This window comes from Sedimenticola hydrogenitrophicus (assembly GCF_025175675.1).
Classification (GTDB): Bacteria; Pseudomonadota; Gammaproteobacteria; order Chromatiales; family Chromatiaceae; genus Sedimenticola; species Sedimenticola hydrogenitrophicus.
Genome location: NZ_JANIOA010000035.1, coordinates 1 through 46,508 on the forward strand (window position 1 = coordinate 1; position 46,508 = coordinate 46,508).

Annotated in this window: 37 protein-coding genes; 20 read left to right on the forward strand and 17 right to left on the reverse strand. The window is 60.1% G+C overall.

The features are described from left to right. Nucleotides 1-461: 461 nt before the first annotated feature. Nucleotides 462-1,127, reverse strand: coding sequence for a nitroreductase (locus tag NPX02_RS16290; protein WP_260294846.1), 666 nt, complete (start codon nucleotides 1,125-1,127; stop codon nucleotides 462-464). A 207-nt stretch (nucleotides 1,128-1,334) separates the two neighbouring features. Between NPX02_RS16290 and NPX02_RS16295 the strand changes: the two genes are divergently transcribed. After that, nucleotides 1,335-2,714, forward strand: coding sequence for a phosphohexomutase domain-containing protein (locus NPX02_RS16295; RefSeq protein WP_260294848.1), 1,380 nt, complete (start codon nucleotides 1,335-1,337; stop codon nucleotides 2,712-2,714). Between the two features lie 173 nt (nucleotides 2,715-2,887). Here the strand turns inward: NPX02_RS16295 and NPX02_RS16300 are convergent, their stop codons facing one another. Further along, a complete protein-coding gene (locus NPX02_RS16300) occupies nucleotides 2,888-3,493 on the reverse strand; it encodes a hypothetical protein (RefSeq protein WP_260294849.1) in 606 nt (201 codons plus the stop codon). 478 nt (nucleotides 3,494-3,971) lie between these two features. On the opposite strand from NPX02_RS16300, the gene NPX02_RS16305 reads away from it, so the two are divergent. Together NPX02_RS16305 and hypF are read left to right on the forward strand one after the other, a co-directional pair. Then, on the forward strand, nucleotides 3,972-4,835 hold the full coding sequence (locus NPX02_RS16305) for a chemotaxis protein (protein ID WP_260294850.1): 864 nt from the start codon (nucleotides 3,972-3,974) through the stop codon (nucleotides 4,833-4,835). 99 nt (nucleotides 4,836-4,934) lie between these two features. Continuing rightward, the gene (hypF, locus tag NPX02_RS16310; protein ID WP_260294851.1) at nucleotides 4,935-7,286 is read left to right on the forward strand and encodes a carbamoyltransferase HypF; all 2,352 of its coding nucleotides are present in this window, start codon (nucleotides 4,935-4,937) and stop codon (nucleotides 7,284-7,286) included. A 20-nt stretch (nucleotides 7,287-7,306) separates the two neighbouring features. Here hypF and NPX02_RS16315 read toward each other — a convergent pair whose 3' ends face one another. Continuing rightward, nucleotides 7,307-7,744 carry a hypothetical protein gene (locus NPX02_RS16315; RefSeq protein WP_260294852.1) on the reverse strand — a complete coding sequence of 146 codons (438 nt, stop codon included), beginning with the start codon at nucleotides 7,742-7,744 and terminating at the stop codon, nucleotides 7,307-7,309. 261 nt (nucleotides 7,745-8,005) lie between these two features. Between NPX02_RS16315 and NPX02_RS16320 the strand changes: the two genes are divergently transcribed. From NPX02_RS16320 to NPX02_RS16330, 3 genes are all read left to right on the forward strand, one after another. Next, nucleotides 8,006-8,653, forward strand: a complete 648-nt coding sequence (locus tag NPX02_RS16320) for a GNAT family N-acetyltransferase (protein ID WP_260294853.1) — start codon at nucleotides 8,006-8,008, stop codon at nucleotides 8,651-8,653. 116 nt (nucleotides 8,654-8,769) lie between these two features. Next, complete coding sequence (locus NPX02_RS16325; RefSeq protein ID WP_260294854.1) at nucleotides 8,770-9,192, forward strand: DUF6524 family protein; 423 nt, start codon at nucleotides 8,770-8,772, stop codon at nucleotides 9,190-9,192. A gap of 128 nt (nucleotides 9,193-9,320) precedes the next feature. Further along, nucleotides 9,321-11,069, forward strand: a complete 1,749-nt coding sequence (locus NPX02_RS16330; RefSeq protein ID WP_260294856.1) for a hypothetical protein — start codon at nucleotides 9,321-9,323, stop codon at nucleotides 11,067-11,069. A 264-nt stretch (nucleotides 11,070-11,333) separates the two neighbouring features. On the opposite strand, the gene NPX02_RS16335 is transcribed toward NPX02_RS16330, so the two are convergent. Both NPX02_RS16335 and NPX02_RS16340 read right to left on the reverse strand, forming a co-directional pair. Next, a complete protein-coding gene (locus tag NPX02_RS16335) occupies nucleotides 11,334-12,728 on the reverse strand; it encodes an ATP-binding protein (RefSeq protein ID WP_260294857.1) in 1,395 nt (464 codons plus the stop codon). Then, nucleotides 12,725-13,456 (reverse strand): response regulator, encoded by a 732-nt coding sequence (locus NPX02_RS16340; RefSeq protein ID WP_260294858.1) that lies wholly within the window; start codon nucleotides 13,454-13,456, stop codon nucleotides 12,725-12,727. Before NPX02_RS16340 ends, NPX02_RS16335 begins: the two co-directional genes overlap by 4 nt. A 183-nt stretch (nucleotides 13,457-13,639) precedes the next feature. Between NPX02_RS16340 and NPX02_RS16345 the strand changes: the two genes are divergently transcribed. Continuing rightward, on the forward strand, nucleotides 13,640-14,155 hold the full coding sequence (locus NPX02_RS16345; RefSeq protein ID WP_260294860.1) for a Spy/CpxP family protein refolding chaperone: 516 nt from the start codon (nucleotides 13,640-13,642) through the stop codon (nucleotides 14,153-14,155). A 52-nt stretch (nucleotides 14,156-14,207) separates the two neighbouring features. Here the strand turns inward: NPX02_RS16345 and NPX02_RS16350 are convergent, their stop codons facing one another. From NPX02_RS16350 to NPX02_RS16390, 9 genes are all read right to left on the reverse strand, one after another. After that, the gene (locus NPX02_RS16350; protein WP_260294861.1) at nucleotides 14,208-16,160 is read right to left on the reverse strand and encodes an acetoacetate--CoA ligase; all 1,953 of its coding nucleotides are present in this window, start codon (nucleotides 16,158-16,160) and stop codon (nucleotides 14,208-14,210) included. A gap of 522 nt (nucleotides 16,161-16,682) precedes the next feature. Next, nucleotides 16,683-17,762 carry a 4-hydroxyphenylpyruvate dioxygenase gene (gene hppD, locus NPX02_RS16355; RefSeq protein WP_260294862.1) on the reverse strand — a complete coding sequence of 360 codons (1,080 nt, stop codon included), beginning with the start codon at nucleotides 17,760-17,762 and terminating at the stop codon, nucleotides 16,683-16,685. A 371-nt stretch (nucleotides 17,763-18,133) separates the two neighbouring features. Beyond that, complete coding sequence (gene maiA / locus NPX02_RS16360; protein WP_260294863.1) at nucleotides 18,134-18,775, reverse strand: maleylacetoacetate isomerase; 642 nt, start codon at nucleotides 18,773-18,775, stop codon at nucleotides 18,134-18,136. Further along, a complete protein-coding gene (locus NPX02_RS16365; protein ID WP_260294864.1) occupies nucleotides 18,772-19,788 on the reverse strand; it encodes a fumarylacetoacetate hydrolase family protein in 1,017 nt (338 codons plus the stop codon). The genes maiA and NPX02_RS16365 overlap by 4 nt, the downstream gene beginning before the upstream one ends. A gap of 404 nt (nucleotides 19,789-20,192) precedes the next feature. Continuing rightward, the gene (locus tag NPX02_RS16370) at nucleotides 20,193-20,729 is read right to left on the reverse strand and encodes a VOC family protein (RefSeq protein WP_260294865.1); all 537 of its coding nucleotides are present in this window, start codon (nucleotides 20,727-20,729) and stop codon (nucleotides 20,193-20,195) included. A 216-nt stretch (nucleotides 20,730-20,945) separates the two neighbouring features. Next, nucleotides 20,946-21,167: a DUF2783 domain-containing protein gene (locus NPX02_RS16375; RefSeq protein WP_260294866.1), complete on the reverse strand. Its 222-nt coding sequence runs from the start codon at nucleotides 21,165-21,167 to the stop codon at nucleotides 20,946-20,948. 13 nt (nucleotides 21,168-21,180) lie between these two features. Continuing rightward, nucleotides 21,181-22,854: an FAD-dependent oxidoreductase gene (locus NPX02_RS16380; RefSeq protein ID WP_260294867.1), complete on the reverse strand. Its 1,674-nt coding sequence runs from the start codon at nucleotides 22,852-22,854 to the stop codon at nucleotides 21,181-21,183. 64 nt (nucleotides 22,855-22,918) lie between these two features. Then, nucleotides 22,919-23,875, reverse strand: coding sequence for an MBL fold metallo-hydrolase (locus NPX02_RS16385; RefSeq protein WP_260294869.1), 957 nt, complete (start codon nucleotides 23,873-23,875; stop codon nucleotides 22,919-22,921). A 433-nt stretch (nucleotides 23,876-24,308) separates the two neighbouring features. Then, nucleotides 24,309-24,800: a MarR family winged helix-turn-helix transcriptional regulator gene (locus NPX02_RS16390; protein ID WP_260294870.1), complete on the reverse strand. Its 492-nt coding sequence runs from the start codon at nucleotides 24,798-24,800 to the stop codon at nucleotides 24,309-24,311. A 465-nt stretch (nucleotides 24,801-25,265) separates the two neighbouring features. On the opposite strand from NPX02_RS16390, the gene dinB reads away from it, so the two are divergent. Continuing rightward, nucleotides 25,266-26,456 carry a DNA polymerase IV gene (gene dinB, locus NPX02_RS16395; RefSeq protein WP_260294871.1) on the forward strand — a complete coding sequence of 397 codons (1,191 nt, stop codon included), beginning with the start codon at nucleotides 25,266-25,268 and terminating at the stop codon, nucleotides 26,454-26,456. A gap of 280 nt (nucleotides 26,457-26,736) precedes the next feature. On the opposite strand, the gene NPX02_RS16400 is transcribed toward dinB, so the two are convergent. Further along, nucleotides 26,737-28,782, reverse strand: coding sequence for a M1 family metallopeptidase (locus tag NPX02_RS16400; protein ID WP_260294872.1), 2,046 nt, complete (start codon nucleotides 28,780-28,782; stop codon nucleotides 26,737-26,739). A gap of 440 nt (nucleotides 28,783-29,222) precedes the next feature. Here NPX02_RS16400 and NPX02_RS16405 point away from each other — a divergent pair, with 440 nt between their 5' ends. After that, a complete protein-coding gene (locus NPX02_RS16405) occupies nucleotides 29,223-30,344 on the forward strand; it encodes a ChaN family lipoprotein (protein WP_260294873.1) in 1,122 nt (373 codons plus the stop codon). Between the two features lie 178 nt (nucleotides 30,345-30,522). Here NPX02_RS16405 and NPX02_RS16410 read toward each other — a convergent pair whose 3' ends face one another. Together NPX02_RS16410 and NPX02_RS16415 are read right to left on the reverse strand one after the other, a co-directional pair. Next, nucleotides 30,523-30,732 (reverse strand): cold-shock protein, encoded by a 210-nt coding sequence (locus NPX02_RS16410; RefSeq protein ID WP_029132379.1) that lies wholly within the window; start codon nucleotides 30,730-30,732, stop codon nucleotides 30,523-30,525. 389 nt (nucleotides 30,733-31,121) lie between these two features. Then, nucleotides 31,122-32,072 (reverse strand): LysR family transcriptional regulator, encoded by a 951-nt coding sequence (locus NPX02_RS16415; protein ID WP_260294874.1) that lies wholly within the window; start codon nucleotides 32,070-32,072, stop codon nucleotides 31,122-31,124. 228 nt (nucleotides 32,073-32,300) lie between these two features. On the opposite strand from NPX02_RS16415, the gene NPX02_RS16420 reads away from it, so the two are divergent. From NPX02_RS16420 to rhlE, 11 genes are all read left to right on the forward strand, one after another. Beyond that, a complete protein-coding gene (locus tag NPX02_RS16420; RefSeq protein WP_260294875.1) occupies nucleotides 32,301-33,176 on the forward strand; it encodes an RnfABCDGE type electron transport complex subunit B in 876 nt (291 codons plus the stop codon). A gap of 69 nt (nucleotides 33,177-33,245) precedes the next feature. After that, complete coding sequence (locus NPX02_RS16425; protein WP_260294876.1) at nucleotides 33,246-38,162, forward strand: 2-oxoacid:acceptor oxidoreductase family protein; 4,917 nt, start codon at nucleotides 33,246-33,248, stop codon at nucleotides 38,160-38,162. 186 nt (nucleotides 38,163-38,348) lie between these two features. Then, nucleotides 38,349-38,849 carry a thiol peroxidase gene (tpx, locus tag NPX02_RS16430; protein ID WP_260294877.1) on the forward strand — a complete coding sequence of 167 codons (501 nt, stop codon included), beginning with the start codon at nucleotides 38,349-38,351 and terminating at the stop codon, nucleotides 38,847-38,849. Between the two features lie 72 nt (nucleotides 38,850-38,921). Next, complete coding sequence (gene rsxC / locus NPX02_RS16435; RefSeq protein ID WP_260294878.1) at nucleotides 38,922-40,277, forward strand: electron transport complex subunit RsxC; 1,356 nt, start codon at nucleotides 38,922-38,924, stop codon at nucleotides 40,275-40,277. Nucleotides 40,278-40,581: 304 nt separating this feature from the next. Further along, nucleotides 40,582-41,652, forward strand: coding sequence for an RnfABCDGE type electron transport complex subunit D (locus NPX02_RS16440; protein ID WP_260294880.1), 1,071 nt, complete (start codon nucleotides 40,582-40,584; stop codon nucleotides 41,650-41,652). After that, entirely contained in the window at nucleotides 41,649-42,338 is a 690-nt protein-coding gene (locus NPX02_RS16445) for an RnfABCDGE type electron transport complex subunit G (RefSeq protein WP_260294881.1), read from the forward strand. Before NPX02_RS16440 ends, NPX02_RS16445 begins: the two co-directional genes overlap by 4 nt. A gap of 10 nt (nucleotides 42,339-42,348) precedes the next feature. Further along, complete coding sequence (rsxE, locus tag NPX02_RS16450; protein ID WP_260294882.1) at nucleotides 42,349-43,011, forward strand: electron transport complex subunit RsxE; 663 nt, start codon at nucleotides 42,349-42,351, stop codon at nucleotides 43,009-43,011. Beyond that, nucleotides 43,001-43,591, forward strand: coding sequence for an electron transport complex protein RnfA (locus NPX02_RS16455; RefSeq protein WP_260294883.1), 591 nt, complete (start codon nucleotides 43,001-43,003; stop codon nucleotides 43,589-43,591). Before rsxE ends, NPX02_RS16455 begins: the two co-directional genes overlap by 11 nt. Continuing rightward, nucleotides 43,584-43,760: a chemotaxis protein gene (locus tag NPX02_RS16460; protein WP_260294884.1), complete on the forward strand. Its 177-nt coding sequence runs from the start codon at nucleotides 43,584-43,586 to the stop codon at nucleotides 43,758-43,760. Before NPX02_RS16455 ends, NPX02_RS16460 begins: the two co-directional genes overlap by 8 nt. A 34-nt stretch (nucleotides 43,761-43,794) precedes the next feature. Next, nucleotides 43,795-44,649 (forward strand): ferredoxin reductase domain-containing protein, encoded by an 855-nt coding sequence (locus NPX02_RS16465; protein ID WP_260294885.1) that lies wholly within the window; start codon nucleotides 43,795-43,797, stop codon nucleotides 44,647-44,649. A gap of 207 nt (nucleotides 44,650-44,856) precedes the next feature. Continuing rightward, the gene (rhlE, locus tag NPX02_RS16470; protein ID WP_260294886.1) at nucleotides 44,857-46,302 is read left to right on the forward strand and encodes an ATP-dependent RNA helicase RhlE; all 1,446 of its coding nucleotides are present in this window, start codon (nucleotides 44,857-44,859) and stop codon (nucleotides 46,300-46,302) included. The last annotated feature ends 206 nt before the right edge of the window (nucleotides 46,303-46,508 follow it).

The window sequence follows — 46,508 nt, forward strand, 5'->3', positions numbered from 1 at the left end:
CTGGTGGCGGACCTGTTCCAGGCCCTGCCGGAGCTGGCGGAGGCGCTCTGATCCCAATCGCACACGGCGGCAGCCGAACGCCCTGCACTTCCGGTGCAGGGCGTTTTGTTATTCAGGTAAATCCTCGGGGTAATCCCAGGCCCAGCCGGGGGACTTGTCAGGTTTGAGCGGTGCATCGGTCGAGCGCCTCTATATGACAAAGGGCAAATGGACTCTCGCCAAGACGCCAAGAGCGCAAAGATTAAAGGAGGGAATCGGTTTTCCTTGGCGGGCTTGGCGTCTTGGCGAGAGTAATAATCCTTTCCCGATCCGGGACCGGGAAGGCGTCGTGGGAACGGAAAGTTGTTCGGCCGCCTTGGGAGGCTGGGGGGTATTGCGGGGGTGTTGTGGCGCCTTTGAGGCACTCACCCAGTAAGCTCCCGCCTTTGGTAGTTAACGTGTACCAGGACCGTAACGCAGGTTTATTCAAAGAAGCGGGTGAACTGCTCCACCTCTTCGCGTGGTGTGCGGTAGCTGTTGACGAGGGCGCACTTGTCTTCGTAACCCAGCGCCAGCCCGACCACCAGTTGCTTCTCCTCTGAATAACCCAGCTCTCGCCTGACGATCTCAGGATACTCCCCCAGGGCCGCCTGGGGGCAGGTGGCCAGTCCCTCTTCGACCGCCATCAGCATGATGGACTGGATGAACAGGCCGTAATCGAGGTAGGAGCCGGTTTCAAGTATCCGGTCGATGAAGAAGAACATCATCACCGGTGCATCAAATCCACGGTAATTGGCGGCCCACTGGTCCTGCTGGCGCTGAGTCTCTTCGCGACTGATATTGAGGGTCGAGTACATTTGCAGCCCACAGGCGCGGCGCCGCGCCTTGTAGATCCCTTCCCATGCCTCCGGGTAGTACTGAAACTCCATCGCCCCGGCCTGTCCGCTGCGGAAGGCGGTCTCCATCAGGTCACTCAGCCGGCGACGCTTCTCCCCGGTCACCACCGCCACCTGCCACGGCTGGGTGTTGGTGCCGGAGGGGGCATGTCGTGCCGCATCCAGGATCCGTATAATCTTCTCTTTCTCTACTTCCCGCGGCAGGAAGGCCCGGGTAGCCTTCCTCTGTTGCAGCGCCTCTTTAACCTTCATCAACCGGCTCCAGTTAACCTTAACGTAAACGTCATAATAGAGAATCCTGCCGGGATGTCCACGAAAAATTATGATCGAATTTTGTTACCGGTAGAGGCAGGGAGCAATTTATCAGATAGGCTAGAATGGTGTGGTTACCAGGAGTTTGTCGGGCTCCTGTGCAGGGTTCACCGCCTCAATCAAACAAAAGTTACCGGGACAATATTTATGCAAAAGCTGGATTGTTTTAAGGCCTACGATATCCGTGGTCAGCTGGGCACATCGCTGGATGAGGATATCGCCTACCGCATCGGGCGGGCCTACGCCGACTATATAAAGCCACGGCGGGTGGTGGTCGGCGGGGATATGCGGCTTTCAACCGCGTCGTTGAAACGGGCGTTGTCCAACGGCCTGCGCGATGCCGGTGTCACGGTGCTGGATATCGGTTTGTGTGGTACCGAGGAGATCTATTTCGCCACTTCGCACCTGGCGACAGATGGAGGTATTGTGGTCACCGCCAGCCATAATCCCAAAGACTATAACGGGATGAAACTGGTGCGCGAGGAGTCGAAACCGATCAGCGGCGATACCGGGCTGAAGGAGATCGAGGCGCTGGTCCGGAAAAATCGTTTTGCCGAAGTCGATGTGAGGAAGCGGGGGGCATATCAGGAGATCTCCACCCGGGAGGCCTATGTCGACCACCTGATGGGGTATATCACCGCCGAGGCCATTCGGCCACTCAAACTGGTTGTCAACGCGGGGAACGGTGTGGCCGGCCTCTGCATCGATGTCATTGAACAGCGGTTTACATCCCTGGGCATTCCGATAACTTTCCATAAGATTCATCATCAGCCGGACGGCACCTTTCCCCACGGCATCCCCAATCCGCTGCTGGAGGAGAACCGCCAGGATACGATCGATGCGGTAGTGCAGCATCAGGCCGACTTTGGTATTGCCTGGGATGGCGATTTTGATCGCTGTTTTCTGTTTGATGAGCAGGGGCGGTTTATTGAGGGCTACTATATCGTCGGACTGCTGGCCGAGGCCTTTCTGGTGAAAAATCCGGGTAGCCGGATTATTCACGATCCGCGATTGATCTGGAATACCCTGGATATTGTGAAACAGCAGGGTGGCGAGGCGATACAGAGCAAAACCGGGCATGCCTTTATCAAGGAACGGATGCGCCAGGAAGATGCGGTGTATGGCGGCGAGATGAGTGCGCATCACTATTTTCGTGATTTTTTCTACTGCGATAGCGGCATGATTCCCTGGTTGCTGATTGCCGAACTGGTCAGTCGAAAACAGCAGCCACTGTCGGTGCTGGTGGATGATCGTATCGCGCTATATCCGTCGCCCGGAGAGATTAACAGTCAGATTGCGGAGCCGGTTGCCGCGATCGCCCGGGTCCTGGCCCACTACCAGGATGAGGCCCTGTCGGTCGATCATACCGACGGGATTAGTGTCGAGATGGCGGATTGGCGGTTCAATCTGCGCAGTTCAAATACCGAACCGGTGGTCCGGCTGAACCTTGAAACCCGGGGTGATGCCGGTTTGATGCGTGAGAAGTGTGCAGAGGTGTTGAGCCTGCTGAGGTCGGCTGATGGTTAGCCGTAACTAGTACCCTGTCCACGGAGAAAACAAAAGCCCGCTCCCGGCATGCGACGGGGCGGGCTTTTTGTCCCGTGAAGGACTTATGCAGTAGAGGCCATGGATGGCCGGGAGCGGCTTCGTCGATCGGGTGTATGTTCAGGGTTTGTCGAACAGGCACCCGATCGTGCGGCCTATTCGCTGGCTGCGCTTTCGGCGGCGGCAGCGGTCGTAGCGGCGGCAGCGGCCGGTTTGCGGCTGGTGGCCTTGCGTGGGCGGCGTTTGGCGGTTGCCTTACGCGGCTTCTTGGGGGCAGTCGCCTTGGCCCAGTCGCTTTCGAATTTTTCCAGTGCCTTCTGTTGTGCGGTAGACCTCTTCAGCGTGTCGTTTGCATCTTTGAGTGCCTGTTTGGCGCTCTTCATCTGCTCGCGCAGTGCGGATACCGTCGGGCCTGCGTTACGCAGTGCTTCACGTGCCCGCTCAACCTGTTTCTGGGAAGCCGGCGTGCGGTTGGCGGCGGCCTTTTCCGCAGCGGCGTTCTTTTTATCGCGCAGTGTTGCCTGCCTGGCGACAGCCTTGTCCAGCTGACCCTTGATTCTATCTACACTCTTTTGTGCCTGGGCCGCGCCTTTTTCATGAAGCTTGGCCAGTTGAACCTGTGATTTGGCTATGGTCTGTTCGAGTTCTGCTGCAGGAGAGAGGCTGGGTGCCACCTTCTTGGCGGCAGCGGTTTTTGTTGCACGGGCTACGGTTTTTTTAGCAGCGCGTTTTTTGGTGGTTCTTGCTTTTTTCGTGACCATCTAGAGGTTCCCCATGAAGAGTGTATGAAATGCGACGGATTGTTTAATATCCCACAAATCGAATATTGCCAAAGTTGAATACCGTTGCCAATACCTTATTTGGATATTATGAAAAATATTCAACGGTTTTACAGATAATAGCGATGTTTTACTTAAACAACGCGCGATAATTTTATTATTTTCCGAAAAGATCCAAATTAATGGCAATTGCCGATATCTACGTCCCGGTGTTTTCAACCTCATTCAGTCGTTGTGATTTTTTCTGCTTGCCGGTTTCCGAGGTGAAGAAAACGTTGCCGATCAATCACGGAAACCGGGTTCAAGATATCATTGCACCGGTCGCTAAACTATTCCAGGCGGGGCGTGCCAGGTGCTATGTTTATCGCCGTTCACCTCGGGTATCAACTCAACATACATATTTTTTGTGGCTATAGATAATTCAAATCAGCGGGGTAATCAGAAAGGGACACAGCAGCGCATGCTGCTGTTCACGCTGTTCGGGCGCCAGGTGTTCGGCATCAATGTGCTGAAGATCAAAGAGATCATTCCCTATCACGCCATGAACACGCTTCCCAGGGCCAATCCGGCGATTATCGGTATCGCGCGACTGCGTGGACAGCCTTTCCCGGTGATCGATCTGTCCAGCGCACTTGGCATGAGCGCACCCAGGGATGCTGCCGAATACGTCGACTGCTCGATCATTATTTCCGAATTTAATCGCTCCCTGCAGGGTTTTCTGGTCAAGAAAGTGGATAAGATCATCTCCCTCAAATGGGACGCCATACAACCACCGCCTGCCTCCTCCGGACGGTTCAATTACATCACCGGAGTGATCAATACTGAGGATCAGATTGTCGAGGTGATTGATGTCGAGCGCGTGTTGAACGAGGTGGCGCCGCCCAAGGACAGTACCGGGAAAGGTGTCAGCCTTTCCGCTGAGCAGATTGAACTGTTACGCCGCAAGCTGATCCTGGTGGTGGATGATTCCGGCCTCGCCAGGAAACAGATATCACAGACCCTGGCAATGATTGGTCTCGATCCGATAATGGCCAATGACGGGAAGGAGGCATTGCGGATACTGCATGAACTGCATGCCGAAGGGCGAACCGTTGACCTGATTATTTCCGACATCGAGATGCCTGAAATGGACGGCTACACCCTGACGCGTGAACTGCGCAAGGATCAGGATTTCGCCTCGGTCTATATCCTGCTGCACACCTCGCTGGCGGGCGCCGTCAGCAAGGAGTATGCCGCGGCCAGCGGGGCAAATGCCGCCCTGACCAAGTTTGTTACGGAAGAGCTGGCGGAAGCGGTGCTGGAAGGCTTGAGCCAGGCGCAGTGATCCATTGGCCCACGCCAGGTGATTTCCAGCTTCGCGCACAGCCGGGGGTGAGGTTACACTGGTAGTACAGCTTTCAATCGGTTCAGATCTCACCCAGCCATGACTGATAAACCCTATGCAGAGCGAATCCGGATACGCGGATTGGTTCAAGGGGTCGGTTTCAGACCGACCGTCTGGAACCTGGCGCATCGTTGCGGTCTGCACGGTGCCGTCTGGAATGACGCTGAAGGGGTGCTGATCGATGCGATCGGCAGCCGCGAGGGCATTGACCAACTGGTCGAGCTGATTGAAAAACATCCCCCGCCACTGGCAATGATCGATGCCGTCGAGCGACAGCGGCTGGTGGCTCGGCCCGATTACCGGGATTTTGAAATCATCGAAAGCCGGGGAGGCGAGATCCTCACCGGTATCGTCCCGGATGCGGCAACCTGCGACGCCTGTCTGCAGGATATATTCGATCCGGATAACCGGCGTTTTCACTATCCGTTCACCAACTGTACCCATTGCGGTCCCCGCCTCTCCATCGTGCGTGCGATCCCTTATGATCGGGCGACCACCAGCATGGCGCCCTTCCGGCAGTGCGCGGACTGTCTGTCCGAGTATCGTAACCCGGCGGATCGCCGCTTTCATGCGCAGCCGAACGCCTGCGCCGCCTGCGGGCCGCGGGTCTGGCTGGAGGATGCGGCGGGTGAGCGGCTGGATAACGGCGGGGATGCGGAGCCGATTGAGCTGGCGGCGAGACTGCTGATGTCCGGTGCGATCCTGGCGATCAAGGGGATCGGCGGGGTGCATCTGGCCTGTGACGCCGGCAACGAAACGGCCGTTGCCACCCTGCGTTCGCGAAAACGCCGTTACCATAAGGCCTTCGCCCTGATGGCAACCGATCTGGCAATGGTACGTCGTTACACCCGGCTCAACGATCAGGAGGCGCTCCTGCTGAAGAGCATTGCCGCCCCCATTGTGATTCTGCAACAGGGTGATGACGAGGCATTGGCGCCGGCGATTGCACCCGGGCAGCGATCCCTCGGTTTCATGTTGCCCTATACGCCGCTGCACCACCTGTTGATGGCACGGCTGTCGCGGCCGATTGTGCTGACATCCGGCAATCTGTCGGATGAACCGCAGGTGATCTCCAATAATGCCGCCCATGAGCGCCTGTCGGCCATTGCCGATTACTGGCTGCTGCATGACCGGGAGATTGTCAATCGGCTGGACGATTCCGTGGCCCGGGTGATGGACGGTGATGTGCGCCTGCTGCGCCGCGCACGCGGCTATGCACCCGCGCCGATCGCACTGCCGGCGGCTTTCAAGGGGACACCGCCGATACTTGCACTTGGTGGTGAACTGAAGAACACCTTCTGTCTGCTGAAGGGCAACCAGGCCATCCTCTCCCAGCATATGGGGGATCTGGAAAACGGCGCCACCATAAAAGAGTACCACCGCTCCCTGGCGCTCTACCGTCAGCTGTTCCGGCATGAGCCGAGGGTGGTGGTGGTCGATTATCACCCCAACTACCTCTCCACCCAATGCGGCCAGCAACTGGCTACGGAGGGTGGGCTTCATCTGGAAACCGTTCAGCATCATCATGCCCATATTGCCGGCTGTATGGTGGAGCATGGTTTGGGCCTGGAGCAAGCGGAGGTGCTGGGTGTCGCCCTGGATGGCCTCGGCATGGGGGAGGACGGCTCCCTCTGGGGCGGTGAGTTCCTGAAGGTCGGTTACCGTGAGTTTCAGCGTCTGGGTCATTTTAAACCCACGGCCATGCTGGGGGGGGGCAAGGCGATGCATGAACCCTGGCGCAACACACTGGCCTATTTGTTGAGTGAGTTCGACTGGGACAATCTGCTGGGCGAATATGCCGAGCTGGAGATAATGCGGTTTCTCAACGGCAAGCCGATTGCCACGCTACGGCAGATGCTGGAGCGGGGGGTGAATTCGCCGCTGGCCTCCTCTTGTGGCCGGCTGTTCGATGCGGTCGCCGCCGCCATCGGGGTGTGCCGCGAGCAGGCGAGTCATGAGGGGCAGGCGGCCATTGAGATGGAGGCGTTGATCGAGCCCGGGGAACTGGATCGGTTGGGGGCCGGATACGGCTTCCAGTCGGAGACGCTCACCGGGCTGCGCGTGCTGAGCTGGCAACCGCTCTGGCGGGCCCTGCTCGGTGATCTGCAACAGGGTGTGGCGCCAGGGGTTATCGCCGCCCGGTTCCATAAAGGGATGATCGGTGCGGTCACGGAGACGGCGCGGCTTCTCTGTCAACAGCAGGGACTGGATACCGTGGTGCTTTCCGGGGGCGTATTCCAGAACAGGATCCTGCTCGAGGGTGTCAGCCGTGGCTTGCGGGAACAGGGTCTGACGGTGTTGAGCCCCCGCAGCGTGCCGGCCAATGATGGCGGGCTTTCGCTGGGACAGGCGGTGGTGGCCGCGGCACGCCAGCTCGACCGCCTGGATTGAGCCGGCCGGGGGTCAACTGGTCAGGTCTCGAAACAGCGATTTTGTGCCTTCAGGTGACGTAGCACCTCAATCCGCTCTTCCGCAGAGATCATCCGCCCGTTCTCCCGAAATTGCAGAAATCCCGCGAATGCCGACAGCGCATACGCCTCTTGGAACAGTGTGGTACCTATCCAGACCGCCGCCCCCTGGTAGGGATCGTTATAGAAATCCGGTTTATAGCTGTAGGTTTGTGGCACCAGCTCAGTCATTTCACGTTCCAGGGCGAGGCAGGTTTTTGCCCGGTCGCTCTCGGTGGGCGTCGGCACGGCCGGGGTGCGGTAGAGTGCAAAAGGCAGCAGAGCGGAATCCGCTCTCCGCTCCACCGATGTATTTGGCTCATCGGCCGTGACACTCGATACCGCGATCAGCAGCAGTAGAAACAGGCAGGTGTTGATCCTGGCCGTGACAGCGATTGGCATTGTCCTCTCCTCCGGTACTTTGTCGCTATATTAGCGGTATCGGCCGCTGTGGCGATAAATTGACCAGAATCAAAGTTAGGTACGATATTATTTTTTTTACTCTCGACCCTGCGGCATACTCAGCGGTTGAGACGCGGTAGTCCGCCACCGAAGATGAGACGGCGTGTATACGAGTGCCGGGTTGTTGAAAAAACCGATGAAAATCGTCGGAAGATGCTATAAAATAAGTATTCGCTAATATATTGTTGTATGGAGCATCCAATGCCCGATCTCGAATTTGAATTTTCATTACGGCCGGACTCGGATTCCGAGTTGGCGCCTTATGTGGTCAAATTCACCGGAAAATCAATCGTCTGGGATGAGTCGGCGGGTTCTGACCGGGTGGTGGGCGAGATCCATGGTCATAAACTCGATCTGGCGGCGGCGATAGTCGACGGGGTCAATCAGGCACTACTACTTGACTCGGTCTGTCCCGAGCTGTCGGAGTTTTCCCGGACGGCGTTCGGCGACAATGGCTGTCACTATCTGCAGAAGATGACCGATGGTAGCCTGAAGAAGCAGGAGTGCAGCGGGCTGGTCTACATTAACGAGATAACGGTCGACCCGGATTATCGCGGTCAGGGGATCGGCAGCGCCCTGATGGGAATGATTGGCCAAATGGTCGATGTGGAAGACAGTATTATCGCCTTGAAGGCGTTTCCACTCTCAGCTGAATACGGCAAGCGGGTGCCGGAGGCGGATGTAGAGCGGGTCAAACAGTTTTACGAGCGGCTCGGCTTCACCCATATCGGTGGCGAGTTCATGGTCAAACAGGCCAACCTATGTGACACCATCAAGAAACGCCTGGCGTGGAGAAAGGATCGCCCGGCCGCACTTCCGCCGCCGCTTTCGGGCAAGATCTACGTATAGCCGGCAAGTTATTGTCCGCGGCGTTCTGTGTTATAAACTGTCGTTGATCTGGTTGACCGGAACTGTTGCCCATTCGTGGTGGCGTACAACGGTCTTATTTCTGACAGGGACAGGCTATGGCGGAGCGCGGTTTCAGTTTTGCGGGTTTCATGATTCGATGGACCCTGGCGTTGTTTTTGGTTTTCTCGACCTACAATCCCTCAGGTTACTCCTGGTACCACTGGCTGACCGGCGCGGAACAAAAGCTTGACCCGCTTATCGCGCTCGCCGGGGTGCTACTGCTGATCGGCTGGGTCATCTATGTGCGGGCTACCGCCCGCTCTCTCGGTTTTGTCGGTACCCTGCTTGCCCTGGCCCTGTTCGGGACTATCGTCTGGGCGTTGCTTCACTATCAGTTGATCGCTCTCAGCAATACCTCACTGCTCACCTATATCGTGCTGGTCATCCTCTCGGCAGTGATGGCGACGGGGATCTCCTGGTCCCATATCCGCCGGCGCATGACCGGGCAGCTGGATGTGGATGACCTTGACCAGGATTGACCGATAGCCGCCGGTGGCACCGAAAGGGCCGCTATCAATCCGAACACAGGGGGTGGGCGAGGTGCCCGGCATTCAACGGTTTGAGTCCGACTCCCTGACGATGCAACTTCTGAAACGGGACGTGCGCGGTGAATAATCAAAACAAGCTGCTTGACTATGGCTTTTCCATCCTGCTGGTCTGGTGTTTTCTGTGGCTGCCGCTCATGCCGGCCGTTGCCCAGAGCAATGGGGGCACCGCGCAACCGGAAGGCGCGGTGGCACCCGCCACGATCGAGACCCTGATCTCTTTTATCGAGCTGAGGAAAGAGTTACGCAAGGATATCGAGACGCTGAATCGGCAGCTCCAGTCGACCGGGTCGGATGCCGAGAAGGCGCGACTGCGACAGCAATTGGAGAGCCTGGAGAACGATCTCAGGGCCACCACCCGGAACTTTGAAAACATCGCGGCGGGTGTCGATATCACCTCCCTGCGGGGCGAGCCCGAGGAGGAGTTCAACCTGCAGCAGGAGGTGTTTGCCCTGGTGCGGCCGGCGATCGACGAGATGAAGGAGATGACCGCCCGGGTCCGTCAGAAATCGGAACTCAAGAAGCGGATCGCCTATTACCGGGAGCAGTTGCCGGTCGTCGACGAGGCGCTGAACAACCTTGCCAGAGTGAAGCAGGCCACCAAGGACCAGGCGCTGCTGCAGTCGCTGAGTCAGATCGAAGAGCAGTGGGCCAAGCAACAGGCGTTCATCCAGAGCGAATTGCAGGGGGCTCAGTTGCAGCTGAACAAACTGAATGCCGCGGAGACCTCCCTCGCCGAGGCCTCGCAGAGCTATCTGAAATCCTTTTTTCAGAAGCGCGGACTCTACCTGACCATCGCACTGCTGGTGGTGGCCGCCATTCTCCTGCTGTCTCGCCTGAGTGCCTCGGCGATGCAGCGTTATATCCCCGGATTCCGGGCCAAGCATCGCAGTTTCCGGGTCCGCCTGGTCGAGCTGCTGCAGCGCATGCTGACCGTGCTGTTGGCGATCCTCGGCCCGATGGCGGTGTTCTACCTGGTGGAAGACTGGGTGCTGTTCAGCCTGGGTATCCTGCTGCTGTTCGGCATCGCCTGGACCCTCAGGCAGGCCCTGCCGCGTTACTGGAGCCAGATACACCTGTTTCTCAATGTCGGCTCGGTACGCGAGGGCGAACGGATATTCATGGAGGGGTTGCCCTGGCGGGTGGAGCAGATCAATGTCTACAGCACCCTGGTGAATCCGGTGGCCGGTATCAGCCAGCGGGTGCCGATCGACGAGCTGGTGGATCTCAAATCACGCCCATCGCAAATCGATGATCCCTGGTTTCCCTGCACTCAGGGGGACTGGGTTATCCTGAGCAACGGGATCAGGGGCAAGGTCACCGGTATCTCCCATGAACTGGTTCAACTGGTGGAGCGGGGTGGCGCCAGGCTGACCTACCAGATGACCGACTTCCTGGCCGCTGCGCCGCGCAATCTGGCGACCAACTTCCGGATCAAGGAGACAATCGGTCTCAGTTACTCGCTACAGAAAGAGTGTACGCAAACCATTCCGGAGACGCTGCAGAACTACCTGTTTGAGCGCCTGCACCAGGAAGGTTATGGCGAGCAATTGCTGAATCTGCGGGTGGAGTTCGAGGCCGCCAACAGCTCGTCCCTGGATATAGTGGTGATCGCCGACTTCAAGGGTGAACTGGGCGACCTGTACAACCGTCTGCGGCGCGCCATCCAGCGCGGCTGTGTCGACGCCTGCAGCGAATACGGCTGGGAGATCCCGTTCCCGCAGCTGACCCTGCATGGGGCGGTCGCCACAACGGAGCCTGATGGCCCAGATAGCTCAGCCGTTATCAGTAAAAATTCTAGCCGCGAATAAACGCAAATGAACGCGAATAAGCCTATTGGAATCGCAGGCTCACACCAACAGGCTACAGACCACAATTCGTAATTCACCGGCAAGCACCGTAGCCTGAATAAAGCCGCTACGCCCCCATCAGGATAAATCGTGCCATGTGCGTTTATTCGCGTTTATTCGCGGCTTTAATAAACGGAGATCGACCCTGGCTGAGTGTGATGGGTAATCAGGCAACGGAATAATCATGTGGGATCCCGTCAGCTGCGTGCTCGTCGTAGTGGCAACTCAGCGGGGCAGGCTGACCACCGCCTCCAGCCCCCGCGTTTTACCCCGGCGCAGGGTGACATCACCGCCGTGGGCACGGGCGATATTGCGGGCGATGCCGAGACCGAGCCCGGTGCCGCCGGTCGCCCGGGCGCGGGACTCCTCACGTCGATAGAAGGGGTTGAACAGCTGCTCGAGTTCGGCCTCCGGGACCCCCTCGCCCCGGTCGGCGATAATGATGCTCAGCCGCTCCCGGTTGTCCTCCAGGCGGACATCCGCCGCCTGGCCGTAGCGCACCGCATTCTCGATCAGATTCATCAGGCAGCGCTTCAGCGCCAGTGGCCGCCCGCTGTAGGGCGCCACCTTCCCGCTTGCCAGGGTCATCTCCCAGCCCAGCTCCTGGGTATCGTCCTGCAGCGACTCCAGCAGTCCGTTGATGCTGATCGGCACCGGTTTCTCCTTGCTCTCGGTGCCGCGCAGGTAGTCCAGTGTGGCGAGTACCATCTGTTCCATCTCATCCAGATCCTGGTTGAAGCGGGATTGCAGTGCGTCGTCCTTGAGCAGCGCCAGGCGCAGGCGCAACCGGGTGATGGGGGTTTTCAGGTCATGGGAGACCGCCGCCAGCACCCGGCTGCGATCTTCAATGTAGCGCCGCAGTCGCTGCTGCATGGTGTTGAACGCGCGCACCGCTTTTTGCACCTCCTGTGGGCCGCTTTCGGTGAGCGGCGGGTAGCTGATGTCCTTGCCGAGATTGCGCGCCGCCTCCGCCAGGGTGCCGAGGGGCCGGGTGACCCAGCGTACCGCCAGCAGCGAGAGCAGGATGATGGAGACCAGCAACACGGCGAGATAGGCCAGCAACTTATAGGGCCAGTCTTCCATCCCTTCCGGAAGGGGACGCAGGATGTTCAGCCAGCCGCCGTCGGCGAGCCGGATACTGGCCTGGAATCCGTTTCTTGGCGGCCGGGAACGATAGGGGCGGGACTCGGTAAACCGGCGTTCGGCAACCTCCTCCCGGTGTTGACGCCAGCGGCTGCGTTCCGATTCATCGCCATTGCGCAGCGGATTGATTGCCACCTGGATCGGGGTGTGTTCGGAGAGCGCCTGGCGTAACAACATCTCCAGGTGGTTGGACGGTATCGCCTCCGGACCCTGTGGCAGCGGTTGGTCGGCCAGGGTGACCTGAAACTGGGAGGTGCTGAATGCCCGGACGATGCGCGGGCGCTCCGTCGCCGGCGTCTCCTCCAACAGGTAGACCAGGGAGGCGATGCGCTGGACCAGCTGAATGCCGGTGTTTTCCCGGATCACATCGACCCGGTCCTTGAGCAACAGTCCGGTGCTGAGAAGCTGGGTCAGCAGCAGGCCCACGATCAGGATCAGGACCAGGCGGCCGAACAGGGAACGGGGCAGCAGCCTCATGCCGTGTTCCCTCGATGATTCACCTGCACCGCGAACACATAACCCTCACCGCGTACCGTCTTGATGATCCCAGGATCCTTCGGGTCGTCCTCCAGACGTCTCCTGAGGCGGCTCACCAGCACATCGATACTGCGATCGAAGGGATCGGCGTCCCGACCCTGGGTCAGGTCGAGCAACTGGTCCCGGTTCAGCACCCGGTTGGGGTGCTCCAGGAACACCTTGAGCAGTCGGTACTCGGCTCCGCTGAGGGGTACCACCGCCCCACTGGATGATTCCAGGTGCCGCGCCACCGGGTCCAGGGTCCAGTTGGCAAAGCGGATTGCCCGGACTGGCGACTCCGGCTGGTCGTAGGGTAGGGCGGCGCTGCGGCGCAGGACCACCTTGATGCGTGCCAGCAACTCCCGGGGATTGAACGGCTTGGGCAGGTAGTCGTCGGCACCCATCTCCAGGCCCAGGATTCGGTCCATCTCATCGCCCCGGGCGGTGAGCATGATGATGGGGACTCTGGATTTCACCCGCAGGTTGCGACAGAGCTCCAGGCCGTCGGCACCGGGCAGCATCAGGTCCAGCACCACCAGATCGATGCGCTGCTCCTCCAGTACCCGGTTCATCGCCTTGCCTTCACCCACCGCGGTCACCCGGTAGCCGTTCTGCTCCAGGTAGGCCTGCAGCAGTTGGCGGATCTCCGGATCGTCATCCACCACCAGGATATGTCGTCTCTTTTCCATAGGCTCTTTATACCCGAATCATCGTCGCGTGCGCGGGTGGATTTTGTAACAGAGTGTAACAGGCGGACGGCTGTTACTCAGGCTTACAAAAAACCGTTTTTCTGACATTGTCGGGTTACAGCGGGCTGGTCTGATAGGAGCCACAGACGGGGCATGTCGCCCCGGTAACAGCGAGGAATGCAGATGAAACGTTCAACCAAGATGATTCTGACCGCGGTAGCGGTCGTCGGTATCAGTGCCGCATCCATCTCCTATGTTTCCGCCGGTGGCCGATTCGGCGATTGCGGTTATGGACAGGGCTTTGGACCGGGACAAATGAGTATGCAGCAAGGCGGCCATGGCAATTGGGGCCGGCATGGCCCCGGACGAGGAACGCCGGAGGATCACAGCGCCCGAATGGAACAGGGACTGGACATGCTGAAATACAAGCTGCGTATCACCGAGGCCCAGGAGCCCGCCTGGCAGGCCTTTGAACAGGCCATGAAACAGAAAATGACCAGTCGCCTGGAACGGCGCGAGGCGATGCGCGACGGGGACGGGGTTACGGTTGCCGAACGGGTCAAGGGGATGCGCGAGGGTGCCGGCCAGATGAGCGAAATGGCCGATGCCATCGAGCAGCTCTATACCAGCCTGACATCCGAGCAACAGAAGATCGCTGATGCAATGCGGCCGATGGGGCGTATGAAATACATGCGGTAATGTGCCTGCCCTGGACTGGCGCACTCCGCAACGGTGTGCGCCGGTCATTTGATTATGACTGCAGCTCCGGGCGGTTGGCGAACAGCTCCAGCGCTTCCGGATTGGCCAGCGCCTCCTTGTTCTTCACCGGCCGGTTGTGCACCACCTCGCGCACCGCCAGTTCCACGATCTTGCCGCTCTTGGTACGCGGGATATCGCTTACCTGTACCACCCGGGCAGGCACATGGCGGGGTGTGGTGTTGGCGCGGATCTGCCGCTTTACCTTTTCGATCAGCGCGTCATCCAGATCCAGGCCGTCGCGCAGGCGCACGAACAGCACCACCCGCACATCGCCCTGCCACTCCTGGCCGATCACCAGGCTCTCCACCACCTCGTCCAGCTGTTCCACCTGGCGATAGATCTCGGCCGTGCCGATACGCACACCGCCGGGGTTGAGCACGGCGTCGGAGCGGCCGTAGATGATGATGCCGTCCTGGGCGGTCAGCTCCACGTAGTCGCCGTGGCACCAGACGTTGGGGAAGCGGTCGAAGTAGGCGCCGTGGTACTTCTCCCCGTCGGGATCGTTCCAGAAACCGATCGGCATGGAGGGGAAGGGGGCGGTACAGACCAGCTCGCCCTTCTCGCCGCGTACCGGCTCGCCGTCGTCGTTCCACACCTCCACCCGCATGCCCAGGCCGCGGCACTGCAGCTCGCCGCGGTGGACCGGCAGCACCGGGTTGCCGAGGGCGAAGCAGGAGATGATGTCGGTGCCGCCGGAGATGGAGGAGAGACACAAATCCTGCTTGATATGTTCATAGACGAAATCGAACGCCTCCGGCACTAGCGGCGAGCCGGTGGAGCAGAGGGTGCGCACGGATGAGAGATCGTGGGTCTCGCGCGGTTTCAGCCCCGCCTTGTTGATGGCGTCGATGAACTTGGCCGAGGTGCCGAACTGGGTCATGCGCTCCGCGTCGGCGTAGTCGAACAGCACATTGCCGTTCGGGTAGAAGGGGGAGCCGTCATAGAGAAGCAGGGTCGCCTCGGCGGCCAGCCCGGAGACCAGCCAGTTCCACATCATCCAGCCACAGGTGGTGAAGAAGAAGGTGCGATCCCCCGGCCTTACATCGGTGTGCAGGCGGTGCTCCTTGAGGTGTTGCAGCAGGGTACCGCCGGCACCGTGCACGATACACTTGGGCACCCCGGTGGTACCGGAGGAGAACATGATGTAGAGCGGGTGATCGAACGGCAGCTGCCTGAAGCCGATCTCCTGTGCGTCGTAGTCATCGATGAACTCCCCCAGGGATAGGGCGCCCTCGATCGACTCCAGCGGGAACTGCTCCCGGGTATAGGGGATCACCACCACCTTTTCGATGCCGGGGATACGCCGGCGGATCTCGGCGATCTTCTCCAGGCTGTCATGGGTCTTGCCGTTGTAGTAGTAGCCGTCGGCGGCGAACAGCAGCTTCGGCTCGATCTGGCCAAAGCGGTCCACCACGCCGTTGACTCCGAAGTCCGGTGAGCAGGAGGACCAGATGGCGCCTAGACTGCTGGCGGCCAGCATGGCGATAATGGTCTCCGGCATGTTGGGCAGGTAGGCGGCCACCCGGTCACCTTCACCGATGCCGGCCGCCTCGAGTGCCTGGGCCACCCGGGAGACGTGATGGTAGAGTTCCCGGTGGCTGACGCGTCGCGCCACCTTGTCCTCCCCGCGGAACACCAGGGCGTCGCTGTCGTCGCGGCGGCGCAGCAGGTTCTGGGCGAAATTGAGCCGTGCCTGGGGAAACCAGCGGGCGCCCGGCATCTTGTCGCCGTCTTCCAGTACCACCTCGCCCCTTTGGTCGGCAATGACGCCGCTCTCTTCCCATAGGGCGCTCCAGAACGCCTCCGGCTGGTCGATTGACCATTGGTAGAGGGCGGGGTAGTCGGCTAGTGCCGTGCCGTGTTTCTGATTCACAAAACGTCGGAAGCGGGTGAGGTTCGCCTGTTCGATCTGGTCGGCATTGGGTTGCCAGAGCGGTTCTTCCATTATTATCTCCACAGGTATAAAGTCTTTACGTTAACGTAAACGTTATAAAAGAATAGCACTGATCAGGCGCAAAATGAAAATGCCTTGATCTGTCAGTTGAACGCTATTTGGATTGCTGTTTTTTTAGCCGCGAATGAATGCGAATACACGCAGATAACAACGCGATCCTGCAGTAGGTTGGGGTGAGCGGAGCGAACCCCAACGAACGACAGTCCCGTGCAACACCAAATGTTGGGGTTCGCAAGCTCACCCCAACCTACGCCCTACACCCTTGGCCTTATGCCCTCGCCGAAGCCCTCGTTGCCCTTGCGCTGGATGATTTTGTCCTCGTTCCCACGCTCTGCGTGGAAATGCATATCGCAGTGCACCGTGCGCGCGCCGTAACACACCGTTTGACGACCATGGATGCGTTGGGTTACGCGGCGCCCGGGCTTTGTCGCGGTCTGGATGCGCAGTGCCTGTGCGCCGCTAACCCAACCTACGCTGTTTTATCACTACTTGGAGAGGATCATAGCAGAGCCCTCAATGGCTCGCCTTATGCTCGCTGATCACGCCGCGGCGCAGCTGATCCAGCTCGATCGATTCGAACAGCGCCTTGAAGTTGCCCTCGCCGAAGCCCTCGTTGCCCTTGCGCTGGATGATTTCGAAGAAGATCGGACCGATCACCGTGCGGGTGAAGATCTGCAGCAGCAGCCCCTGGCCCTCGCTGGGCGCCCCGTCGATCAGAATGCGGTTTTTACGCAGCCGTTCCAGCTCCTCGCCGTGGCCGGGCACCCGGGTATCGACCTGCTCGTAGTAGGTGTCCGAGGTCTCCTGCAGCGGCACACGCAATTCACGCAAACGTTCCACCGTGGCATGGATATCCCCGGTGCCCAGGGCGATATGCTGTATCCCCTCGCCATGATAGGCGTGCAGATACTCCTGGATCTGGGATTGGTCGTCGCGGCTCTCGTTGATCGGGATGCGGATCTTGCCGCAGGGGCTGGTCATGGCGCGCGAGCGCAGGCCGGTCAGCTTGCCCTCGATATCGAAATAGCCTACCTCGCGGAAATTGAACAGGCGAGCGTAGAAATCCGCCCACTCGTCCATGCGCCCACGATAGACGTTGTGGGTGAGGTGATCGATGTAGGTGAGGCCGACCCCCTGGGGATGGGGATCGACCCCCGGGATGGGTACGAAGTCCACGTCGTAGATGCTGCCCTTGTCACCATAGCGGTCGATCAGGTAGATCAGCGAATCGCCGATCCCCTTGATGGTGGGGATGTTGAGCTCCATCGGTCCCGCCCGGGTCTCCACCCCCCAGGCACCGAGTTCGAGGGCCATGGCGTAGGCGCGTGCCGCATCCCTGACCCGGAAGGCGATGGCGCAGGCGCTGGGGCCGTGCTGGCGGGCGAAGGAGCGGGGGAAGCCGGTCTTCTCCGCGTTGATCAGGAAGTTGATATCACCCTGTCGATAGAGGGTCACATCCTTGGAACGGTGGCGGGCGATGGCCACGAAGCCGAGCTGCTCGAACAGCCGGCCCAGCGCCTGCGGCTCCGGCGAGGTGTATTCGACGAATTCGAAGCCGTCCGTTCCCATCGGGTTGTCCCAGAGTTGTCCCATGCTTCACCTCCTGGCCGGTGGCCGATTTCTGCAAAAGAAACAATTAGCCGCGAATGAACGTGAATAAACGCAAATAAAGTCATTAGGATAGTCGCGTAGGGTGGGCACGTTGTCTGTGCCCACCTTGTTCCCCGGTGCCGCACCTTCCGCGTGGACATAAACTACGTGCTCACCCCAACCTACACGCTTCATCGTGGCCATGGTGTTTGCTTGTGACGCGGGATGCGGTTCGTGCCTCACCGGCCACTACTTTAATGGCTTTATTCGCGTTCATTCCATCCTCAGGTCCGTAAAAGGTACGTCCCTGCACCACTCCTTGTGGCTAAATTCCAAGGGGACTGATTATTAGATAACCAGCGCACTGTCTGGGTTCAACCCGCGTCCGGCTGGTTCTCCGGCCGCGCCCGCTCGAAGGCGTCGAGACCCAGGCAGTGCCGCTCGATTGCCACGATGCGGGGATAGGGGGTCAGGTCCAGTTCGAAGCGGCGCGCGTTGTAGACCTGGGGCACCAGGCAGAGATCGGCCAGGGTGACGCGGTCGCCGAAACAGTATGGTCCGTCGCCGGCCGCCTGCTCCAGCCGCCGCTCGATGGCGCGGAATCCTTCGTCGATCCAGTGGTGGTACCAGGCCAGTTTCTGCCCTTCGTCGATGCCCAGGGTCCCTGTCAGATAGCTGAGGATGCGCAGGTTGTTCACCGGGTGGATATCGCAGGCCACCATCTGCGCCAGGGCGCGGATGTGCGCCCGCCGCAGGGCATTGCCCGGCAGCAGGGGAGGGTCCGGATGCAGTTCGTCCAGGAATTCCAAGATCGCCAGGGACTGGGACAGCACCCCGTCCTCCACCGCCAGGGCGGGGACCAGTCCCTGGGGGTTGATCGCCCGGTAGTCGTCGCCGGCCTCCTCGCCCCGCAGCAGGTTGACCCTGGCCTGTTGGTAGTCGAGCCCCTTCAGGTTGAGGGCGATGCGCACCCGGTAGGCGGCGGTGGAGCGGAAGTAGTCGTAGAGGGTGATCATGGCCCCGGATACCGTTCTACCGTCTGTTCTATATCGCCAAAGATGTTGTGGCCCGCCTCATCCTCCATGCGGATGCGGATGGTGTCGCCGAAATCCATGAACGGGGTCTCCGGCTTGCCGTTGTTGATGGTCTCGATCATGCGCACCTCGGCGATGCAGGAGTAGCCGACCCCGCCGTCGGCAATGGCCGAACCCCGCGCCGTGTCCTGCTTGTTGGAGACGGTGCCGGAGCCGATGACGGCACCGGCGCCCAGCGGGCGGGTCTTGGCGGCATGGGCGATCAGCCAGGGGAAGTTGAAGATCATGTCGACCCCGGCGTTGGCCCTGCCGAAGGGTCGGCCATTGTAGTCCACCAGCAACGGCAGGCCGACCCGGCCGTCCCGCCAGTGCTCGCCCAGTTCGTCCGGGGTCACCGCCACCGGAGAGAAGGCGCTGGAGGGCTTGGACTGGAAGAAGCCGAAGCCCTTTGCCAGTTCTGCCGGGATCAGGCCGCGCAGCGAGACGTCGTTGACCAGCATCAGCAGGCGGATTTGTCCGGCGGCCTGCTCCGGCGTGCAACCCATCGGCACATCGCCGGTGATCACCGCCACCTCACCCTCGAAGTCGATACCCCAGGCGGTGTCGGCCAGGCGGATCGGTTCGCGGGGGCCGAGAAAGGCGTCGGAGCCGCCCTGGTACATCAGCGGATCGTGCCAGAAGCTCTCCGGGATCTGCGCACCGCGCGCCTGGCGCACCAGCTCCACATGATTGATGTAGGCGCTGCCGTCGGCCCACTGGTAGGCGCGGGGCAGGGGAGAGGCGAGCTGATCCATATCCAGTGCGAAGCTGTCCGCTGCCGCGCCCTCGTTGAGCGCGCGATAGCGGCGCTGCAGTTCCGCTTCGCAGGTTGTCCAGTCATCCAGTGCCGCCTGCAGGGTGGGGGCTATATCGTCGGCACGCAGTGCTCGCTCCAGGTCCCGGGAGACTACCAGCAGGACGCCGTCGCGTCCCTGTTTCAATGAAGCCAGTTTCATCGTTTTTCCTTTTCCCGTGAGACGGGTCGTTGTCTTATAAAACCATTGGCCGTGAATGAACGCGAATAAACGCAGATAACGACTCGAACCTTCGGTAGGTCGGGGTGAGCGGAGCGAACCCCAACGGACGGTGGATCTATTCAACGTCATTCGTTGGGGTTCGCAGGCTCACCCCAACCTACATGCTGCTATTTACCCATATAAAGGGCCAGTCCACGTTAACGGGTAGGATGGGTGGAGCGCCTTCCTCCCACGTGGCATTGCCGGCACCTTCGCGGCGCGCAACCCATCAAGTAACCGTACCCGAAGAGATGATGGGTTACGGCGCCCGTCCCTGTGGACTGCCTTCCGTAGCGTTGCCATGCGCCTCCACCCATCCTACGCGCTGTGGTTGATACACAGCGTTACTCCTTGAACTCCTTCTCGTGTAGCCAGGAGGCGTGGGTCACCACCTTCTTGGTCTTGCTCCACTCCTCCAGCATGGCTGGGGCGATGTCGTGCAACTCCTGCAGCATCTCCATGGTGGCGGTAATCGTGGTCAGTTCCAGCCGGTGACCGTTGGGATCGAAAAAGTAGATCGACTTGATAATGCCATGATCGGTGGGGCCCACCACGTCGATGCCGTTGGATTTCAGCTGCGCCTTGGCCGCCATCAGGGCTGACTCGTCCTCCACCCGGAAGGCGATATGCTGTACCCAGTCCGGGGTGTTGGGGTCCTTGCCCATGGGCGGCGAGTTGGGTACCTCGAAAAAGGCCAGGATATTGCCCATGCCGGCATCCAGGAACAGATGCATGTAGGGGTCTGGCTCCTTGGTCGAGGGGACCCTGTCTTCCGAGATGGCCAGCAGGAAATCCATGTTGAGATTCCTGGTGTAGAACTCCACGGTCTCCCTGGCGTCTTTGCAGCGGTATGCGACGTGATGGATCTGCTTGATTTCCACAGGTGGCTCCTGTCACTTGAACGGTAAACGTAGCTACTCGCCCCAGTCCCTACTCACGGAGCACAAAGATATGCTCGGCAAAAAGCAAATAACCGCGAAGAACGCGAAGCACACGAAGGAAAGCCGAGGCTTTTTCTTGGCGTTCCTGGCGTTCTTGGCGGTTACAATGCTTTTCATGGGACCTACTATGATGGGGGTGAGCAGTTACCGGAAATATTAAAAAACTGTCGGTTTGTTCAGCCCTTCGGCGGCTATTTTCAACGCCTCCTCCAGGGTCTCCTCGTCACCGATCTGATTGGCCAGCAGCAGGATCAGCTTGGCATTGGCCAGCCGGCTCTGCTCCTCGCTCAGCTCCCGGTGCATCTCCACCAGGGCGTTGTAGAAGTCATCCGGACGGCTGAGGGTCGGCTGGACGTTGAGTTTGCGTGTCTCGATCATCGCTTGTGCTCCTTCAGATTCGGCCGGTGGCCCGCTGCAGGGCGGTTTCAATCTTTTCGCGATCCAGGCCGCGCCAGCGGGCCGCGATGTGCTGGTCGGGACGGAATAGGTAGAAGGTGCCGGGCCGGCCGTCGAAGCGCGCCTTCAGCACCCCTTTGCTGTCCGCCACCGGGTGGATGCCGGCGGGTAGTTCGAGCCGCGGGGCGGCCCCCACCACCCGGATATCAAGCGGTACCTCCGCCCGTTCAACGAGGGTGCTCAGGGTGGTCAGCTCGCGATCGCCCAGTCCGCCATCCGTCTCCTGGGGAAAATAGAGGCCGTTGAAGCGGTTATTGGCGATCAGTTGGAGCCACCAGTCGCCCTCGTTGACCGGGGCGTCGGTACTGGGCGTGCCGGGGGTCATTCTGCCATCAAAGGACGCCTCGTCGGAGGTGTTGAGGGGGGAGTCCCGGTACACCGCCGGCAATGAGAGGCGGCCGCTGTTGACCAGGCCGCGGGCGAACGGGTACTCCTCGGCCAGCAGCAGGGTGGCGTCGCGGAAGGTGCCGCTCATCTCGCTCTTGGGGGTGATGAAATCGGTGCTGCGGGTGGAGTTGAGCAGGTTCTCGTCGGCCGCCGCTACCCGCTCCGCATCGTAACTGTCGAGCAGCCGTTCCGGCGCCTTGCCGTCCAGCACCAGTTTCAACTTCCACAGCAGGTTGTCGGTATCCTGGAAGCCGCTGTTGGCGCCGCGGGCGCCGAACGGTGAGACCTGGTGGGCGGCGTCGCCGACAAAGAACAGGCGACCGTGGCGGAACCGCTCCATGCGCCGGCACTGGAAGGTGTAGACCGAGGTCCACTCCAGCGCGAATTCGGTCTCCTCGCCGAGCATTGCCTTGAGTCGGGGAATGACGTTTTCGGGTTTCTTCTCCTCTTCCGGGTCGGCGTCCCAGCCAAGCTGGAAGTCGATGCGCCAGACGTTGTCCGCCTGGCGGTGCAGCAGGGTGGAGCCGCCCTGGTGGAACGGGGGATCGAACCAGAACCAGCGCTCCGGCGGAAAATCGGTCTCCATCACCACGTCGGCGATCAGGAAGCGGTCCTGGAACACCTGGCCGCTGCTTTCCAGCCCCATCATTTTACGTATACCGCTGTTGGCGCCGTCGGCCACGATCAGGTAGTCGCAGGTGAGGTGGTATTCGCCGTCCGGGGTCTCCACCCGGATCTCGACCCGATCCTCCTTCTCCTCCACGGCCGTGACCCGGCTCTTCCAGCGCAACTCGAGTTGTTCCGCCTGGCGGATCCGGTCCACCATGTACTCCTCCAGGTAGTACTGCTGCAAATTGATGAAAGCGGGCCGGTGATGGTCCGCCTCCGGCAGCAAGTTGAAGGTGTAAACCAGGTCGTCACGGAAAAATACCTTGCCGAGATTCCAGGTGATCCCCTTGTCCACCATGCGCTGTCCGCAGCCGAGACGGTCCAGTATCTCCAGAGCACGTTTGGCATAGCAGACGGCACGGGAGCCGATGCTGACGGTGTTGTTGTCGTCCAGGATCACCGCCGGAATGCCCTGGGTGCAGGCATCCAGGCCGGCCGCCATGCCGATCGGGCCCGCACCCACCACGATCACCGGGTGGTGCACCGGGGTGGGGCTGTCCTGATCGGCCGAGTGGACATACTCGTAGACCGGGTTCTGATGGGTCTGCAACATGGGTTTTCGATCCTCCTGTTATGGCGTCTTTGCGCCTTATGCCAAGCCATCTGTTCCGGCCGGTTCAGAGCGCCTCCTGCAGGGCGTGCCACATCTCGGTATCGCGTTCGGCGGTCCAGATGCGCGGATCCGGATAGTCGCCCGCCTCGTCATAGGCGCGGGTGATATCGAATGGCAGACAGTGATCAAAAATCACCCAGTGGCCGAACTGCGGCTGCAGCACCTGGTAGGTCTCGGTGTAGATCTGGTTCAGCTCCTTGCCGGCGGCGCGGCCCTGCTTCACGCTCTCGAACATCTGGGTCAGGAAGTCCTGGGTGCCGCTGATGGCGGCCTCGACGGTCTCCGGGGTGGTGAGGGCATCGCCACGGCCCGGCACCAGTTTCTCCGCCCCCAGGGCGCGCAGATTGGCCAGGGTCCGGGGCCAGTCGCTCAGGTAGGCATCGCCGGTGTAGGGGGTGGCGCCGAACTCCACCAGGTCGCCGCTGAACAGTACCTTCTCGTCCGGCAGCCAGGCCACGATGTCGCCCTTGGTGTGACCGCGGCCGATGTGCTTCAGCTCGACCCGACGCTTGCCCATCCACAGGGTCATGGAGCTTTCGAAGGTGAGGGTCGGCCAGGTGAGGCCGGGTACCGATTCCACGCCCTGGAACAGGCGCGGGAAACGCCCCACCTCGGAGTCAAAATCGAACTGGCCGCGCTCCACGATCAGGTCATAGGTCGCCTGGCTGGCGATGATGTGCTCGGCGTTGTAGGCGGAGGCGCCCATGACGCGAACGGCATGGTAGTGAGAGAGCACCACATACTTGATCGGCTTGTCGGTGACCTCGCGGATGCGCCGGATGACATCCTGGGCCATATCCGGCGTGGCCTGGGTATCGATCACCATCACCCCGTCGTCACCGATAATGATGCCGGTATTGGGATCGCCCTCGGCAGTGTAGGCGTACACGCCCTCGGCCAGCTTGTCGAATGAAACCGTCTTTTCCTCAACGTCTGCATGGGATGCAAATTTCTTGCTCATCAGTGATACCTTCTGTCGTTCCGGATCGTGGAATATTAGTTACCGGCGAAACTGTAAGTCATGACAAATGTCATTTGCGGTAAATATAGTTGCAATAGAAACTAATGGCAACATTGAAAAAAGTAGGTTAATAAGGGGGCGTTCCCAATGTTGAAAAGTATAGTAGGCAGGGGCGGGGTAGGCGCTTCGGCGTGGTGTGTGGAAGGCGATAAACGCAGTTTATTGCAGCGTCTGCGGAGGGTAATGAGAGATTGCTTCGCCGCATAAACTCCGTGCAAAAGCCGGGAACGGTGCGGGTGTTCCTCGCAATGACGGCGGAAAGTATGTCACTGAATCAAGGCTGAACAGGTGGGGCCACGCGACCGCTAAAATGACGCGCCTGTAGGCGCGGCTGTGTCCCGGGATGGACTTATGCCGCTAAAGTTGTGGAGGCTCAGCTGGTAATGCAGAGTTCCCGGGCGCGCGCCTCGAGTTTGCTCAGCAGCTGATCGAACTCCTTGATCTCCCGGGCATTGAAGGGGGTGAGCAACTGGCGTTCGCGCTCCAGGGCCAGGGGAACAATCTGCTGATAGACCTTCATGCCCTTGGCGGCCAGTCTCAGTTGGGACTTGCGTCGATCCTTCTTGTCGGTCTTGCGCAGCACCCGGCCGGATTTGGTCAGGCTGGAGACGGCGCGGCTCACCTGCACCTTGTCCATGTTGGTGCGTTCACAGATTTCGTTTGCCGAGAGGGGTTGATAGTTGCCGAGCACGGCGATCACCCGCCACTCCATGATGCTGATGTTAAACCGTTCAGAGTAGATAGCGGCGATGCTGCTGGAAACAAAGTTGCTCAATACCGACAGGCGGTAAGGGATGAAGGTTTCAAGCTCGACCCTTGGTTCGTCGCCGCTTTCGTTATTGTTGGTTGTATTGTTCTGAGACAACTTGCTGCTCCATTTGACAGATGATACTAACGAGGGTGGCCGCCTGTTCCGCGTTCCACCTGCCGCGAGTATATGGCCGACAGGCCATCTGCGCAAAATCCTTGTCAGGGTACCTGTCAGATCAGACTGACCGAGTCGGCATTGTAAGCCTACTCTGTGTAATCTAGCCACTTTTCCTGCAGTGGGTCCAGGACGATGTCTTCTAACGCTGAGCAGGGCGAGGATCTGCCTGCTTGTTTGCCGGGACGCCGTAAACCCATCCTTGGGGGCTTGCCGTGGCCATCCATGGCCGCGGACACCCGTCAATCAAGCAGGCAGATCCATTCTCACAAGCCGTTGCATGTTTAGATGACGTGGCCCTGGCAGCGGGCCGGTTAACCGGGGAGTCGGGTAGTTTTTACCCGGACGGGCGCGCGGGCTACAATCCGTAGATCGAGATACATTCACCTGACTCGCCCTGTGATAATGACCGGAAAAACCGCCAAGTGGATCATGCATGTGGACATGGACGCCTTCTTCGCCGCTGTGGAGCAGCGTGATCGGCCTGAGTGCCGCGGCCGGCCGGTGGTGGTCGGGGCTCAGCCGGGCCGCCGCGGCGTGGTTGCCACCTGCTCCTACGAAGCGCGGGTATTCGGTATCCGTTCCGCCATGCCAATCTCCGAGGCCTATCGTCGCTGCCCGGACGCCATCTATCTCAAACCGGACATGTCACGCTACGCGGAGGCGTCGCGGCAGGTGATGGCGGTGCTGGAGAGCATTTCGCCGGAGATAGAGCCGGTATCGGTCGACGAGGCCTACCTGGAAATTTCCGGTCTGGAGCGGCTGTACGGCTCCCCGCACGCCATTGCCGGCCTGGTCAAGGAGCGTATATGGCAACGGGTCGGGTTGAGTTGTTCCGTCGGTGTCGGCCCCAACCGGCTCATTGCAAAGCTGGCTTCCGAGCACAACAAGCCGGACGGATTAACCGTCATTCCGGCGCCGCAGGTGGAGGCATTTCTCAATCCCATGCCCCTCTCCAATCTGCGCGGGGTCGGCCCGCAGACGCTGAAGACGGTGCAGCGCCTGGGTATCCGGACCGTGGGGCAGTTGCGGGAACTCCCGGCGGAGCTGCTCAACAGCTATTTCGGCGAAAACATGGGCGGCAGCCTCTATCGCCAGGCCCGTGGCCTGGGGTCCGATCAGGTGGGGGTGCGGGGCGGCCGGCAGTCCATTTCCAAGGAGACCACCTTCAATGAGGATATAACCGACCGGGAACGGCTCAGGGGCACCTTGCGGAGCCTGGCCTCCGAAGTGGGCCACAGCCTGCGCCAGGCGGGGTTGATGGGGCGGGTGGTAACCCTCAAGCTGCGGCTGGGCGGTTTTGAGACCCATACCCGGCAGCGCCGCTTGCCGGTGGCCAGTGACTCGGATGCCATGCTGTTTCAACTGGCGTGGGAGCTGTTTATCAGTTCACCCTTTGTCGACCGGCCCATCCGTTTGATCGGCATCGGCATCTCAGACTGGGGCGATGGGAGTGGTGAGACCCTGGATCTGTTCGCTTCCGGTGCGGGTCGCGAGCGGGAACGACGCCTCTACTCCATGCTGGACAACGCGGCGGAGCGGTTCGGCGAGGGCAAGCTGTCCCTGGGTGTGCCGACCCGTAAACAGAATAAGTAGTTAGTTCTACTTTGTCGGATTGCGGATAGCTTCCGGGTGGGAGGATTCCAAGACCATCGGCGGCAGGAGGAGTGGTGCAGGGATGTACCACTCCTCGCCAATGCTCACAGGGTGATTGGCCTGCCTTGTTGGCCGATCTTGATGGCGCCTCGAATCCGGCTCCTTTTTCAGATTCAAGCCTGCCCTTGTTTGAGCGAAGCGAGTTTGGGCAGGCGCTGAAAAAGGGGCCGGATTCGAGGAAACAAGCCATCGTGTGAGGCCGGCAAGGCAGGCCAATCGCTTACAAACCGGGTAAGTAGTTCCAATCCGACAAAGTAGAATTAGGGCCTGCCTCAGTCAGTGGCCGGCGATCGGGAATCTCCGGATATGGGGTTGCGGATATCGGCGGGAATTGCACCGAGAGGCTGCTGTCGGCAATGCGCCACTCGCCCCGTTGACCGATGACGGGTTCGTCACCACTGAACAGGGCATAGCTGTAGCGGCCATAATGGGGCAGTTTCCTGGCCAGGCCGATCAGGGCGGCGGCATTGTCCGTGGTGATGTAACCGAGGGTCTGTCCGGGCGCCTGTTGTTGTGCCAGGGTCAGGGCAAAGGTACCCGGTTTGCCGCTCAGCTCCAGTAGGTCGAGCCGCTGATCGAACAGGCGGGCGAAGCGGTTGTCTTTGCCGAAAATCCACACCGGACCGGCCTCCGGTAGCCGTTCGATGGCGCTGTCCCGGAGCAGGGTTAGACCGGGCTGCCGCTGCTGCCAGGCCCTGAGCAACTGTGTATAGGCCTGCTGCAGTTCCTCGTCGGCGGCGTCCGGTAGGACCGCATACAGCCGTTTTGCCCCAAACAGTTGCCCCAGGCTGCTGGGGGTTTCGCTAGGGTCGAGTCGCCTGAACAGGTCGAACAGGGGGTCGACGCTGACCTTCAGCGGACGCGTCTTCGAGATGATCTCCAGTGTGGCATCGCGGCCTTTCATCTCCAGATGGTAGGGGACCGCCTGTTCCCTGTCCGCAAAATGGACGAAGAGTGGCACCTTGAGCCGGTAGGGCTCATCTGGCTGGGTCTGCGCGATCTGGATCCGCAGGCGATAGTCCTGACCGGTGAGCGCCGACTCGGCGGAGACAAGTTTCAGGATGGGCGCCCCGGTCCGTGTCAGCCACTGGTCGAAAAAATTCCCGAACTTTTTCCCCGAGACCGCTTCAAAGGTATCCCGCAATGCGTCGAAGCCCGCCGCGCGAAATCGATAGTCGCGGTAGAACCGCCGCAGTCCCTGGAGGAACAGCGGGTCGCCCAGCTCCATGCGCAGCATGTGAAACAGCATCAGGGTCTTGCCGTATCCCACGGATTGGCTGATCTGGCCGTGATTACCGCGAAACCGGGAAAGCGGGAAGTCATCCTGGCTTGCCACATAGTGGCTGTAGTTCTGCAGCGTGGTTCGGCGGTAACCGGCGCCTTCGCCCTGCTGCTCCCTGAGCAGATGGTCCGCCAGATAGGTGGTCAGCCCTTCGCTCCAGTTGCCCGATGCAGGATCCACGTAGACGCCGTTGCCCCACCAGTTGTGCAGCACTTCATGGGGGTAGGAGGTGTGGATGATAAAGGGGAGCTGGATGACCCGCGGTCCCAGCAGGGTAAAGGAGGGCATGCCGTAGCCGCTCTCCCAGAAGTTCTCCACCAGGGCGAATTTGCCATAGGGGTAGGGGCCCAGCAGCTTTTCATAGAGTGAAAGATACTTTCCGGTGGCCTGCAGGTAACGTTGGGCCAGCTCGGGGTCGCGTTGCCGTAGATAGACCTCGGCAAGAGGTCCCGGTCCCTGCTGCTGATAGTAATGGTAGGGATAGGCGATCAGGTAGATCTCCTCCTGGGGTTGGAGCTCCTGCCAGCCGCTGTGGTTGGCGAGCGGGCTTCCCTGGCTGACCGATCGCCAGCGCTCCGGTAGCTGGATCTGCAACTGAAAGCTGACCGTAGAGTGACCGATCTGGGGATACCAGTAACTGCTGCCCGCCAGAAACACCCCGTCCGTCGATATGCGGCCGGGAGTCGATTGAAGTGGGCTGCCACGCTCCCCGCCGCTGGCCAACGGGTGCCGGATGATGCCGCGGTAAGCCACGGAAAAGGTCTTTCTGGGGATGGATGTCTGAATCCGGTAACGTCGCAACGGCACCGGACCTTCCAGCCACTCCATGCTGGCCAGGTGGGCATCCCGGTCGACCAGGCGGGGTGTCAGGTCGGCATGCAGCAGAAACTCCACCTCGCGTTGCGCACTGGGCAGGCTGATTTGGTCGGTGGCAGTCAGCCGTCCCTGGTCAGGCTGGATCTCGACCTGTAGTTGATGATGCACCGGCTGATTTGCATCAATGGAAAAGGCCGGGTTTGCACCGAAAAGCAGCAGAAGGAGTGCCAACCGTCTGATAACATGGCTCCTGTGGAGTCCTAAGGCGGGTTGCATGCGGAGTAGGAATCGCAATTTGTCTTCCTCTGTTGAATCAGTCTGAATATTTTTTGTCAGATCGCATGTCTTGTAGTTTTAGGGCTCGCGAAGGAATAATTTCGTAGTACCGAGGGCGTTCCTGGGCCACGCTGGCAAGGCACGCTTTGCAGGCAATGGCCGTTCCCTTGCCAAAAAGCGTAACACGGCCAGCGTGACCCAGGAACGACCGAATACAGGAACTTATTCTTTCGCGAGCCCTTAGAGAGCCGGTTATGGTTATAACACGATACCCCCTGTTGCTTCCTCTGCTCTTCTCTTCGCTGTTTTTGGTCGCCTGCGGAAATACTGTGATGACTCATCGTGCAGCCAGTGAGCAGGAGAAACCTTCGGATCAACAGGCAAGCGAAGCGGCGGAGACCCGACCGGCAATTGCCGCTGTGCTGGATCTGCAGCAAACCCGCGGTCTGGAGGTACTAACGCCCGTCCTGTCGACTCGACGCGTGGTCTATGTCGGGGAGACGCATGATGAGTATGCACACCACAAGGCCCAACTGGCCGTCATCGAGGCACTGCATGCGACCGGTGCCGATTTGGCGATCGGCATGGAGATGTTCCAGCAGCCCTATCAGCCCTACCTTGATGACTACATCGCAGGAAAAATAACCGAAGCGGAGATGCTGCGTAAGACCGAGTGGTATGAGCGCTGGGTCTACGATTATCGCAATTACCAGCCGATCCTGAAATTTGCCAGGGAAAAAGTCATTCCCGTGATCGCCCTGAATATTTCGCGGGAGATCACCGGACAAGTCTCACGCGAGGGCATGGAGTCGCTCAGTGAACAGGAACGGGATCAGATTCCGGCGGATATCGATTATTCGGATCAGGCTTATAAAGAACGCCTGAAAAAAATATTCAGTCAGCACGGCGAGGAGACGAGCAGGAGTTTTGAACGCTTCCTCCAGGTGCAGCTGCTGTGGGATGAGGGCATGGCCGAGCGGGCCGCATCCTATCTGGCGGAGCATCCGTACAAACAACTGGTGATCCTGGCCGGTAGTGGACACCTGATGCATAGCTCGGGCATCCCAAATCGGGTGAAGCGGCGTCAGCAGGTGACATCGGCCATTGTGCTTCCCGGCGGTGGCCTGAAGATCGAACCGGGTATCGCCGATTTTGTGGTGTTTCCTGAAGCGGCTGAGTTGCCCCCGGCGGCGGTCATGGGGGTGTACATGGAGCGATCGGAACAGGGCGTGCTGGTCAGCGAGGTGGTCAAGGAGAGTGCGGCGGAGCAGGGCGGGGTGAAACCTGACGATATCATCCTCGCCCTTGATGGGACGACGGTTGCCTCACCCACCGACCTGCGAATTGAGCTACTCGGGAAAAAACCGGGGGATGGCGTCAGGCTGACACTGCTGCGACGACGGCTCCTGTTCGGAGACGAAAGGTTGGACCTGGACCTGATTCTGGGTCAATAAAACGGCCTGGTCGACCGGGCAGGGCGACGTGGGGTTGGAGAATCGAAGCCAATTCCTGCTGGCCACGGGCATCCTCTGGGCACAGCAGCGTCCAGAAACGGCGGTTTACGCAAAGCACTCACCGCAAGCGCACGATGCGCTTGCGGTGAGTGGAACTATTTTCTTATTGCCGGGTAGCTTAGACGATGGTTACGTTTTCAGCCTGGGGACCTTTTTGACCTTGGGTCACTTCAAAGGTGACCTTCTGGCCTTCGGCCAACGTGCGACGACCAGTGCCATTGATTGCACGGAAGTGAACGAAAACATCAGAACCGCCTTCGCGCTCAATGAAACCAAATCCCTTGTCATCGTTAAACCATTTAACGACACCGGTAACTAAATCAGACATATAACCCTCGTACTATATATAACAGTGCCAATTATTATCGGCATTACAAAAAACACTGGCCCTACTTAAATATGTTGCCGGTGTATTATCACGCGTCCATCTATCCAGTCAGATAGATGGAAAAAAATCCCGATAAACGGGCGGACCCTTTTCCATCTACCCGATAACCAGTGTCAAGTACGAGTCTGACTCTACGCTGACAGGTTAATCGTGCAATTTCAGATTCAGAAACCTGTATTAACTCGCTTCATTCTCCACGGGGTTTGTTCACTAGTCAAGAACAAAATATAGACAGCGGAGCACCTCTCGAAGAACTCCGGCACCTGGCGGTAGTGGTTGGATAATATCATTTAATTACAAATGGTTACGCGTTAAGTAAGCGTGCCTGATCAGAGCGCGTTGGCGATGATTTCATCATCTCCGGTACCCTCATAACAGGCCTCCATCATGTCAATAAACCGTTTCGCCTGAGGAGAGAGGTATTTGCCGCGGCGCAGCACAATACCGTAAGTGCGTTTGGGAAAATATTCGTTCAGTGGGATTTTCACCAGCTTCTCTTCACCGGTCAGGCAGACGTCGGTGACAATGGAGATGCCCATACCGAGCTCGACATATTTTTTGATCACTTCCCAGCCGCCGGCTTCCAGTCCGGTCTTGAACTTGAGTTCATGCTGGCGGAACACCAGGTCCACCATGCGCCAGGTGGTGAGACTGGGTGGCGGTAGTATCAGGCCATAGGGTGCGATGTCCTTCAGCGTGACCGTCAGTTTCTTCGCCAGCGGATGCCCGATGGGGACGATCAGTTCCGGAGAGTAGGTGACCAGCGGTTTGTAGATAATGTCATCCGGCACGTCCAGCATCGAGCCGACAGCAAAATCCGCCTCGTCGGCCCGTAATCGGGACAACCCGTCACGCCCACCGGTCACATTGTGCAGCTTGACCCGGATCTTGGGGTGCTGCTCCATGAACTGCTTCAGCGGTTCGGGCAGTACATACAGGATGGTGGACTCACCTGCCGCAATATTCAGATCGCCGGCCTCCAGCAACCCCTGCTGGGCAATGAAGGTCTCGTGCAGCTTGTCCATCCCCTCAACCAGAGGCTGCGAGAGCTTGAACAGGATTTTTCCTTCCGGGGTGAGGCGGATCTTGGGACCGCGGCGCTCGAACAGCACGGTTTCCAGGTCCCGTTCAAGTGCCTGAATCTGCAGCGAGACAGTCGGCTGACTGAGAAAAACCTTGTCGGCAGCTTCGCTGATGCTACCGGTCCTGGCGGCGTGGCAAAAAGCGCGTAATTGCTTGAGTCTGTTCTGTTTGTAGTAGATCGGCGCGGGTGATGCCATGGTGCTCTCTGGTTACTATATTGCTGATGTTAATAGTAAGCATTGAAATAATTGGCCTGTCAAATACCACAATTTCCTCTACACTTTGCTGCACTTGCGATAATGAGCGCGATGGTTTCAAGTGAAATGGATTTAACATGATGAATATAAAGGGAAAAAAATGGTATAACTTGAAACTGTCATAATTTTATATGGCGATGAATTGTTGTCTGCTTGGGGGCCGAATAAATGACCGATATCACCAGCATAGCCCTTTCCGTTGGTTTTATGGCCGTACTCGGCTCCATACTCGCCTCCATCCTGGTGCTGGCCAATAAGCGCCTGTTTGTCTACGAAGACCCCCGTATCGATGATGTGGAAGATCTCCTGCCCCGGGCCAATTGCGGAGCCTGCGGCAGCCCCGGGTGTCGTCCATTCGCCGAAGGTTTGATTGACGGCACTTATGAACCCGCCCAGTGTACCGTCAATGCCAAAGAGACCAACGAGCTGATCGCCAGTTACCTGGGTGTGGACCTGGGTGCGCAGGAGAAGCGCGTTGCCCGGCTCGCCTGTGCCGGCGGTAGCCATGTCGCTTTCATCCGTGCCAGCTACGCCGGCATGAGTTCCTGTCGTGCCGCCGCGCTGGTTTCCGGGGGCGGGAAGGGCTGTTCCTGGGGGTGTCTGGGGATGGGGGATTGCGCCGTCGTCTGCGATTTCGACGCCATCAGCATGAATAAATACGGTCTGCCGGTGGTGGATGAAGAGCGTTGCACCGCATGTAATGATTGTGTCGAGGTCTGCCCCAAGGATCTGTTTGAACTGCACTCGGTCAACGAACAGTTGTTCGTTGCCTGCAAAAACCTGGAAAAGGGCGAAGAGGCGGAGAGTCAGTGCGAAGTAATCTGCACCGCCTGTGAACGTTGTGCTGTGGATTCGCCGGAAGGGCTGATCGACATCAGAAATAACCTGGCGGTGGTCAATTACCGCAAAAACGATCTGGCATCCAGGGTGGCGATTGAACGCTGTCCGACGGGGGCCATCGTCTGGTTTGACAAGCAGGGCGGTTATCAAGTGGGTAAAGACGCCAAGAAGATTATCCGCAAAGAGATGCTGCCTATCGGGTAGTTAAGGTTTCATCTGTTGGGCTGCCTACAGCGATGGCGTTCCCGAAATGTAAAAAAAGAGGAAGTGTTCATGTTCGGTAAGAAAGAGCAAAAGCAGTTTAAGTATCCTGGTATCCGCATGGCGATGGATGGCAACACCGCTGTCATCATGTGCGAGCGGGAGGCCTCTGATGCTGCCGGTGCTTACCCCATTACCCCCTCCACCCAGATGGGTGAATATTGGGCGGAAGAGGTAGCTCAAGGGCACATCAACGTATCCGGCAAGCCGCTGGTATTCGTCGAGCCCGAATCCGAACATGCCGCCGCGGCGGTCACTGCCGGTATGTCCATGACCGGCCTGCGCGCCACCAACTTCTCCTCCGCCCAGGGCGTGGCGTTCATGCATGAGTCGCTCTATGCGGCGGTGGGCAAGCGTCTGCCCTATCTGCTGAATATTGGTACCCGCGCCATTACCAAGGCGTCGCTCAATGTGCATTGCGCCCACGATGATTACCACTGCATGGATGACACCGGATTTTTCCAGGTATTCGGTGCCAATGCCCAGGAGGCGGCGGACCTGAACCTGATCGGCCGCAAGATTGCCGAGCTGAGCCTGACCCCGGCGGCGGTAGCCCAGGACGGCTTCCTCACCACCCACCTGATCGAGCCGGTGATGGTGCCCGAGCGCGAGCTGATCGAGGAGTTCTGCGGTCGCCCGGACGACATCATCGAATGCCCGACACCGGCGCAGAAGATGATCTACGGCGAGAAGCGCCGCCGCGTCCCCGAGATCTGGGATGTGGACAACCCCATGCTCTCCGGCTCGGTGCAGAACCAGGACGCCTACATGCAGGCCGTGGCCGCCCAGCGTCCTTACTTCTTCGATCATATCTCCAGCATCACCGACCAGGTGATGGACGAGTATTACGAATTGACCGGTCGCCGTTATCACCGGGTTGGCCAATACCGCATGGACGATGCCGAGTATGTGATCGCCGGTCAGGGCTCGATGATCGTGCAGGCCCAGGTGGTGGCCGATTATCTGCGCGAAACCCGCAAGCTCAAGGTGGGCGTGCTCAACCTGACCATGTATCGTCCGTTTCCCGGCGACCTGATCGGCAAGGTGCTGAAGGGACGCAAGGGCGTGGTGGTGCTGGAGCGTACCGACCAGCCGCTGGCGGAAGATCTGCCGCTGATCCGCGAGATCCGTGCCGCACTGACCAAGTGTATCGAAAACGGCGTCACCTCGGGCGATGCCCCCTACCCGAAATACGCCTCTTATAAGTCGGGTCAGGCGCCGGCGCTCTATTCCGGCTCCTACGGTCTGGGCTCGCGTGACCTGCAGCCTGAAGGACTGGTTGGCGCCATCGAGAACATGCTGCCGGGCGGCAAGAAACGCCGTTTCTTCTACCTGGGTGTGGATTTTATTCGAGAGGCAATCGACCCCAAGGCGGAGATCCGTCAGCAGGCGCTGCTGGAGGCCTATCCCCATATCGGCGAGATGGCCATCCGCGGCAGTGAGAATCCAGATCTGCTGCCCAAGGACGCGATTACCGTGCGCATGCACTCGGTGGGTGGCTGGGGCGCCATCACCACCGGCAAGAACCTGGCCATGACCCTGTATGATCTGCTCGGTTATGACATCCGCGCCAATCCCAAGTACGGTTCCGAGAAGAAGGGTCAGCCCACCACTTACTATCTCTCGGCGGCCCCGGAGCCGATCCGCCTCAACTGCGAATACCATTATGTGGATGTGGTGCTCTCCCCTGACCCCAATGTGTTCCTGCACTCCAACCCGCTGTACGGATTGAAAGAGGGCGGTTTCTTCATTATCCAGAGCCATCTGGAGACCGAGCAGGAGGTGTGGGCGCAGATCCCGGTGATGTATCAGAAGTACATCGTCGATCACAATATCCACGTCTATTTCGTCGACGGATTCAAGATCGCCAAGGAGGAGGCCTCCAATGCGGAACTGCAGTTCCGGATGCAGGGCAACGCCTTCCAGGGCGCCTTCTTTGCGGCATCACCCCTGCTGGAGCGGGCGCACCTGACCGAGCAGGGGCTGTTCGATGCCATCGAGACGCAGCTGCGCGACAAATTCGGCGGCAAGGGCGAACGCGTGGTTGCCGACAACCTGCGGGTGGTGCGGCGCGGTTTCGACGAGATCCGCGAGATCACCGACAAGCCGGTCGGCCTGACCCAGCAGGATATCCGCAAGGCGGCGAAGATTCCGGTCATGTTGCAGGCGTTGCCCCAGGGTGACGGCAAGCTCTCCGACGTACACGCCTTCTGGGAGCGGACCGGCTCCTTCTATCTGAGCGGCAGGGGCTCGGAAAACCTGGTCGACCCGTTCATGGCCACCAGCCTGATCCCGGCCGCCACCGGTATCTTCCGCGACATGACCCAGATCCGCTTCGACTATCCGAAGTTCATTACGGAGAACTGTACCGCCTGTGGCGACTGCTACACCGCCTGTCCCGACAGCGCCATCCCGGGCCTGGTCAATACCATCAGCGACATTTTCAATACCGCCATCGAGCGCATCGAGAAGAAGGGCACGCCGACCCTCTACCTGCGGCGTGAAACCCGCAATGTGGAGAAGAAACTGCGCGCCCTGATCGATACCCAGGGCGAGGCGTCGGTGGTTTCCAGACTGTTGGATCAGGCAGTGCTGGAGGTGCTGGCCGAATCGGAGCTGGATGAACAGAAAAAGGCCGGTATGGAGCGCGAGTTCGGGCTGTTCCTGGAGTCCGTCGGCGGTTTCGAATTCTCCGTCACCAAACCCTATTACAGCAACCGCGAGAAGAAGAACAAAGGCTCCGGCGGTCTCTTCTCCATCACCGTCAACCCCTATACCTGCAAGGGCTGCATGGAGTGTGTGGATGTCTGCGACGACGGCGCGCTGGTGGTCGAGCTGCAGACCGAACAGGCGGTCGAGAAGCTGCAGCGCGACTGGAAATTCTGGATGGATCTGCCCACCACCAACCCGGACTTCATTCGTATCGATGACCTGAACGAAAAGATCGGCGCCCTGGAGACCCTGTTGCTGGACAAGACCAACTATCAGTCCATGGTCTCGGGTGACGGTGCCTGCCTGGGGTGTGGCGAGAAGACCGCCATCCACCTGTTCACCGGTACCGCCACCGCGCTGATGCAGCCGCGGGTCAAGGCGCATATCGCCGAACTGGACGACCTGATCAACCGCTTGGAGACCCATATCCGCCTGAAGCTGGCCGCCGGCATGGATCTCTCCAACATCGCCGCCATCAACGAGGCGGTGGAGGAGAACAAGGACACCGATTTGACCCTGACCAATCTCTCCGCCAGCCTCGCCGAGGGGCAGGTGGTGGAGCCGGTCGATCCCAAGTGGCTGAAATGGGCCACCCAACTGCTGGAAAAACTGCGTCACCTGAAATGGCTCTATACTGATGGCAATACCAATCAGGGACGCGCCACCATGGGTATTATCAACTCCACCGGCTGCACCTCGGTGTGGGGATCGACTTTCCCGTTCAATCCCTATCCGTTCCCCTGGACCAGCCACCTGTTCCAGGACAGCCCGTCGATGGCCATGGGTATCTTCGAGGGCCACATGGCCAAGATGGCCCAGGGCTTTAAGGTGATCCGCCAGGCCAGGTTGGAGCTGGAAGGCAAGTACGATGCCGACGTGCATGACAGCTTCTTCACCTACTTCAACTGGAAATCCTTCAGCGACGAGGAGTGGCTGCTCTGCCCGCCGGTAGTTTCGATCGGTGGTGACGGCGCCATGTACGACATCGGCTTCCAGAACCTCTCTCGCGCCCTGGCCTCCGGCACCCCGATCAAGGTGCTGATCCTGGATACCCAGGTCTACTCCAACACCGGCGGCCAGTCCTGTACCTCCGGCTTTATCGGCCAGGTGGCGGATATGGCCCCCTACGGCAAGGCGTGGAAGGGTAAGACCGAGATCCGCAAGGAGATGAGTGTGATCGGCATGGCCCATCGCACCAGCTTCGTGCTGCAGAGCTCCCAGGCCAACGTCACCCACCTGCTGGAAGGCTTTATCGACGGCCTGAACAGCCGCCGTCCGGCCATGTTCAACATCTACACCACCTGTCAGCCGGAGCACGGGGTGGCGGATGACGCCTCCGAACACCAGGCCAAGCTGGCCCTGGAGTCCCGTGCCTATCCGCTGTTCCGCTACGACCCGGATGCCGGCGTCACCTTCGCCGAATGCACCAGCGTGGAGGGCAACCCGGCCCTGGAGGCCGACTGGCCCACCTACCAGCTCAGCTATCAGGACGAGAACGGCAAGCAATTGAAGATGGAGTTGCCGGTCACCTTTGCCGACTTCGCCTTTAGCGAGGGCCGTTTCCGCAAGCACTTCCGCTCGGCGCCCCAGGACGCCTGGAACGACGACATGGTGCCGCTGCACGAATTCCTCGACATGGACGAGGACGAGCGGGATGGTCGCTTCCCCTATATCTGGGCGGTGGACGGCAAGAGCCGGCTGATGCGGGTGCTGGTCTCCCAGGAGATCGTCCTCTCCTGCGAAGAGCGGCGCAACTTCTGGTATCAGCTGCGCTCCCTGGCCGGTGTCGGCGAGGCGGTGGACGAGGTGGAGATCGCCAACCGTGCCAAGGCGGAGATGGCGCAAAAGCTCACCTCCAGCCTGCTGGCCCTGGCCAACAATGGGGATATCTCGGCCTTGGCGGACATGCCGGCGCCGGCCAACGGCGGCAACGGCGCGGCGGCGCCTGCCGGCGCCGTGCCGGCCGACTACGAGCCGGTCTGGATCGAGACCCCGGAGTGTACCGCCTGTGACGAGTGCACCGATATCGCGCCCAACGTGTTCCAGTACAACGAGCAGAAACTGGCCGTGGTGCTGAACCCCAAGGGGGCGCCGTTCAAGGATATCGTCAAGGCGGCGGAGAAGTGTACCGCCGGCTGTCTGCATCCGGGCACGCCGTGGAATCCGAACGAGAAAGACCTCGAGAAACTGGTCAAACGTGCAGCAAAGTACCAGTAAGGGTCTGGAAAGAAATAGCTGCTATGTATTGCGCCGGATTTTTGTTTGCCTTCAAGGTCCGGCAAGGCGTGCATAGTCGTTCTATGTAAGTCTTGCCGTAACGCAGAAGGCGGACGAAAAGACCAGCAAGATGTAGTAGTTATTTATTGACAAGCCCTAATACCACCAGCAAAGGAGAGAATGACAATGGCAACAGTAACTTTACACGGAAACCCTGTCTCCACCAGTGGCGAACTGCCGGCCGTCGGCAGCCAGGCGCCTGAGTTTTCGCTGGCCACCAAGGAGTTGGCCGATGTCGGTCTGGCGGATTTTGCCGGTAAGAAACGCCTGCTCAATATCGTGCCGAGCCTGGACACCCCGACCTGCGCCATCTCGACCAAGAAGTTCAACGAGTCGTTTGCCGCACGCGATGATGCGGTGGCCATGGTGATCTCGGCCGACCTGCCGTTCGCCCAGGGCCGCTTCTGCGAGACCGAAGGACTGGAGAACGTGGTCACCCTGTCGCTGATGCACGATCAGCAGTTCGCCAGGGATTATGGCGTACTGATCACCGATGGCCCACTCAGGGGCGTTACCTGCCGCGCAGTGGTGGTGGTGGATGAGAACGGTACCGTCACCTATACCCAGCTGGTGTCCGAGATTGGCGATGAGCCGGACTATGCGGCGGCGCTGGAGGCGTTGAAATAGCGATCGATCCGGGCGCGGCCGTTAGGCGGCCGCGCCGCGACCGGTCAGGTAGTTGAAATCAGCGGAGAGAGCATGGGTCTACTCAATCTTTTCAGGCGCAGCAAAACCTTCGGGCATGGCGTGCACCCTATGGACCATAAGGAGCAGACGGCGCACCTGGCGATCAGGCGCCTGCCGTTTGCCCCGAAGGTATACGTGCCGCTGGCTCAGCACATCGGTGCGCCGGCCGTGGCCCTGGTGAAGCCGGGCCAGGAGGTGGTGCGCGGCGAGCCGATCGCCGAGGCGGGGGGCTTTGTCTCGGTGCCGATGCACGCCCCGGTTACCGGCATCGTGCGCGCCATCGACCAGCTGGTGCCCACGGCGGCGGGTCCCAAGACCCCGGCCATCGTGATCGAGACCTACGAGGCGGCGACCCAGGAGGTGCTGTACGGACTGGATCAGGATCTGAATGCACTTACCCGCGAGGAGCTGATCCAGGCGGTGCAGGCCAGCGGCATGGTGGGGCTGGGCGGAGCCGCCTTTCCCAGCCATGTGAAGCTGCTGCCGCCGCAGGGGAAGGCGATTGAGACCCTGATCATCAACGGTTGTGAGTGCGAGCCCTATCTCACCTGCGACCATCGGGTGATGCTGGAGCAGACCGACCGGCTGATCAACGGTATTCGCGCCATGCTGCGCGCCACCGGGGCCAGGCGGGCCATCATCGGGGTCGAGGACAACAAACTGGATGCGGTGCGGGCGATCCGCGAAAAACTGCCTGCGGGAGAGGCGATCGGCTGCGAGGCGGTGGAGACCAAATATCCCCAGGGGGCGGAGAAGATGCTGATCAGCAGCCTGCTCAACAAGGAGGTGCCCTCCGGCGGGCTGCCGGTGGATATCGGCGTGGCGGTCTACAACGTCGGCACCTTGGCGCAGCTGGGCGAACTGATACCGCGCAGCCGCGGCCTGATCGAGCGGGTGGTGACGGTGTCGGGTCCCGGCGTCGACCGGCCGGGCAACTACCTGGTGCCCATCGGCACGCCGTTGCGTTTCCTGCTGGAGCAGGTGGGGTCCAGCTCCGCGGCCAATGAAGTGATCGTCGGCGGACCCATGATGGGTATGAGCGTCGCCTCGCTGGATGTGCCGGTGACCAAGGGCGTCTCCGGTGTGGTGGTGTTCGAAAAAACGGCGGAGGATCAGCAGCGGCACACAGTGCACCCTTGTATCAAGTGCGGCGCCTGCCTGGATGCCTGTCCGATCAATCTCAACCCGTCCATGCTGGGCCAGCTGGCCGGCGCCCGGATGTATGAGACGATGGCCTCCGACTACCACCTCAATGACTGTTTCGAGTGCGGTTGTTGCAGCTATGTCTGTCCATCGAATATTCCGTTGACCCAGTATTTCCGCATCGCCAAGGCGGTGAATCGGGAGACCAAGGCGATCGCGGCCTGATCGGTTTGAGCGTCACCTGAATCCCCGGGGTAGGCCCCGGCTTTGCCGGAACCACGGATGAACACAGATTCACACAGATAGGAGATCAGGATTCTGAATCTGTGTTTATCTGTGTGAATCCGTGGTTCTCCAGGGTCTCGGTCGCCTTAGGCGGCTCAGGCTGTTGTGGCGCCTTTGAGGCGCTCACCCAATAATCCCCCGGCTTTGCCGGTGGTAGTTAACGTGGGGAAGGGGAGTAGTTCCCGTGGCGTTATCCGCCAACCCTGAGTTGTGAACGGGACCGGAAGCCCCTGCAGAGTAGAGCATGAGTAGAAAGCAGAAAAAAGTTGTCGAGATCCGCACTTCCCCCCATCTGAAGAAGGCAATCTCCGTAGAGCAGATCATGCGCAACGTGGTGTACGCGCTGTTGCCGATTTGCGCCTGGTCGGTCTATCAATTCGGTATCAGCGCCCTGGTCCTGATCCTGGTGACCACCCTCTCCTGTATCCTCACGGAGTCCCTGTTCTGCAAGCTCTCGGGGCGTCCGAACAGCGTTGGGGATTTCAGTGTCGTGATCACCGGTCTGTTGCTGGCCCTGACCCTGCCGCCCGGTTTTCCACTGTGGATGGCGGCGGTGGCCGGTTTTGTCGCCATCGGTCTGGGCAAGTCCCTGTTTGGCGGCCTGGGCTATAACGTGATGAACCCGGCGCTGGTGGGGCGTGCCTTCGTGCAGGCGGCGTTTCCGGTGGCCATCACCACCTGGACCCCGGGATTCTCGGCCGGACGATTCCTGGAGTTCATCCCGTCGAGCCTGGCGCTGCCCTTCATGTCGCCGGTGGATACGACCGACTGGGTGCGTTTCCATGCCGCAGATGGATTTACCGGCGCGACCCCCCTGGCGTTGCAGAAGTTCGAGCACATCACCACCGGCAGCCTGGATCTGCTGGCCGGCAGTGTGTCGGGTTCCGCCGGGGAGACCTCGGCGATGCTGATTCTGGTCTGCGGGCTCTACCTGGCGTTTCGCAAGATGATGGACTGGCGCATTCCGGCGGCGATCTTTGTCGCGGCCACGCTGGTTTCCGGTCCACTCTACCTGATGAATCCCGAGGTCTACCCCTCGCCACTGTTCGTGATCCTGTCCGGCGGCCTGATGCTCGGCGCCATGTTCATGGCCACCGACATGGTGATCTCGCCCATGACGCCGCGCGGGGTCTGGCTCTACGGCGGGATCATCGGCCTGCTGACCGTGCTGATCCGCCAGTTCGGCGGCCTTACCGAGGGGGTGATGTATGCCATCCTGGTGGCCAATGCCCTGTCGCCGTTGATCGCCTCGGTGACCCAGCCGCGGATCTTTGGTGCTACCAGGGGCGCGACCAGGAAGGAGGCGGAGTCATGAGTAGTACTGAACAGATCCAGGCCCGGCCGCAGACGCCCAGTCTCGCCATGCTGCGCACCCTGGGCGGTGTGGCCATGCTCTCCGGCCTGCTGGTGGTGCTGGTGTTCCAGTGGACCCAGCCGCTGATCGAGGAGAACAAGCGCATCGCCATCGAACAGGCGGTCTCCCGGGTGATACCGGGGGTGGTCAGCAAGAAGGATTACATTCTCGGCCCCGACGGCCTGTTCCTGGCGGATGTGCCGGGTGCGCAGGGTGAGAAGATCTATGCCGCCTACAACGGTGACGGCAAGCTGCAGGGGATTGCCCTGGAGGCGGCGGCTACCGGTTATCAGGACGTGATTCGTATCCTCTACGGCTACAACCAGGACTGCCAGTGCGTCACCGGCATCAAGGTGTTGAAGATGGCCGAGACCCCGGGGCTGGGTGACAAGATCGCCTTCGATCCGGAGTTCCTGGAGAACTTCAAGGCCCTGGATGGGCGGTTGAACGAGCAAAAGAGTGGCCTGGAGAACGCTATCGTCACGGTCAAGCACGGCAGCAAGCGGGAGCAGTGGGAGATTGATTCGATATCCGGTGCCACCATCTCCTCCAAGGCGATCGGTCGCATGATCAATGCCAGCGGGCAACGCATGTTCCCGCTGATCATCCAGCACCTGGATGAGCTAAGAACCGGACGGGAAAACTGAGGTAAAGCGCATGTCGGTACTGCCCAATAAACAGGAGAAGGTGACCCTGGACACCTTCATGCGGGGACTCTGGGAAGAGAACCCGGTATTTGTCATGCTGCTCGGGCTCTGTCCGGTGCTGGCGGTGACCAATTCCACGATGAATGCCATTGCCATGGGACTGGCCACGCTGTTCGTGCTGGTGGCCTCCAGCACACTGGTGTCACTGTTGCGCAAGATGATCCCCAAGCAGGTGCGCATCGCCACCTATATCATCATCATCGCCACCTTCGTCACCATTGTCGATTATGTGATCCAGGCGATCAGCCTGGACCTGTACAACGCCCTGGGTGCCTTCATCCAGCTGATCGTGGTCAACTGCGTGATTCTTGGCCGGGCCGAGGCCTACGCCTCCAAGCAGAAGCTGGGGGCCTCGGTCGTCAACGCCATCGGCATGGGCACCGGGTTCACCATCGCGCTGCTCTGTCTCGGCACTGTGCGTGAACTGCTGGGTGCCGGCACCATTCTCGGGGTACAGATCTTCAGCAGCAACTTCGAGCCCTGGGTGGTGATGATCCTGCCGCCTGGTGGTTTCTTCGTGCTGGGGGCCTGGTTACTGCTGTTCGACTATCTGAAACAGCGCAAGGAGCAGAAGCTGCTCAGCGCGGAGGGGGCCGTGGCCAATGGATCCTGATTCACTCATATTCATCTTTCTCAATGCGGCGCTGATCAACAACTTCGTGCTGGCGCTGTTCCTCGGCCTCTGCCCCTTCCTCGGGGTGTCGGCCAAGAAAGAGACCGCCTGGAACATGGGTATCGCCACCATGTTCGTGATGCTGGTCAGCTCCATCTCCGCCTACGGCATCAACTGGGTGCTGGTGAAGTTCGAGATCGAGTTCCTGCGCCTGATCTGTTACATCGCGGTCATTGCCTCCGCCGTACAGCTGGTGGAGATGACGGTGAAGAAGCTCAGCCCCGGCCTGTTCCGGGCGCTGGGTATCTTCCTGCCGCTGATCACCACCAACTGCGCCATTCTCGGCCTGGCCCTGTTCCAGACCTTCCGGGAGTATGACTTTTTCCAGTCGCTGGCATTCAGCAGCGGCGCCGGTGTCGGCTTTACCATCGCCCTGATGCTGATGGCGGGGCTGCGCGAGAAGCTGGCGCTGGCGGAACTGCCCAGTGTCAGTCAGGGTGCCGCCATGAGCCTGATGCTGGCCGGTCTGCTGTCACTGGCGTTTATGGGTTTTGCCGGCTTGGGGGGATCCCATGCTTAAGGTACTATTGGCCAGCGCGGTCATCATGGGCGTGCTGGTAGGCTGGATCCTGGTACAACGGATGGCGCGTGAATTCGCCCGTCACCATCCGGAGTTCGGGCCCTACCAGGAGAAGCGGGGATGTGGCGGCAACTGCTCATGCAGTGGTGGTTCCAGCTGCAGGAAATAGTATCTGGAACAAGCCGCGTGGTGCGGAGGTAAGCATGAGTGAAACCGAACTGGGACCGGCGGTAGTGGCCGAGGTCGTCGAGAGCCGGCGCATCACCCCGGAGTCGACCGACGAGGTACGGCAGATCGTGCTGCGGGTCAATGAGCCCTCGTTCCGCTACCACGAGGGCCAGTCGGTGGGTGTGGTGGTGCCGGGCCCGCACGCGTTCGGCAACAAGTACCATATGCGGCGCTACTCCATCGCCAGTGATCGCAGCAGTTCAAGAGAGGAGAGCGTGGAGTTTTCCATCCTGGTGCGGCGCTGTTTCTATATCGATCCGGTGAACGGTGAACGCTATCCCGGTATCGCCTCCAACTTCCTCTGCGATGCACGGGTCGGTCAGAAACTCTCTGTCACCGGCCCCTATAAAAGCCCGTTTACTGTCCCCTCCGACAACCGTGCCAATCTGCTGATGATCGGCGTCGGTACCGGGATTGCCCCGTTCCGCGCCTTCATTCAGCACATCTACCGCCAGCAAGGGGGCTGGAAGGGGCAGGTGCGACTGTTCTACGGCGCCCGCAACGGTGTGGACATGCTCTACATGAACGATCACAACAGCGATCTGAAAGAGTATTTCGACGAGGAGACCTTCCTGGCCTATAACGCCCTGGCCAACCGCCCCCTGATGAGCGATACCGATGCACTGCAGCAGTCATTGGATCTGCATGTGGAGGAGGCCTGGTCGCTGATCCGCCAGCCCGACACCTATGTCTGTGTCGCCGGACTGGCCAAGGTTCAGCAGGCGCTGGACCGGGTCTTCGGTGCCGCCGCCGGTTCCAGCGAAAACTGGGAGGCAATCAAGGCGGAGCTGGTCCGGCAGGGGCGCTGGTCGCAGCTGTTGTACAGCTGACCGGCTATCGACATAGCCAGTCTGTTGCGCCAACTGCCAGATTATCTTGTGTTTTTGCGGGAAAGGGCTAGAATGTCGGCCTTCACGCACTCCGGTCTGCGTAACCCCATCGCGGTAACACCTTCAGGAACACCTCGATTCAACAACTTTCATAGTTTTGCCTAGGCTGGCCCCATGATGGGTAGGCATTCAGGAGCATTTATACCTATGTCGTTTGACTCACTCGGCCTTTCCGCCGAACTACTCCGTGCTGTCTCTGAACAGGGTTACACGGAACCGACGCCGGTACAGCGTCAAGCCATCCCTGTGGTACTTGAGGGAAAAGATATTCTCGCCGGTGCCCAGACGGGTACGGGCAAAACCGCCGGCTTCACCCTGCCGCTGCTGCAGTTGCTGAGCCTGCACTGCCAGGGCAAGGGGCGGCGCCCCATCCGTGCCCTGGTGTTGACACCCACCCGGGAACTGGCCGCACAGGTCGCGGAGAGCGTCGAGACCTACGGCCGGCACCTGCCGTTGAAATCCACGGTGGTCTTTGGTGGTGTGAAGATCAACCCGCAGATCGAAAAGCTGCGCCATGGCGTGGATATCCTGGTGGCGACGCCGGGACGGCTGCTCGATCATGCCCAGCAGAAGACCCTGGACCTCTCCCACGTGGAGATCCTGGTGTTGGACGAGGCGGACCGGATGCTGGATATGGGCTTCATCCACGATATCCGCAAGGTCCTGGCGATGTTGCCGGCAAACCGGCAGAACCTGCTGTTCTCCGCCACCTATTCGGAAGAGATCAAGGTCCTCGCCGACAAACTGCTGAACGCCCCGGTGCTGATCGAGGTGGCGAGACGCAACACCGCCGCGGAGAAGGTGGAGCAGCGGGTCTATCCGGTGGATCGCGAGCGCAAGCGGGAGCTGCTCTCTTTCCTCATCGGCTCGCGCAACTGGCGTCAGGTGCTGGTGTTCACCCGTACCAAGCACGGCGCCAACCGGCTCGCCCAGCAGCTGGAGAAGGATGGCCTGAGCGCGGCGGCGATCCACGGCAACAAGAGCCAGGGGGCACGTACCCGGGCCCTGGCCGGCTTCAAACAGGGAGAGGTGCGGATTCTGGTGGCCACCGATATCGCCGCGCGCGGACTGGATATCGATCAGTTGCCCCATGTGGTCAACTACGAGCTGCCCAACGTGCCGGAGGATTATGTGCATCGGATCGGCCGCACCGGGCGTGCCGGCAACGAGGGCGAGGCGATTTCACTGGTGTGTGTGGATGAACATCGGCTGTTGCGGGATATCGAGCGGGTGCTTAATCGCGAACTGCCCCGGGAGACCCTGCCGGGCTATGAGCCCGATCCCAGTATCAAGCCGGAGCCGATCATGAATGGCCGCAACGGTGGCGGTGATCGCGGCCGTGGCCGGCAGCAGCAGGCGCCGCGTTCGCGCGGCAATGGTCAAAAGGCGCAGCCCCATAAAGAGCAGCGGGCCAGGCGTGAACAGTCCGCGCCGGTGACGGCGAAGGCGGGTGACGGCGCCACGCGGGCCAAGCCCAACGGGAATCAGCGCCCGTCGGCGCCCAGAAACCAGGGCGAGTCGACGGGGGCAGTACCGAGTGGTGGAAGACGCCCGCGGAACCGCCGCGACCGGGCAGCCCTGCTGAGGGGCTGAACCACCGCGGAAATCCCCCGGCACTGCCGGGGGACTCGTCATAGCGGATGGCAGATGGACACTCGCCAAGACGCCAAGCTCGCCAAGGAAAAACGATTCGTTTTCTTAATTCTACTGTAACTACTCACGGGGTGATTGGCCTGCCTTGCCAGCCTCACACGATGGCTTGTCTCCTCGAATCCGGCCCCATTTTCAGCGCCTGCGCA

Coding starts and splice junctions, on each gene's coding strand:
- NPX02_RS16290 (WP_260294846.1), bottom strand. CDS start 1,127: ATGAAGGTTAAAGAGGCGCTGCAACAGAGGAAGGCTACCCGGGCCTTC.
- NPX02_RS16295 (WP_260294848.1), top strand. CDS start 1,335: ATGCAAAAGCTGGATTGTTTTAAGGCCTACGATATCCGTGGTCAGCTG.
- hypF (WP_260294851.1), top strand. CDS start 4,935: ATGACTGATAAACCCTATGCAGAGCGAATCCGGATACGCGGATTGGTT.
- NPX02_RS16460 (WP_260294884.1), top strand. CDS start 43,584: ATGCTTAAGGTACTATTGGCCAGCGCGGTCATCATGGGCGTGCTGGTA.
- rsxE (WP_260294882.1), top strand. CDS start 42,349: ATGTCGGTACTGCCCAATAAACAGGAGAAGGTGACCCTGGACACCTTC.
- NPX02_RS16375 (WP_260294866.1), bottom strand. CDS start 21,167: ATGATCGAGACACGCAAACTCAACGTCCAGCCGACCCTCAGCCGTCCG.
- maiA (WP_260294863.1), bottom strand. CDS start 18,775: ATGATCACCCTCTACGACTACTTCCGCTCCACCGCCGCCTACCGGGTG.
- rhlE (WP_260294886.1), top strand. CDS start 44,857: ATGTCGTTTGACTCACTCGGCCTTTCCGCCGAACTACTCCGTGCTGTC.
- tpx (WP_260294877.1), top strand. CDS start 38,349: ATGGCAACAGTAACTTTACACGGAAACCCTGTCTCCACCAGTGGCGAA.
- NPX02_RS16305 (WP_260294850.1), top strand. CDS start 3,972: ATGCTGCTGTTCACGCTGTTCGGGCGCCAGGTGTTCGGCATCAATGTG.
- NPX02_RS16315 (WP_260294852.1), bottom strand. CDS start 7,744: ATGCCAATCGCTGTCACGGCCAGGATCAACACCTGCCTGTTTCTACTG.
- NPX02_RS16350 (WP_260294861.1), bottom strand. CDS start 16,160: ATGGAAGAACCGCTCTGGCAACCCAATGCCGACCAGATCGAACAGGCG.
- NPX02_RS16325 (WP_260294854.1), top strand. CDS start 8,770: ATGGCGGAGCGCGGTTTCAGTTTTGCGGGTTTCATGATTCGATGGACC.
- NPX02_RS16380 (WP_260294867.1), bottom strand. CDS start 22,854: ATGTTGCAGACCCATCAGAACCCGGTCTACGAGTATGTCCACTCGGCC.
- NPX02_RS16420 (WP_260294875.1), top strand. CDS start 32,301: ATGACCGATATCACCAGCATAGCCCTTTCCGTTGGTTTTATGGCCGTA.
- NPX02_RS16440 (WP_260294880.1), top strand. CDS start 40,582: ATGAGTAGAAAGCAGAAAAAAGTTGTCGAGATCCGCACTTCCCCCCAT.
- NPX02_RS16345 (WP_260294860.1), top strand. CDS start 13,640: ATGAAACGTTCAACCAAGATGATTCTGACCGCGGTAGCGGTCGTCGGT.
- NPX02_RS16320 (WP_260294853.1), top strand. CDS start 8,006: ATGCCCGATCTCGAATTTGAATTTTCATTACGGCCGGACTCGGATTCC.
- hppD (WP_260294862.1), bottom strand. CDS start 17,762: ATGGGACAACTCTGGGACAACCCGATGGGAACGGACGGCTTCGAATTC.
- NPX02_RS16300 (WP_260294849.1), bottom strand. CDS start 3,493: ATGGTCACGAAAAAAGCAAGAACCACCAAAAAACGCGCTGCTAAAAAA.
- NPX02_RS16335 (WP_260294857.1), bottom strand. CDS start 12,728: ATGAGGCTGCTGCCCCGTTCCCTGTTCGGCCGCCTGGTCCTGATCCTG.
- NPX02_RS16340 (WP_260294858.1), bottom strand. CDS start 13,456: ATGGAAAAGAGACGACATATCCTGGTGGTGGATGACGATCCGGAGATC.
- NPX02_RS16465 (WP_260294885.1), top strand. CDS start 43,795: ATGAGTGAAACCGAACTGGGACCGGCGGTAGTGGCCGAGGTCGTCGAG.
- rsxC (WP_260294878.1), top strand. CDS start 38,922: ATGGGTCTACTCAATCTTTTCAGGCGCAGCAAAACCTTCGGGCATGGC.
- NPX02_RS16410 (WP_029132379.1), bottom strand. CDS start 30,732: ATGTCTGATTTAGTTACCGGTGTCGTTAAATGGTTTAACGATGACAAG.
- NPX02_RS16455 (WP_260294883.1), top strand. CDS start 43,001: ATGGATCCTGATTCACTCATATTCATCTTTCTCAATGCGGCGCTGATC.
- NPX02_RS16385 (WP_260294869.1), bottom strand. CDS start 23,875: ATGAGCAAGAAATTTGCATCCCATGCAGACGTTGAGGAAAAGACGGTT.
- NPX02_RS16405 (WP_260294873.1), top strand. CDS start 29,223: ATGACTCATCGTGCAGCCAGTGAGCAGGAGAAACCTTCGGATCAACAG.
- dinB (WP_260294871.1), top strand. CDS start 25,266: ATGACCGGAAAAACCGCCAAGTGGATCATGCATGTGGACATGGACGCC.
- NPX02_RS16365 (WP_260294864.1), bottom strand. CDS start 19,788: ATGAAACTGGCTTCATTGAAACAGGGACGCGACGGCGTCCTGCTGGTA.
- NPX02_RS16415 (WP_260294874.1), bottom strand. CDS start 32,072: ATGGCATCACCCGCGCCGATCTACTACAAACAGAACAGACTCAAGCAA.
- NPX02_RS16445 (WP_260294881.1), top strand. CDS start 41,649: ATGAGTAGTACTGAACAGATCCAGGCCCGGCCGCAGACGCCCAGTCTC.
- NPX02_RS16425 (WP_260294876.1), top strand. CDS start 33,246: ATGTTCGGTAAGAAAGAGCAAAAGCAGTTTAAGTATCCTGGTATCCGC.